54 protein-coding genes (2 of these 54 only partly in view) are annotated in these 55,317 nt (G+C 68.2%); 22 read left to right on the top strand and 32 right to left on the bottom strand.

The features are described 5' to 3' along the window. A protein-coding gene (gene argC, locus HNR11_RS12960) for an N-acetyl-gamma-glutamyl-phosphate reductase (RefSeq protein ID WP_179442711.1) crosses the window boundary here: on the bottom strand, nucleotides 1-418 show its start. Its footprint begins 614 nt before the window's first position; only the first 418 of its 1,032 coding nucleotides appear in the window; it begins with the start codon at nucleotides 416-418; its stop codon lies off the left edge, out of view. Nucleotides 419-521: 103 nt separating this feature from the next. Here argC and HNR11_RS12965 point away from each other — a divergent pair, with 103 nt between their 5' ends. Continuing rightward, the gene (locus HNR11_RS12965) at nucleotides 522-1,529 is read left to right on the top strand and encodes a quinone oxidoreductase family protein (RefSeq protein ID WP_179442712.1); all 1,008 of its coding nucleotides are present in this window, start codon (nucleotides 522-524) and stop codon (nucleotides 1,527-1,529) included. Between the two features lie 38 nt (nucleotides 1,530-1,567). Here HNR11_RS12965 and nagB read toward each other — a convergent pair whose 3' ends face one another. From nagB to HNR11_RS13000, 7 genes are read right to left on the bottom strand one after another with little or no spacing between them, the layout of a single operon-like run. Further along, on the bottom strand, nucleotides 1,568-2,350 hold the full coding sequence (nagB, locus tag HNR11_RS12970; RefSeq protein ID WP_179442713.1) for a glucosamine-6-phosphate deaminase: 783 nt from the start codon (nucleotides 2,348-2,350) through the stop codon (nucleotides 1,568-1,570). Nucleotides 2,351-2,409: 59 nt separating this feature from the next. Continuing rightward, nucleotides 2,410-5,292, bottom strand: coding sequence for an FAD-binding and (Fe-S)-binding domain-containing protein (locus tag HNR11_RS12975; protein WP_179442714.1), 2,883 nt, complete (start codon nucleotides 5,290-5,292; stop codon nucleotides 2,410-2,412). Continuing rightward, nucleotides 5,283-6,281: an N-acetylglucosamine kinase gene (locus HNR11_RS12980; protein WP_179442715.1), complete on the bottom strand. Its 999-nt coding sequence runs from the start codon at nucleotides 6,279-6,281 to the stop codon at nucleotides 5,283-5,285. The genes HNR11_RS12975 and HNR11_RS12980 overlap by 10 nt, the downstream gene beginning before the upstream one ends. Continuing rightward, entirely contained in the window at nucleotides 6,278-7,210 is a 933-nt protein-coding gene (gene murQ, locus HNR11_RS12985) for an N-acetylmuramic acid 6-phosphate etherase (RefSeq protein ID WP_179442716.1), read from the bottom strand. Before murQ ends, HNR11_RS12980 begins: the two co-directional genes overlap by 4 nt. After that, entirely contained in the window at nucleotides 7,207-8,703 is a 1,497-nt protein-coding gene (locus HNR11_RS12990; protein WP_179442717.1) for a sodium:solute symporter family transporter, read from the bottom strand. The genes murQ and HNR11_RS12990 overlap by 4 nt, the downstream gene beginning before the upstream one ends. Nucleotides 8,704-8,750: 47 nt before the next feature. Beyond that, nucleotides 8,751-9,935: an anhydro-N-acetylmuramic acid kinase gene (locus HNR11_RS12995; RefSeq protein WP_179442718.1), complete on the bottom strand. Its 1,185-nt coding sequence runs from the start codon at nucleotides 9,933-9,935 to the stop codon at nucleotides 8,751-8,753. After that, entirely contained in the window at nucleotides 9,932-10,654 is a 723-nt protein-coding gene (locus tag HNR11_RS13000; RefSeq protein ID WP_179442719.1) for a UTRA domain-containing protein, read from the bottom strand. The genes HNR11_RS12995 and HNR11_RS13000 overlap by 4 nt, the downstream gene beginning before the upstream one ends. A 113-nt stretch (nucleotides 10,655-10,767) precedes the next feature. Here HNR11_RS13000 and HNR11_RS13005 point away from each other — a divergent pair, with 113 nt between their 5' ends. Next, nucleotides 10,768-11,964, top strand: a complete 1,197-nt coding sequence (locus HNR11_RS13005; RefSeq protein ID WP_179442720.1) for an N-acetylglucosamine-6-phosphate deacetylase — start codon at nucleotides 10,768-10,770, stop codon at nucleotides 11,962-11,964. Nucleotides 11,965-12,051: 87 nt separating this feature from the next. On the opposite strand, the gene pheT is transcribed toward HNR11_RS13005, so the two are convergent. The 7 genes from pheT to HNR11_RS13040 form a co-directional block, all read right to left on the bottom strand. Then, nucleotides 12,052-14,604: a phenylalanine--tRNA ligase subunit beta gene (pheT, locus tag HNR11_RS13010; RefSeq protein WP_179442721.1), complete on the bottom strand. Its 2,553-nt coding sequence runs from the start codon at nucleotides 14,602-14,604 to the stop codon at nucleotides 12,052-12,054. A 3-nt stretch (nucleotides 14,605-14,607) separates the two neighbouring features. Continuing rightward, a complete protein-coding gene (gene pheS / locus HNR11_RS13015) occupies nucleotides 14,608-15,657 on the bottom strand; it encodes a phenylalanine--tRNA ligase subunit alpha (protein ID WP_179442722.1) in 1,050 nt (349 codons plus the stop codon). A 50-nt stretch (nucleotides 15,658-15,707) separates the two neighbouring features. Beyond that, nucleotides 15,708-16,847: an ICP22 family protein gene (locus tag HNR11_RS13020; protein WP_179442723.1), complete on the bottom strand. Its 1,140-nt coding sequence runs from the start codon at nucleotides 16,845-16,847 to the stop codon at nucleotides 15,708-15,710. 220 nt (nucleotides 16,848-17,067) lie between these two features. After that, nucleotides 17,068-18,822, bottom strand: a complete 1,755-nt coding sequence (locus HNR11_RS13025) for a glycoside hydrolase family 13 protein (protein ID WP_179442724.1) — start codon at nucleotides 18,820-18,822, stop codon at nucleotides 17,068-17,070. 29 nt (nucleotides 18,823-18,851) lie between these two features. After that, entirely contained in the window at nucleotides 18,852-19,772 is a 921-nt protein-coding gene (locus HNR11_RS13030; RefSeq protein WP_179442725.1) for a carbohydrate ABC transporter permease, read from the bottom strand. Next, a complete protein-coding gene (locus HNR11_RS13035; RefSeq protein ID WP_179442726.1) occupies nucleotides 19,772-20,710 on the bottom strand; it encodes a carbohydrate ABC transporter permease in 939 nt (312 codons plus the stop codon). The genes HNR11_RS13030 and HNR11_RS13035 overlap by 1 nt, the downstream gene beginning before the upstream one ends. Nucleotide 20,711: 1 nt before the next feature. Beyond that, complete coding sequence (locus HNR11_RS13040; protein WP_179442727.1) at nucleotides 20,712-21,989, bottom strand: extracellular solute-binding protein; 1,278 nt, start codon at nucleotides 21,987-21,989, stop codon at nucleotides 20,712-20,714. Nucleotides 21,990-22,071: 82 nt separating this feature from the next. Between HNR11_RS13040 and HNR11_RS13045 the strand changes: the two genes are divergently transcribed. From HNR11_RS13045 to HNR11_RS13065, 5 genes are read left to right on the top strand one after another with little or no spacing between them, the layout of a single operon-like run. After that, nucleotides 22,072-23,346, top strand: a complete 1,275-nt coding sequence (locus tag HNR11_RS13045; protein ID WP_343050680.1) for an ROK family protein — start codon at nucleotides 22,072-22,074, stop codon at nucleotides 23,344-23,346. Between the two features lie 47 nt (nucleotides 23,347-23,393). Continuing rightward, complete coding sequence (locus HNR11_RS13050) at nucleotides 23,394-24,167, top strand: CDP-alcohol phosphatidyltransferase family protein (RefSeq protein WP_179442728.1); 774 nt, start codon at nucleotides 23,394-23,396, stop codon at nucleotides 24,165-24,167. Continuing rightward, complete coding sequence (locus HNR11_RS13055; RefSeq protein WP_179442729.1) at nucleotides 24,167-25,219, top strand: glycosyltransferase family 4 protein; 1,053 nt, start codon at nucleotides 24,167-24,169, stop codon at nucleotides 25,217-25,219. The genes HNR11_RS13050 and HNR11_RS13055 overlap by 1 nt, the downstream gene beginning before the upstream one ends. Beyond that, the gene (locus HNR11_RS13060; RefSeq protein ID WP_179442730.1) at nucleotides 25,174-26,082 is read left to right on the top strand and encodes a class I SAM-dependent methyltransferase; all 909 of its coding nucleotides are present in this window, start codon (nucleotides 25,174-25,176) and stop codon (nucleotides 26,080-26,082) included. The genes HNR11_RS13055 and HNR11_RS13060 overlap by 46 nt, the downstream gene beginning before the upstream one ends. Before the next feature lie 4 nt (nucleotides 26,083-26,086). Continuing rightward, nucleotides 26,087-27,037 (top strand): lysylphosphatidylglycerol synthase transmembrane domain-containing protein, encoded by a 951-nt coding sequence (locus HNR11_RS13065; RefSeq protein WP_179442731.1) that lies wholly within the window; start codon nucleotides 26,087-26,089, stop codon nucleotides 27,035-27,037. A 217-nt stretch (nucleotides 27,038-27,254) separates the two neighbouring features. On the opposite strand, the gene HNR11_RS13070 is transcribed toward HNR11_RS13065, so the two are convergent. Both HNR11_RS13070 and HNR11_RS13075 read right to left on the bottom strand, forming a co-directional pair. Next, nucleotides 27,255-27,758, bottom strand: coding sequence for a (deoxy)nucleoside triphosphate pyrophosphohydrolase (locus tag HNR11_RS13070; RefSeq protein WP_179442732.1), 504 nt, complete (start codon nucleotides 27,756-27,758; stop codon nucleotides 27,255-27,257). Nucleotides 27,759-27,769: 11 nt separating this feature from the next. Further along, nucleotides 27,770-28,291, bottom strand: a complete 522-nt coding sequence (locus HNR11_RS13075) for an SRPBCC family protein (RefSeq protein WP_246310404.1) — start codon at nucleotides 28,289-28,291, stop codon at nucleotides 27,770-27,772. Between the two features lie 170 nt (nucleotides 28,292-28,461). On the opposite strand from HNR11_RS13075, the gene HNR11_RS13080 reads away from it, so the two are divergent. After that, on the top strand, nucleotides 28,462-29,094 hold the full coding sequence (locus tag HNR11_RS13080) for a YitT family protein (RefSeq protein ID WP_179442733.1): 633 nt from the start codon (nucleotides 28,462-28,464) through the stop codon (nucleotides 29,092-29,094). Between the two features lie 24 nt (nucleotides 29,095-29,118). Here the strand turns inward: HNR11_RS13080 and HNR11_RS13085 are convergent, their stop codons facing one another. From HNR11_RS13085 to HNR11_RS13095, 3 genes are all read right to left on the bottom strand, one after another. Next, nucleotides 29,119-30,048 carry an aldo/keto reductase gene (locus HNR11_RS13085; RefSeq protein WP_179442734.1) on the bottom strand — a complete coding sequence of 310 codons (930 nt, stop codon included), beginning with the start codon at nucleotides 30,046-30,048 and terminating at the stop codon, nucleotides 29,119-29,121. Between the two features lie 177 nt (nucleotides 30,049-30,225). Beyond that, nucleotides 30,226-32,433: a catalase gene (locus tag HNR11_RS13090; RefSeq protein ID WP_179442735.1), complete on the bottom strand. Its 2,208-nt coding sequence runs from the start codon at nucleotides 32,431-32,433 to the stop codon at nucleotides 30,226-30,228. A 153-nt stretch (nucleotides 32,434-32,586) separates the two neighbouring features. Further along, a complete protein-coding gene (locus tag HNR11_RS13095; protein WP_343050681.1) occupies nucleotides 32,587-33,498 on the bottom strand; it encodes an NADP-dependent oxidoreductase in 912 nt (303 codons plus the stop codon). 128 nt (nucleotides 33,499-33,626) lie between these two features. Between HNR11_RS13095 and HNR11_RS13100 the strand changes: the two genes are divergently transcribed. Next, nucleotides 33,627-34,436, top strand: coding sequence for an aldo/keto reductase (locus HNR11_RS13100; protein WP_179442736.1), 810 nt, complete (start codon nucleotides 33,627-33,629; stop codon nucleotides 34,434-34,436). Nucleotides 34,437-34,467: 31 nt separating this feature from the next. Here the strand turns inward: HNR11_RS13100 and HNR11_RS13105 are convergent, their stop codons facing one another. From HNR11_RS13105 to HNR11_RS13115, 3 genes are all read right to left on the bottom strand, one after another. Then, a complete protein-coding gene (locus HNR11_RS13105) occupies nucleotides 34,468-34,917 on the bottom strand; it encodes an N-acetylmuramoyl-L-alanine amidase (RefSeq protein ID WP_058887189.1) in 450 nt (149 codons plus the stop codon). A gap of 3 nt (nucleotides 34,918-34,920) precedes the next feature. Further along, a complete protein-coding gene (locus tag HNR11_RS13110) occupies nucleotides 34,921-35,859 on the bottom strand; it encodes an aldo/keto reductase (RefSeq protein WP_179443027.1) in 939 nt (312 codons plus the stop codon). A gap of 337 nt (nucleotides 35,860-36,196) precedes the next feature. After that, nucleotides 36,197-36,976, bottom strand: coding sequence for a sulfite exporter TauE/SafE family protein (locus tag HNR11_RS13115; RefSeq protein WP_179442737.1), 780 nt, complete (start codon nucleotides 36,974-36,976; stop codon nucleotides 36,197-36,199). A 24-nt stretch (nucleotides 36,977-37,000) separates the two neighbouring features. Here HNR11_RS13115 and HNR11_RS13120 point away from each other — a divergent pair, with 24 nt between their 5' ends. Together HNR11_RS13120 and HNR11_RS13125 are read left to right on the top strand one after the other, a co-directional pair. After that, nucleotides 37,001-37,738, top strand: a complete 738-nt coding sequence (locus HNR11_RS13120) for a maleylpyruvate isomerase family mycothiol-dependent enzyme (protein ID WP_179442738.1) — start codon at nucleotides 37,001-37,003, stop codon at nucleotides 37,736-37,738. Between the two features lie 89 nt (nucleotides 37,739-37,827). After that, on the top strand, nucleotides 37,828-38,481 hold the full coding sequence (locus tag HNR11_RS13125) for a hypothetical protein (RefSeq protein ID WP_179442739.1): 654 nt from the start codon (nucleotides 37,828-37,830) through the stop codon (nucleotides 38,479-38,481). Between the two features lie 7 nt (nucleotides 38,482-38,488). On the opposite strand, the gene HNR11_RS13130 is transcribed toward HNR11_RS13125, so the two are convergent. Genes HNR11_RS13130 through HNR11_RS13150 form a run of 5 tightly spaced genes read right to left on the bottom strand, consistent with a single transcriptional unit; the run spans nucleotide 38,489 to nucleotide 43,766 of the window. Then, nucleotides 38,489-40,150, bottom strand: a complete 1,662-nt coding sequence (locus HNR11_RS13130; protein WP_179442740.1) for a cryptochrome/photolyase family protein — start codon at nucleotides 40,148-40,150, stop codon at nucleotides 38,489-38,491. Between the two features lie 4 nt (nucleotides 40,151-40,154). Further along, a complete protein-coding gene (locus HNR11_RS13135) occupies nucleotides 40,155-41,411 on the bottom strand; it encodes a flavin monoamine oxidase family protein (protein WP_179442741.1) in 1,257 nt (418 codons plus the stop codon). Beyond that, on the bottom strand, nucleotides 41,393-42,031 hold the full coding sequence (locus HNR11_RS13140; protein ID WP_179442742.1) for a DUF2238 domain-containing protein: 639 nt from the start codon (nucleotides 42,029-42,031) through the stop codon (nucleotides 41,393-41,395). The genes HNR11_RS13135 and HNR11_RS13140 overlap by 19 nt, the downstream gene beginning before the upstream one ends. Next, nucleotides 42,031-42,951, bottom strand: coding sequence for an endonuclease/exonuclease/phosphatase family protein (locus HNR11_RS13145; protein WP_246310405.1), 921 nt, complete (start codon nucleotides 42,949-42,951; stop codon nucleotides 42,031-42,033). The genes HNR11_RS13140 and HNR11_RS13145 overlap by 1 nt, the downstream gene beginning before the upstream one ends. Next, nucleotides 42,948-43,766 (bottom strand): glycosyltransferase family 2 protein, encoded by an 819-nt coding sequence (locus tag HNR11_RS13150; protein ID WP_179442743.1) that lies wholly within the window; start codon nucleotides 43,764-43,766, stop codon nucleotides 42,948-42,950. The genes HNR11_RS13145 and HNR11_RS13150 overlap by 4 nt, the downstream gene beginning before the upstream one ends. Before the next feature lie 211 nt (nucleotides 43,767-43,977). Between HNR11_RS13150 and HNR11_RS13155 the strand changes: the two genes are divergently transcribed. From HNR11_RS13155 to HNR11_RS13170, 4 genes are all read left to right on the top strand, one after another. Then, nucleotides 43,978-44,763, top strand: coding sequence for a YqjF family protein (locus tag HNR11_RS13155; RefSeq protein WP_179442744.1), 786 nt, complete (start codon nucleotides 43,978-43,980; stop codon nucleotides 44,761-44,763). A gap of 109 nt (nucleotides 44,764-44,872) precedes the next feature. After that, nucleotides 44,873-46,063, top strand: a complete 1,191-nt coding sequence (locus HNR11_RS13160; RefSeq protein WP_179442745.1) for a nucleotide disphospho-sugar-binding domain-containing protein — start codon at nucleotides 44,873-44,875, stop codon at nucleotides 46,061-46,063. Between the two features lie 47 nt (nucleotides 46,064-46,110). After that, the gene (gene arfB / locus HNR11_RS13165) at nucleotides 46,111-46,551 is read left to right on the top strand and encodes an alternative ribosome rescue aminoacyl-tRNA hydrolase ArfB (RefSeq protein ID WP_179442746.1); all 441 of its coding nucleotides are present in this window, start codon (nucleotides 46,111-46,113) and stop codon (nucleotides 46,549-46,551) included. Between the two features lie 84 nt (nucleotides 46,552-46,635). Then, a complete protein-coding gene (locus HNR11_RS13170; RefSeq protein WP_179442747.1) occupies nucleotides 46,636-47,148 on the top strand; it encodes an SRPBCC family protein in 513 nt (170 codons plus the stop codon). 15 nt (nucleotides 47,149-47,163) lie between these two features. Here HNR11_RS13170 and HNR11_RS13175 read toward each other — a convergent pair whose 3' ends face one another. After that, a complete protein-coding gene (locus HNR11_RS13175) occupies nucleotides 47,164-48,465 on the bottom strand; it encodes a hemolysin family protein (RefSeq protein WP_179442748.1) in 1,302 nt (433 codons plus the stop codon). A gap of 105 nt (nucleotides 48,466-48,570) precedes the next feature. After that, nucleotides 48,571-49,401: a MerR family transcriptional regulator gene (locus HNR11_RS13180; protein WP_179442749.1), complete on the bottom strand. Its 831-nt coding sequence runs from the start codon at nucleotides 49,399-49,401 to the stop codon at nucleotides 48,571-48,573. A 141-nt stretch (nucleotides 49,402-49,542) separates the two neighbouring features. Between HNR11_RS13180 and HNR11_RS13185 the strand changes: the two genes are divergently transcribed. Beyond that, entirely contained in the window at nucleotides 49,543-49,806 is a 264-nt protein-coding gene (locus HNR11_RS13185; RefSeq protein ID WP_179442750.1) for a hypothetical protein, read from the top strand. 19 nt (nucleotides 49,807-49,825) lie between these two features. Here HNR11_RS13185 and HNR11_RS14315 read toward each other — a convergent pair whose 3' ends face one another. Together HNR11_RS14315 and HNR11_RS13195 are read right to left on the bottom strand one after the other, a co-directional pair. After that, nucleotides 49,826-50,482, bottom strand: coding sequence for a GNAT family N-acetyltransferase (locus HNR11_RS14315; RefSeq protein ID WP_179442751.1), 657 nt, complete (start codon nucleotides 50,480-50,482; stop codon nucleotides 49,826-49,828). 138 nt (nucleotides 50,483-50,620) lie between these two features. Next, nucleotides 50,621-51,139, bottom strand: coding sequence for an ester cyclase (locus HNR11_RS13195; protein WP_179442752.1), 519 nt, complete (start codon nucleotides 51,137-51,139; stop codon nucleotides 50,621-50,623). A gap of 139 nt (nucleotides 51,140-51,278) precedes the next feature. Between HNR11_RS13195 and HNR11_RS13200 the strand changes: the two genes are divergently transcribed. From HNR11_RS13200 to HNR11_RS13225, 6 genes are all read left to right on the top strand, one after another. Then, nucleotides 51,279-51,851 carry a TetR/AcrR family transcriptional regulator gene (locus tag HNR11_RS13200; RefSeq protein WP_343050682.1) on the top strand — a complete coding sequence of 191 codons (573 nt, stop codon included), beginning with the start codon at nucleotides 51,279-51,281 and terminating at the stop codon, nucleotides 51,849-51,851. A gap of 77 nt (nucleotides 51,852-51,928) precedes the next feature. Beyond that, entirely contained in the window at nucleotides 51,929-52,621 is a 693-nt protein-coding gene (locus HNR11_RS13205; RefSeq protein WP_179442754.1) for a histidine phosphatase family protein, read from the top strand. 24 nt (nucleotides 52,622-52,645) lie between these two features. Beyond that, nucleotides 52,646-53,194 carry a DUF3090 domain-containing protein gene (locus HNR11_RS13210; RefSeq protein WP_179442755.1) on the top strand — a complete coding sequence of 183 codons (549 nt, stop codon included), beginning with the start codon at nucleotides 52,646-52,648 and terminating at the stop codon, nucleotides 53,192-53,194. Continuing rightward, nucleotides 53,194-53,961 (top strand): SCO1664 family protein, encoded by a 768-nt coding sequence (locus HNR11_RS13215; protein WP_179442756.1) that lies wholly within the window; start codon nucleotides 53,194-53,196, stop codon nucleotides 53,959-53,961. The genes HNR11_RS13210 and HNR11_RS13215 overlap by 1 nt, the downstream gene beginning before the upstream one ends. Nucleotides 53,962-54,200: 239 nt before the next feature. Continuing rightward, entirely contained in the window at nucleotides 54,201-54,995 is a 795-nt protein-coding gene (locus HNR11_RS13220) for an AMIN-like domain-containing (lipo)protein (RefSeq protein ID WP_179442757.1), read from the top strand. A gap of 131 nt (nucleotides 54,996-55,126) precedes the next feature. Beyond that, on the top strand, nucleotides 55,127-55,317 hold the beginning of the coding sequence (locus HNR11_RS13225) for an AMIN-like domain-containing (lipo)protein (protein ID WP_179442758.1). The gene runs 484 nt beyond the window's last position; the window shows 191 of its 675 coding nt (coding positions 1-191); its start codon is at nucleotides 55,127-55,129; its stop codon lies off the right edge, out of view.

Raw genomic sequence — 55,317 nt, forward strand, 5'->3', positions numbered from 1 at the left:
GCCGGGCGCCGGTGAGTGTGGCGCGGGCTCCGGGCAGCTCGGGCAGCCCGTAGGGCCAGGTCCCATGGTGGGCGGAGCCGTAGAACTTCTCCCAGTCGGCGGCGGATTCCAGCCGGTGGTCGGCGGCGGCGTCGATCACGATGGTGTCCTCGCCGAGCTGGGCGGCGATCTCCGCCGAAGCTCCGTGCGGCAGGGCCAGAAAGACGACGTCGTGTCCGGCCAGGTTCTCCGCGGTGGTCTCCACCAATACCCGGTCTGCCAGGGAGAGCAGGTGCGGCTGCACGCTGCCCAGGCGCTCCCCTGCGCTGGAATGGGCGGTGACGGCGCCGATGTGAACCTCGGGGTGGCCGGCCAGCAGTCGCAGGACTTCTCCCCCGGCGTAGCCTGAGGCTCCGGAGACAGCGATCGAATAGGTCATACCCAGCAGTCTAGGCCGATATATGCGTCATCACCAATAATTATGCATTACTGGGGTCCGGGAACTTCGCCGCCGCGGGCCTGCGTTGGGTACGCTTGCGGCCATGAATGAACAGAGCGTTTTCCCGGAGGACCTGCCCGACAGAGCCCGTGTGGTGCATGCCGAGCAGGCAGGTGGGACCGAGGTGCTCATCGAGGCTCAGGTGCCGCTGCCCGAGCCGGGGCCGAACCAGGTGCTCGTGGAGACCGCCGCGACCGGGGTCAACTTCATCGAGACCTACCAGCGCAGCGGCGTCTACCCCGTGGAGCACCCCTTCGTTCCCGGCACCGAAGCCACTGGGCGCATCCTGGCCGTGGGAGAATCCGTGGAGTCCCTCTCGGTGGGCCAGCGCATCACCACCCTGGAGGCTTCCACCGGCACCTACGCCAGCCACTTCCTGGTCGACGCCGGCAAAGCCGTCCGCGTCCCGGATGAGGTCACCGATGAGCAGGCCGCCGCACTGCCGCTGCAGGGCATCACCGCCCACTACCTGGTCAACTCCACCTACCGGGTCTCCCCCGGCGAGACCGTGCTGACCCACGCCGGCGCCGGCGGGGTGGGTCAGATCCTGACTCAGCTGCTCAAGGCCAAGGGGGTGCGGGTGATCACCACCTGCTCCACCGAGGAGAAGGCCCAGATCGCGCAGGCTGCCGGAGCCGACTATGTGCTGGGCTATGAGGACTTCGCCGAGCGGGTCCGTGAGATCACCAAGGGTGAGGGTGTGGCGGCGGTCTTCGACGGCGTCGGCAAGGACACCTATGTCGGTTCTCTGGACTCCCTGGCGGTCCGTGGGGTGTTCGTGCTCTACGGCGGCGCCTCCGGGCAGGTGCCCCCGCTGGACCCGCAGGAGCTCAACCGCCGAGGCGGGCTCTATGTCACCCGACCGGCCACGCACTGGTACCTGCGCAACGCCGAGGAGCGCAGCTGGCGCTACGCCGAGCTCTTCAGCGCCCTGACCAGCGGTGACCTCAAGCTCAGCATCGGAGCCAGCTACCCGCTCGCCGAGGCGGGACGAGCCCACGATGACCTGGAGAACCGCCGGACCACCGGCAAGCTGCTGCTGCGCCCCTGAGGGCCGCAAAGCACGGCTACCCGGACCGCGGGCTGAGGTCAGAGACCCTGCCAGGCAGGTTTCGCCGCGAAGGTCTGGCGGTAATAGTCGGCGAGCTGCAGTCGCGAAGCGGCCGCTTCATCAACCAACACCGTGGCGTGCGGATGCAGCTGCATCACGGTGGCTGGCCACAAGGCAGATATCGGACCCTCCACAAGTTGATGGACGGCCTCCGCCTTGTGTCTGCCGCTGGCAAGGAGAACCAAGTGTCGCGCTTCAGATATCGTGCCAAGTCCCTGGGTCACGCAGTGCACCGGCACCTTGTCGACGTCGCCGCCGAAGAACCGCGCGTTATCTGCGCGAGTCTGCGGAGCAAGTGACTTGATCCGAGTGCGCGAGCTCAAGGATGAGCCCGGTTCGTTGAAGCCTATGTGGCCATCAGTTCCGATTCCCAGCAGCTGGAGATCCACTCCCCCGGCCCGTGCGAGGGCTCGCTCATAGTCTGCGCAGGCCGCTGGGATGTCCGCCGCGAGCCCGTCAGGCCCGTGGACCCGCTCAGCGTCCCAGTGCACACGGTCCGCAAGCTCCTCCGCGATCACGTTGTGATACCTCTGTGGGTGGTCAGCGGGGAGCCCCACGTATTCATCCAGCATGAAGCCTCGCGCCCGCGCGAAGGACAATCCGTGCTGCTCATGGCGATGAATCAGCTCCCCGTAGACCGCCAGCGGACTCGAGCCGGTGGCAAGCCCGAGGGTTGAGTCGTCGTCACGGCGCAGCAACGCCTCTATCGCATCGGCGGCGAGTCTCGCCTGTTGATCGACTGGGGCAATGATGACCTCCATCACCAATCACGTCCTTCTCTCGTTTCGGATCTGCAGCTGGATAGTCGTCTGGCTCAGCGTCACGCTGGAGTGCCTGGTTCCGTTCCCCTCGCGGCGACGTCGGCCGCCACCTCCAGCACATGACGGTAGGTGCGTCCGGTCGCACGGGTCATGGCGATCTCGCACGCCCGGTTGGACGACGCATGATCTGCGGCGTTGATCTGCTGAACTTCGCGTGCCTCTGCAGCGGTTGCGGAGGCGGTCAGCTCGGGATGCAGCATGCCCCGATCTCCGGCGAAGCCGCAGCAGGCCCAGTCATCGGGCACGTGAACCTGGTGCGCCACTGCCCGCGCGACACGGAGCAGGTCCGCTTCCCCACCAGCCTTCATCGTGGAGCAGGTGGGGTGCAGGGTCAGCGACTCGATACGCTGCCCCGGTTCGATCTCCAGACGGGGCAGCACGTGTTCGGCCACGAAGCTCACGGCGTCGATGACTCGTCCGGCTCGCGGGTCCCCCGCCGCGCTTGCCGCAGCCATGATCGAGGCGACACCTTCTGTGCAGGAGCTTGCGTCCACGACGACGGGGAGCAGATCCTCGACTCGATCATTCACAAGTCGCCTGGTGCGATCCACCGAGTCGAGAACCTGCTCTGCCATGGCCTCATGGCCCTCGGCGAGACCTTTGGAGGACCATGGGGTGCCGCAACAGAGTGCATCGACCTGCTTGGGCATCACCAGATTCAGTCCGACGATTCCGCACAGCTCTGCGACCGAGGACTGCGCGCCTCGAGACCCATCGGGGGCGGAAAACATCGCACCCTGACAGCTCGGCAGAAAGAGGGCGGCAACCGGCTTCACCGGGTCCCCCTCAAGGTTCACACCACTGCGGCGCCGTCCGCCGGAGGGCAGGTCCGGTGTCCAGAGAGGCACCGTCTCGGCCCCCAGCATCGATCGCACCGCGGCGTTCGGCCACGCGATCGCAGCGCTTGGCAGTGCAGAGGCGGCGTCCAGCCCACGACCGGCGGCCTGCGTGACGGCTGACCATCGATTGGCGGCCAGCTTGCCCAGGCGCTGCTGAGCAGGGCCCCTGCTCTCTTCCCGCAGCCGCTTGACCAGCGCGCCGGTGTCTATGCCCACGGGGCATGCGGTGGCGCACATGCCATCGGCGGCGCAGGTCTGGAGACTGTCGTACTGCTGCTGCGAATCCAGCTCCGCGACGAGGGTTCGATCTCCGCGGGACAGTGCCCGCTCGCGTTCTCGACGCACCACGATCCGCTGCCGCGGGGTGAGCGTGAGATCCCTGCTGGGACAGACCGGTTCGCAGTAGCCACACTCGACGCAGCTATCCACTTCAGCATCGACGCGATCCACCGGTTTGAGGTGATTCACATGTGCCTTGTCGTCCGCCGTGAGCACCACGCCTGGGTTGAGGGTCCCCGATGGATCGCAGGCTGCCTTGATCCGGTGGAGGACCTGGACCAGGTCCGGCGAGTACTGCCGATCGATGAACGGGGCCATCGCACGTCCCGTGCCGTGCTCCGCTTTGAGGTTGCCGCCTTGACGAAGAACCAGCTCCACGAGGTCCTCGGTGAAGGCCGCCAAGCGCTCCAGCGCCGCGGGGTCCTCGGTGTCCTCGGTCAGCATGAAGTGGATGTTGCCGTCCTTCGCATGACCGAAGATCACCGGATCCACATATCCGTGGTCCGCCAGCAGAACGGAGAGCTCCTCGCAGGTGTGGGCGAGGCGCTGAACCGGCACCACCACGTCCTCTAGCAGAGCCATGGTCCCGCTGGGGCGTGCACCCGCAACCGCCGCGTAGAGTCCCTTGCGGACTGCCCACAGCTGCGCTCGGCGGCTCATGTCACGGGTCAGCTCCACCGGATGCGTCGTCGGGGTCCGGTCCAGGGTTGATGCCACCTGCGCGAGGTGTTGATCAAGTTCGAGCGCTGAATCGGCGCGATACTCGATGAGAATCGCGGCGTGTGCGGCTACCGTGAGATCCGCGATGACGGAGGGGACATCGGGGCTTCGACTTGCCACCTTCAAGGATGTGGCATCCATCAGCTCCAGGGCCTTGGCCCCGGTGCTGACCAGTTCGGGCAGGGCACGAGCAGCGACGTCGAGCGAGTCGAAGACCAAGAGTCCCGTCGCGCAGTGGGAGTGGACCGGCACGGTGCGGAACACCGCTTCGGCCACGAATCCCAGGGTCCCCTCGGAACCGACCATCAGCTGCAGGAGTATCTGGACCGGATCGTCATGGAGACAGAGTGCGTCGAGGGAGTATCCCATGGTGTTCTTCATCGAGAATCGTTCAGCGATCTCGGTCATGGCGGACGGGTCTGCCCGAACCTGGTCCCTGAGCGCCTCTAGTTCGGTGACCAGTCCAGGTTCTTCCGCACGAAGACACTGCAGGGCGTCGTCTCTGGAGGTGTCCACGACTGTCCCGGAGGTCAGAACGAGCGTCATCGACTCCAGGGTCTTTGCGCTGTTGTATTCGATCCCTGCGGCCATGCCCGAAGAGTTGTTCGCGATCACCCCTCCAACGGTGCACGCCGCTTCGCTTGCTGGATCTGGTCCCAGGGCGCGACCATGGCGAGCCAGGCGGATGTTGACCGCGCGAAGCGTGGCACCTGGTTGAACCCGGACACGGCGTCCCTCGTCGAAGACCTCGATCGCGCGAAAGCCGCGTCTGGTATCGACCTGGATGCCGGTCCCGCAGGACTGTCCGGACAGACTCGTCCCTCCGGACCTGAAGGTGACCGACGTGCCGTGCTCGGCCGCTAGCTGAAGCACGGCACTCACCGAAGCGATGTCCTCGGCAATGACGATCACCTCCGGAACTAGCAGGAAGTGCGAGGCATCGTGGGCTCGTGCGTGCAGGTCAATCGCACGGTCGAGCACCTTCTCGGCACCCAGCTCGCGGCGCAGATCGGCGATGAGGCGTGCGGGCGCTTTCAACTCCATATGAACCCCTCCTGTGGGCCCAATGCGTCCCTTGCGCGAAGCCGGGCCAGAGACAATGAACCTTCCAACGGGTCTCCCAGCGCCTCGCCGATTGAGACATCCCCGCGCTGGCGGGCGACTTCTTCGGCAAACGCATCGCTGAGCAGCGGTCCGGCACCCACGAGCCCACCCGTGAGTACCAGATTTGCTGGGCGGTCCTCCCCCAGCGCCGCGAGACCACTCTTCGCGGCCTCGCGGCCTGCATCGCGGACCAGAACACAGGCGGTCTCGTCGCCGCGCCCGGCGACACCGACCACCGCGGCGGCGAATTCTGCAAGGACCCCCGCCCGATCTTGCCGCGTGTAGAGCTGAGCAGGCCAGGATTCGGGCGCGCCGAACCGTTCACGACCAGCTACCAGCAGGGCGTGACCACCGTGATCGACCCCGTCGTAGGCTCGCATGGCCGCTTCCAGGCCACGCCGCCCCAACCACGCCCCACCGCCACGATCGCCCAGAAGGTGTCCCCACCCATCGACTCGACGCCAGGCGTGGTCGCCGCCCGCGGCCTCCGCCATGCCGGGATGGCTGATCGCGATGGCACCGGTGCCCAGCGCCACCACTGCTCCTCCCGCTTCACCGAGCGCGCCGAGGTGGGCCGTGACTGCATCGATGGCGATGGCAGTCGGGGTCCCGAGCTCGGCGCTCAACTGGACGGCCAACTCGTGAGGGTCTCGCACCAGCGACGCCAGCCCTGAGGCCCCGATACCGACTCCGGCAAGGCGCGAGGTCTCCTCCGGCCAGGACGTCATGGCATGAGAGAGCATCTCGCGTATCACCTGAGGGGCGGAGGACCCACCGGCATGCACCTCGACTCGAGGCCCGTCCAACACTCTGCGTGGACCTCCTGCTGTGGGCAGCACCGCGAGGCGGCTCCCCGAGCCTCCGAGGTCCAGGCCTACCAGTGAGCCCGCCAGACCCCGCACCCTGGGATCTCCCACCGCGCGGATCATGGACGACGCGCCGTGGATCTCGGGTCTCGGAGCGCTTCGCGCACGGAACCTGCATGCTCCTCCAGCAGTTCGATGGCCTCCTGGACGGAAACCTCCCCCAGTGCGGCGAGGATACCCACCTTCAGGTCCCCTCCGGTTCTTTCAAGCAATGCACTGGCCTCGTATGCATCGAGATCGGCGGCGTCACACAGGATGCGGGTCGTCCGCTCACGGAGTTTTGCGTTGGTCGCAACCACCGAGACCATCAGGTTCTGCCAGGTGCGACCCAGCTCGATCATCAACGCGGTGGAGAATCCATTGAGCACGAGCTTCTGTGCGGTGCCTGCTTTCATCCGCGTAGAACCGGTGACGACCTCCGGGCCGGTGTTCAGAAGAAGGTGCTGGTCCGCGTGGGCTGCCACTCGCGCCTCGGGGTTGCTGGAGATCAGCACGGTGTACGCGCCAGCTCCCCTGGCCGACTCCAACGCCCCCGCCACGTATGGAGTATTGCCGCTCGAGGCGATGCCGATCGCGAGGTCGTCGGAACTCAGCGCGCTCGCATCGGCGCGTCCAGATTCGACGGAGTCCTCCGCATTCTCGACGGCTTCCACGAGAGCCTGCGGTCCACCCGCGATGTGACCGACGACGCGGCCTGGTTCGAGGTTGTAGGTCGGCATCAGTTCGCTGGCGTCAAGGACACCGAGTCGACCCGACGTGCCTGCCCCGAAGTAATGCACCGTCCCTCCACGGCGAAGCCGGCGTGCAGCCTCGTGCACCACGGGGGCGAGCTCGGGAAGCACCGCAGCGACCGCGTCCACTGCCACACGATCCTCAGTGTTGAGCAGCTGCAGGACCTCCAGAGTGTTGAGGTCATCGAGGTTCATGCTGCGCGGATTGCGCCGCTCCGTCGGAGGTAGGGCGCTGGATGCGGACTCGACACTGGGGCTCATCGTTGCATCTCCGTGAGCTGCACGGGCGCCGCGGGAGTGGAGTGACGCAGGGAGAGCAGACCGCCGACCGCGAACGTCACCAGGACACCCATCAGCGGGTACCACTGCCACGCCACCCAGACTTCTCCCACCACGTACTTCTCCATCACGAAGAAGAATGCGTTGACGGCGACTGCGAACACGAAAGCGATATTCGCATCCGCCGCGCGGGCCCGCTTGTTGATGATGCCGAACATGAAGGCTCCCAACAGTCCGCCGTAGGTGATTCCGGCGACCCCCAGGGCGAGGACGACGATGTTGCCTTCATCGGAGCGGAACACCATCGCCGGAGCGATGAAGGCGAGTCCCCAGCCGATGGTCGCCCAGCGGCCGGCGCGGAGCCCCTGCTCGTCGGTGAGGGGGGTCTTCTTCAGCCGCGCGTAGACGTCTGTGACCGTGGATGAGGACAGTGCCGAGAGCGAGGAGGACAGTGTTGACATGGCGGCCGCCAGGATTCCTGCGAGCAGCAATCCGGTCACACCTGGTGGCAGACCTTCCACGATGAACATCGGGAAGATCTCGTCGTCGCGGGTCAGACCCAGTGAGTCCGGAGTCGCCTGATCGTAATAGCCCCACAGCGCCAGCCCCACCAGCAGGAAGACGGCGAACTGGAACAGCACGATGACGCCGGAGACGATGATGGCCTTCTGCGCCTCCGCCTTGGTGCGGCAGGCCAGCAGCCGCTGCACTACAAGCTGGTCGGAACCGTGGGAGGCCATGGCGAAGACCGCGCCTCCGAGCAGCGATGCGATGAATGACCCGCTGGTGGAGATCGGGTTGCCCTCGAAGATGAACATGCTCAGTTTGCCGGCTTCGGCGGCCTCCGTGAACCAGCCTCCGCCGGTGGCAGATGTGATCACGATGATGGAGAGGATGCCGCCACCGACGTAGAGAAACATCTGGGCCACATCGACCCAGACGACTGCCTTGATGCCGCCGATGAATGTGTAGAGGATGGTGACCACTGCGAGCACCACGATGATCGTGAAGTAGTTCGCGTTGATGCCGATTCCGTCAAGGATGATTTTCAAGGGAATCGCGGCGGCCAGCACACGTATGCCGTCGGCCAGCAGCCGCGTGATCAGAAACGTCACACCTGCCGTGGTCTGTGTGCTCTGCCCGAAACGCTTACCGAGGTACGCGTAGGCGGTGACCATTTCACCGTCGTAATAGCGTGGCAGCATGAAGAAGGCCACCACCACGCGTCCCAGGATGTAGCCGAGTCCCAGCTGGAGGTACGAGATGTCCCCCAGGTAGCTCATCACGGGGATGCCGATCACGGTGAGAGCACTAGTCTCGGTCGCGACGACAGACAGGCACACCGCCCACCAGGGCAGGTTGCGGCCGCCGAGGAAATAGTCCTTGAGCCCGGTCTGCCGACCGCTCAGTCTGATACCCAGCCAGGCGGTGGCGGCGAGATACGCCACTATGACCAGAAGGTCTATGGTCTGCACGTAGTTCCTCTTTCCATCCTCAGGGTGCTTTTTTGAGTGATATCGGGTCAGCTCGCCACACGGAGCCGTACTGGTCCGGTACGGAGCGGTTCTGGCAGTCGGAGCGGCTTCGCTCCTGGTGTGAACCGACCGGCGAGTGTGCCGTGAGTTGCTCCGGTGACACTCGGCAGGGTCGCGGGCAGGCCGTGCCAGCTGAGCCAGCCCAGCAGGGCCACGAGGCACCCCTCCTTCGCCTCCGAGGGCAGGCCGAGCGCCTCGTCAGTTGTCGTGACCGGAACCCCTGCGCCCAGCTCGTCGCGCAGCTCCGACATCAGGGTGGGGTTTCTCGTTCCACCACCGGAGGCGGCAACCTCACCCACTCCCATAGGCATGCAGGCCTGGGCGACCGTGCGGGCGGTGAGACGGGTCAGCGTGGCGATGATGTCGTAGGGGTCCAGTCCGGGATGACGCGTCAGGTGACGGTCCAGGTACGGGCCGTGGAACAGCTCCTTGCCGGTGGATTTGGGAGCGGGGCGGGCGTAGTAGGGATCTGCCAACAGGTCTGCCAAGAGCGCCTCGTCGACATGTCCTTGGGCAGCCATCGCACCCTCCCGATCGAAGGACCTGGGGTCTCCGGTGATTCTGCGCGCCATCACGTCGATCAGAGCGTTCGCCGGGCCGGTGTCGAAGGCGATCGTCTCACCGCGCGGTGAGACGATCGTGACGTTGGCGATGCCGCCGAGGTTCAGCATCGCGCGCGGCTGTTCCCCGCCGACCAGCATCAGATGGTCCAGCATCCCTGCAAGCGGTGCGCCCTGCCCTCCGGCGGCCACGTCTCGCGACCGGATGTCCGAGAGCACAGGCACTCCCAGCCTTTCAGCGATCCACGCCGGCTGCCCCAGCTGGAGCGTGGACTCGACTGCGCCGTCGCGCACGTCGTGCCGGATGGTCTGCCCGTGCGAGACGATCAGGTCACAGTCGAGCCCCGTCTTCTGGCATATGGCGGCAACTGCCTCCGCACTGAGCTGACCCAGTCTTCTGTCCACGCTGCTCACCAACGCCAGGGGCACGGGCTCGGGCTCCAATAGGCGCAGGATATCCAGAGCCAGATCCGAGTCGAAGGCGACCTCGTGGAAGCTACGCAGCTCCATCTCCAGGTGAGGCTCATCGACCGATCCCTCGAGACGAAATTCCACCAGCGCGACGTCAAGGGCATCGGCGGATGTCCCAGTCATCAGTCCTGCCACGATCATGAGGTCTCCTCAGCAGTGATTGTCGGCACCGTCAGTTCGGTCCGGATCTTGTAGCGGTCCCCGCGATAAAGGGAACGGACGAACTCGATGGGCTGTCCCTCGGGACCCCACGATGTGCGCTCGAACATCAGTGCCGGGGAGTGCAGAGGAACATGCAGATCTCTTGCCTCATCGCTGTCGAGCACGGTGGGTTCGATGGTCTGCACGCTGCGCCGCACGCTGATGCCGAGTCGCTCGCGAAGCAGGTCGTAGAAGGAATGATCCTCGAGATCCGCTGCGACCAGGTCAGGCATCAGGTCTCGTGGAACGTTGAGCTCCTCCACCGCGATGGGCTCGTCATCAGCGAGCCTGAGGCGCGTAACCCGGGTGATCTCAGCCAGAGGATCCATGTTGAGTCGTCGACCGAACCGCGCACCGGCAGCCAGCACGTCGAAGGCCAGGATCCGAGCACCTGGACGCATTCCGCGGGCACGCATGTCCTCAGAGAAGGAACTGGCGAGCAGGGGCTGGTCTAACTTCGGTCCAAGCGCGAACACTCCGGCTCCGTGGCGTCGGCGCACGGCTCCTCGTGCCACAAGCTCATCGATCGCACGCCGAAGAGTCATCCGAGAGACCCCGAGCTCCTGGGACAGATCTCGCTCGGGAGGAAATGGGTCCCCCGCGGACATCTGGTCAAGGCGATCCAGGAGCTGATCGCGCACATTGTGGTACTTGGTCACGAGACCATTGAGACACAGCTCACCCCAAGAATCAAGACCACTGGACTAACTTTGCGTCGGCTGCGATGATGTGAGGTGTCGCATCTGCAAGAATCACCGCCCCGGGAGGCCTGATGGATCACGTTCTCTTCGCTGAATCTGCTCTGACTCCCGACGGAGTGCTCGGCCCCTATTGGCTTCGTATTGCGGCCGGGAGAATTGCGGAGGCTGGGCACGGCAGACCGCCGCAGCTTCCTGACGAATACGTCAAGGACGCGGTGATCGCCCCTGGCTTCGTCGATGTGCACGCCCACGGTGGCGGTGGCGCTGCCTTTACAGATGGTGCCGTTTCCGGGCGGAGTGCGTTGCTTGCTCATCGTCTTATGGGAACGACCACCATGTTGGCTTCTCTGGTAAGTGCTCCCGTGTCCGTGATCCTCGAGCAGGCCGCAGAGCTGAGTTCCCTGGTGGACTCCGGCGAGCTCGCAGGGGTCCATCTAGAGGGTCCGTGGTTGAGTCCGGATCACCGCGGGGCCCATGAGGCCGAGGTGCTCAGTGCTCCGACCTTCGACGCAGTTTCTGCTCTGCTCGAACACCCTGCGAGAAATCTGATCAGATACGTGACACTCGCACCCGAGCGTAACGGAGCGCTGGAAGCGATCCAACGGATGCGCTCCGCCGGGTCGACCCTGGGCATCGGTCACACTGGGGCCAGCTGCGCTCAGACCCGGGAAGCGATCGCCGCCGGGGCCAGCGCGGCCACGCACCTGTTCAATGCCATGAAGGGCCTGCACCACCGGGACCCAGGCGCGGCTCTGGCACTGCTGGAGGACCCCACGGCCTTCCTGGAACTGATCAGCGACGGGGTACATCTCGACGCCGAGATGATCCGCTTCGTCTGGGACTCCGCAACACGCAACGGCGGACCCCAGCGTCCGGTGCTGGTCTCAGACGCCATGCCCGGGGCTGCCGCTCCGGACGGTCGCTACAGACTTGGAGCGGTAGATGTCGAGGTTCTGGGAGGCGTGGCCAGACGCGTGACCTCAGACGGCAGCCTCGGTGCGATAGCGGGTTCAACGCTGACCCTCTCCGCTGCCGTGCGGGAGAGCATACTTCGCGCCGGCATTGATCCGGCGCAGGCTCTCATGGCCGCGACCGCGAACCCTGCGTCCATGATCGGGCTTGAGGACGTCGGCAGGCTGCTCCCCGGTGGCCGTGCCGACCTGGTGCTGCTGGACCCGGAATGGCAGGTCCGCCGGGTGATGTACCGCGGCCGCTGGCTGGATCAGCGGTCCTCGGGTGCCTCACAGACCGATGGTCCGGCAGACTGAGCGTCTGCCGGACCACCTGGGTCCTCAGCAGTGAACCGTGGGGGCTGGGTCAGCCCCGCGTGGTCACCGCTGAACGTGATGCTGCGCTTACCGCTGCACAGCCCCGTGGCGCTGCTGGGCCAGGGCGACGGCGCCGGCGCGGGCCTCGGAGGCCTCCTCGGCGGTGAGCGTGCGGTCCGCGGCTCGGAAGCGCAGCGCGAAGGCCAGCGACTTGTGTCCGGCCTCGATGTGCTCACCGGAGTACACGTCGAAGAGCTCGATGCTCTCCAACAGCTCCCCGGCACCTTCGATCAGGCTGGCCTGCAGCTCCCCGGTCGGAAGCTGCTCGGCGACGATCAGAGAGACATCCTGGGTGGTCGGCGGGAAGGTCGAGATCGGCTCGGCGCTGATCTGCTCCGGGGACCCGTCGATGAGCGCGGAGAGATCCAGCTCCATCACCGAGGTGCGGGCGGGCAGGTCGAGTTCTTCGATGACCTTGGGGTGCAGCTCGCCGGCGTGACCGACCCTCACTCCGTTGAACCGCAGCTCGGCGGTGCGCCCGGGGTGGAAGGCCTGGTGCCGGCCCTGGACCACCTCGAGGCGCACGCGCAGCAGGTCAGCGACCTTCTGCGCGGCGTCCACCGCATCGGCCCAGTCACGACGGCGCCCGGGGACACCGGGCAGCTCGGCCGCCTCGGCGCCGCTGAGCGCGGCCGCGATATGCAGCGGCTGATCGGGGATGCCGGCGTCGAGCCCTGCCAGCACCTCTTCCCCGGGGTAGGCCCCGAGGTCCGGGATGCTCGCCGAACCCAGCTGGGACTTCGGGTGGAAGACCGTGCCGGCCTCGAAGAGTGCCACATCGGTGAAGCCGCGGGAGACGTTGCGGCGCAGCGCCTCCAGCAGCCCCGGGAGCACGGTGGTGCGCAGCGCCGGGTACTGGCTCGCGATCGGGTTGGCCAGACGCAGCATCGGCATCGGCTTCCCATCATCCTCGGCCTGCCCGAACCGGGTGTTGGCGGCCTGGGAGTAGAACGGGTAGCTGAGCACCTCGGTGAAGCCCGCCGCGGCCATGCCGGCGTAGACGCCGCGGCGGCGCTGCTGGGAGGGGGTGAGTCCGCGGCCGGCCGGCGGCACCGGAAGCCTGGAAGGGATCTGGTCATAGCCGACGAGCCGGGCGATCTCCTCCACCAGGGCGGCGGGGATGGTGAGGTCCGGGCGCCAGCTCGGCGGGGTCACCAGCAGGTGCTCCCCGTCCTGACCCAGCTCGGCGCCGATGGCTTCCAGTGTGTAGCGGATCTGCTCCGGGGTGTAGGCCACCCCGGTGAGCTGCTCCGGAAGCGTGGACTCCAGCCGGATCGGCTGCGGGAGCACCGGTGCTCCGGCGTCGGTGATCTCGCGAGAGTCGGTGCCCCCGGCCAGCTGGACTAACAGGTCCACCACGCGCTGCGCGGCGAGCGGGGGCAGCAGCGGGTCGACGCCGCGCTCGAAGCGCTTGGAGGCCTCCGAGGGCAGCTTGTGCCGACGCTTGCTGCGGCTGATGCTGATCGGATCGAAGTGCGCGGCCTCCACGACGATGCTCGAGGTGCTGGCGTCCACCTCGGTGCGCGCCCCGCCCATGACCCCGGCGATCCCGATCGGACCGGACTGATCCGCGATCACCAGGTCCTCCGGGTTCAGCGTGCGGACCTTCTCATCCAAGGTGGTGAGCTTTTCACCCGCCGCGGCACGGCGGACCTCGATGCCGCCGTCGAGCTTGGCCGCGTCGTAGCAGTGGTTGGGCTGACCCAGTTCGAGCATCACGTAGTTGGAGACGTCGACGGCGATGTTGATCGAGCGCATCCCGGCCAGGCGCAGCCGGGAGGCCATCCAGGGCGGGGTGGGCGCGGCCGGGTTGATCCCGGTGACCGTGTGCGTGACGAACCGGGTGCAGCCCTGCACCCCGTAGATGGGGGCGTCATCGTTGAGGCTGACCGCGTGACCGGGCCGGGCGGCGTCGTCGTCCTTGGTGGTGCTGATCTGGGCTGCCGGGTCGGTGCACGGGGTGGAGGTGGCGTGGGAGTACTCCCGGGCGATCCCGCGGATGGAGAAGGCGTAGCCGCGGTCGGGGGTCACGTTGATCTCCGCGGCGGAGTCATAGAGGCCCAGCAGCTCCATGGCGTCGGTGCCCGGCTCCGGGTCAAGTCCCAGCCGCGAGAGCACCAGGATCCCGTCGTGGTCCTCGCCGATGCCGAGCTCGCGCACCGAGGCGATCATGCCCGCGGAGACGTGGCCGTAGGTCTTGCGCGCGGCGATCCGGAAGTCTCCGGGGAGCACCGCACCGGGGAGGGTGACCACGACCTTGTCGCCGACCTCGAAGTTGTGCGCGCCGCAGACCACGCCCTGGACTCCCGAGGGGTCGATGCCCTCGTGGGTCAGGGTCTGCGCGGCGCCCTCGGGCACCACCCGGACCTGGCACCAGTTGATGGTCTTGCCGTTGGACTGGGGCTCGGGGATCTTCTCCAGCACCTCGCCGACGACGATCGGGCCGCTGAGCGAATCGGTGGGACGGTGCACGTCCTCCTCTTCGAGACCGACCTTGACCAGTTCGGCCATCAGGTCCTCAGCGCTGCCCGATTCGGGGAACTGGGTGTATTCACGAATCCAAGAAAGCGGAATGCGCATGTCTCAGACCTCCATTCCGAAGTGCTGGCTGAAGCGGATGTCGCCTTCGATCATGTCTCGCATATCGGGGACCCCGTTGCGGAACATCAGGGTGCGCTCGATCCCCATGCCGAAGGCGAAGCCGGTGTAGACCTCTGGGTCCACCCCGGCGGCGCGCAGCACGGCGGGGTTCATCATGCCGCAGCCGCCCCATTCCACCCAGCGCGGGCCGCCCTTGGCCTGGGCGTGCCAGACGTCGAGCTCGGCGGAGGGTTCGGTGAACGGGAAGTAGCTCGGGCGCAGCCGGATGGCGGCGTCGGGGCCGAACATCTGCCGGGCGAAGTGCTCCAGCGTGCCCTTCAGGTCAGCCATGGTCAGGCCCTTGTCCACCGCGAGGCCCTCGAACTGGTGGAACACCGGGGTGTGGGTGGCGTCGAGCTCATCGGTGCGGAAGGTCTTGCCGGGGCAGAGCACGTAGACCGGCAGCTCGCGGCTCAGCAGCGAGCGGATCTGCACCGGGGAGGTGTGCGTGCGCAGCACCAGGTGCGCCTCCGGGGGCTCCACGAAGAAGGTGTCCTGCATCTCCCGGGAGGGGTGGTCCGGGGCGATGTTCAGCGCGTCGAAGTTGAACCACTCGGACTCCACCTCCGGGCCCTCGGCGATCTCCCACCCCATGGCGATGAAGACGTCGGAGACCCGCTCCTGCAGCACCGAGAGCGGGTGCCGGGCCCCGAGCGGACGACGCCGGGGCGCCGCGGTGACATCCACCGTCTCCTCCACCAGGATCCGCTCCGCGTGCTCGGCCTCGAGCACCGCGGTGCGCGCGGCCAGGGCCTTCTGCATCTTCCCGCGAGCGCCGCCGAGCAGCTTGCCTGCGGCAGCCTTCTCGGTCTTCTCCAACGACCCGATCGCACGGTTGGCCAGCACCAGCGGCGCCTTGTCTCCGGTGTGCGCCAGGCGGGCGGTCTTGAGCTCCTCGAGATCGCCGGCGGCGGCGAAGGCGTCGACGGCCTGCTGGACAGCATTCTCGATGGCGGCTTCATCCAGCGGATGCGGTGTTTCGGGCGTGGACATTCTGCTCCCGGGTCAGGTGGGTGGAAACAATCCCGGTCAGTTTATGCGGGTCACTGGTAGGAGACGAACCACGGTGTGGGGTCCAGGGCGAAGGTCTGCGCCGAGGTGAAGGTCGGGGAGTCCTCGTCGTAGAAGTTCTTCCAGCCCAGCCAGATGTCCTCGCTGAGGTCCCGCTGCAGGCTCTCGTAGGTCTCAGTCTTCATCGAAGGTGTTCCGTGGCCGTCGGCGTGGAGCAGGATGGCCAGCTCCTCATGGGAGGTGTCGATGTCCTCGCGGTCGGTGATCATGGCGTGCTTGAACTGGTGCAGCACCAGCAGCTTCTGCGGCAGCTCATGCTCTTCGGTGAGTCCGGCCAGCCAGTCGGAGACCTGGTTGATCTCCTCGGCGGTCACCGAACCGATCTGTTCCATGTGCCGCTGACCCTCGCTGAGCCGCCACTCCGGATCCAGCGCCAGCCCGACGTGGGGCTGGGCCAGGAGTTCCTCGTAGTCCTGCGCCTGGTCCAGGAAGCTGGCGTGGCCGGGCTGGAGATCGAGCACCACGTAGATCTCTTCCTCGGCCGCCAGATCCACCCAGGGCTCGATGACCTCAGGGTCCAGTGCGTTGGTGTAGTTCCCGTCCACCCCGGGCTCGGAGATGGCGATGGAGGTGATGATCTCAAAGGCCGGCTGGACCGGTTCCTCGGAGTGCTCCTGGTACTGCTCGGCGTAGAACTTCACCCGCTCCGCAGCGTCCTCAGGGGAGCCCTCCCCCATGACCCCCAGCGCCGGAATGCCGGGAGCGCCATAGGCGGCGACGAAGCGCCGATCAGGGAAGAGCGTGTCGCCTCCGCCCGGCAGCTCAGCCGGCTCGGCTTCGGGCTCGTCGGCTGAATCTTCGGGGTCCTCTGAATCTCTCGGATCCTCTGAACCTTCGGGGTCCTCGCCCTGGGCAGCTGAATCCGCGTCGTCGGCCTCGTTCGAGTCACTCGCGGCGGCGTCGTCGTTCGCGTCCCCGTTCGCGTCCCCGGCTTCGTTGCCGTCACTCTCAGCGCCGGAGTCACCCTGGTCCTCGGCGCCCGCGCCGGGCTGCTCGGCGGCATCCTCGGAGGCGGCGCTGGAGCCGCAGGCCGGCAGGGTCACGGCGAGCAGCATCGCGCTGAGCAGGAGCCCCGGGCGCAGGGTCTGGGAGGTCGGGGCGGAGAGGTCCATGAGCTTCACGCTACCGGTGCGCTGCTTGCGCCCAGGAATCGACCTGGGAATCGGGACCCCATCACCGATAGCCGCGCGGCCCCTGACGTTCGTCGCATCGCTATGCCATGTCCCATGGCTTTGGGCCGAAATACCGATGGGACATGGCATAGACATGCGACAGATGCCTTGGGGAGGCTCCCAAGGGCCGGGCCGGCCCGGCCCGGCCCTCAGGGACCGGTCAGTGCTCGCGCAGCCAGACCGTGGTCTCCCCCGGCAGCACCTCAGAGCGCAGCGGCTGCGAGCTGACCAGCACCTCCCCTGCCGGCAGCGGGACGGCCTGCTCCCCGAAGTTGGTCACGCAGATCCACCCTCCGGGACGGCGGAAGGCCAACACCTCGGTGGAGGAACCCTCGGCTCCGGGCAGCTCGATCCACTCCAGGGTGTCCTCGCCCTGGAGCTCGCGGCGCAGCGCCAGCGCACGCCGGTACATGTTCAGGGTCGAATCCTCGGCCGTGTCCTGGGCCTGCACGCTGTGGCCGGAGAACCAGTCCGGCTGCGGCAGATGGGCGTCCTGTGGGCCGAACCCGAAGCTCGCACCCTCGCTGGACCAGGGCAGCGGGACCCGGCAGCCGTCGCGACCGACGCTGGACCCCGGGCTGCGGAAGAACGTCGGATCCTGACGGTCGGCGTCGGGGATCTCCGCGACCTCATGCAGGCCCAGCTCCTCCCCCTGGTAGAGATAGGCGCTGCCGGGCAGGGCGAGCTCGAACAGCGAGGCGGCGCGGGCTCGGCGCAGACCGGTCTCGGCCTGCAGCTCCGGGGAAGCGCCCCCGTTGAGCAGCCAATTGGTGCCGGCCTTCTCCTCACCGTCGGCCTTGGCCGGGAGCCCATAGCGGGTGGCGTGGCGCACCACATCGTGGTTCGAGAGCACCCAGGTGCTGGAGGATCCGGACTTCGCGGCCAGCTCCAGGTTGAACGCCACCGTCTCGCGGAACGCCTCGGCCTCGAAGCTCGCCTCGAGCAGGTCGAAGTTGAACGCCTGGCCCAGGCCCTCAGCGGAGGCGTACTTCGGACGCCGCGCTGAATCCACCCACGCCTCGGCCACCCCGATCTTCGGCGGGTTGTACTCGTTGAAGACCTCGCGCCATTCCCGGTAGATCTCGTGGACCTCATCGCGGTCCCAGATCGGGTGGGCCCCGTCCTTGGGTGTGGCGTCGAGCTCGGCCTGACTCGGCAGGTTCGCCGGCAGATCCTTGGAGAGACCGTGCGCGACGTCGACCCGGAACCCGTCCACGCCGCGGTCGGACCAGAACCGCAGGGTGCGCAGGAAGTCCTCATGGACCTCGCGGTTGTGCCAGTTCAGATCGGGCTGCTCCTTGGCGAAGCTGTGCAGGAACCACTGCCCCGGTGTGCCGTCGGGTTCGGTGATCCGGGTCCAGGCGGGTCCGCCGAAGATCGAGGTCCAGTCCGACGGCGGCTGCTCGCCCGCCTCCCCCAGCCCGTCACGGAAGATGTAGCGATCCCGGGCTGGGGAGCCCTTGGGGGCCTTCAGCGCCTCGCGGAACCATTCATGCCGGTCGGAGGTGTGATTGGGCACGATGTCCACGATCAGCCGGATCCCGGCGCTGTGCAGGCCTGAGATCATGGTGTCGAAGTCTTCCAGCGTCCCGATCTTGGGGTCGACATCGCGGTAGTCGTCCACGTCGTAGCCGCCGTCGGCCAGGGCGGAGGGGTAGAAGGGGCTGAGCCAGACGGCGTCGACCCCGAGGTCCTGCAGATACCCCACCCGCGAGGTGATGCCGCGCAGGTCGCCGATGCCGTTGCCGTCGGCGTCGGCGAAGGAGCGCGGGTAGATCTGGTAGACCGCGGCCTGGCGCCACCACTGGGGGTCGGTGCCCTCTGCGGTAGTCGTTCTCGGTGCTGCTGCGGTGGAGGTGAATGACAAGGGACTCTCGTCCTTTCGCTGTTGCGGGTGGGTCTCGGGTTCGTGCATCTCGGACCCTGCTTCCAGGTCCGAGGGGATCATTTGACGGCGCCCTGGGTGAGTCCGGAGAGCACCCATCGCTGGGAGATCACGTAGGCGAGGATGGCCGGGGCCATCGCCATCAGGTAGGAGGCGAAGGAGACGTGGTAGTTGTTGCTGAACTGGGTCTGGAAGATCTCCTGGATCACCGGCAGGGTCTGCAACGACGGGTCCGCGATGATCAGCGAGGGCATCATGAAGTCGTTCCAGGATTTCAGGAACGCGAAGATCCCGACGGTGGCGCTCATCGGGGCCATCAGCGGGAAGACGATCCGCCAGAAGGCTCCCGCGGTGGAGGCGCCGTCCATCCGCGCCGACTCCTCCAGCTCGGCGGGCAGCGAGCGCAGGAACGCGGTGAAGAGCAGCGTGCTGAAGGAGATCTGGAACATGATGTGCAGCAGCGCCACTCCCAGCGGGTTCGCGAGTTCCACCATGCCGGTGAGCTTGACCTGGGAGAGCGCGAGCACCGGGAAGGGCAGGAACATCGCCGCCAGCAGGTAGTAGAAGGCCCAGCGGTAGGCCTTCTTCTCCCAGTTCCGGGAGATCGCGTAGGAGGCCATCGCGCTGAGCAGGATGGTGCCGATCACCGTGGCCAGGGTGATCAGGATCGAGATCGTGAAGGCCCGCGGGAAGTCGGTCAGCGCCCAGGCGGTGGAGAAGCCCTCCACGCTGAACGGGGCCGGCAGTGCGAAGGCCTCGCCTTCCACGGCCTGCTCCCCGGTCTTGAACGCCATCGAGATGGTCACGTAGAAGGGCAGGATCACGGTGAGTGCGCCGAGGATCAGCAGCACCGTGGTGCCCCAGCGGTGCCGGTCGGAGCGGCGCGAGGTCGGCAGCGCGGCGCCCCGAGAGTCCTCCGAGGAGCGGCGCGGGGTGGTGCTGGCGGCGCCGCCGGGGATGGTGGTGGTGGGCAGGGTCATCAGATCCTCGCGTTTCCTCGGGTCAGGCGCAGCTGGATGAGTGCGATGGTCAGCGTGATCAGGAAGAAGATCGTGGAGTTCGCCATCTGGTAGGCATAGTCGCCGTTGTCGAAGCCGGAGAAGATCGTCATTGCCACCGAGCGGGTGGAGGTGCCGGGTCCGCCGTCGGTCAGGCCCACGATGATCTCGTAGGTGCCCAGGAAGTCCTTGAACCCGATGATCACGTTGATCAGCACGAATCCTGAGATCAGCGGCAGGGTGATGCTGCGCAGCTGCTTCCAGGCGGAGGCGCCGTCGATGGCGGAGGCCTCGTAGACGTCCCGCGGCACCGTCATGAGTCCGGCGATGTAGATCAGCATGGCCTGCGGGACCGCCTGCCAGGCGGTCACCAGCACGATCGAGATCCAGGCCAGATCCGGGTCCGCGAGGATCGACTCCTCCAGCACCCCGAGCTGCAGCGCCTGGGCGGCGGCGGGGACCGTGTTGGCGAAGATGAACTGGAAGACGAAGGCGATGATGATCCCGGAGACCACCATCGGCATCACGAAGATCGTGCGCAGCGCGGTCTTCGCCCGGATCTTCGAGGTGAGCCCGATGGCCAGGGTCAACGCGACCACGTTGACCAGGATCACCGTGCACAGCGCCACTCCGATGGTGAACCCGTAGGAGGAGAGGATGGCCGGATCGCTGAACATCACCAGGTAGTTGTTCAGTCCCACGAAGTTGAACTCTCCGAAGCCCACCGAGTCGGTGAAGCTGTAGAAGATCCCCATCACGGCCGGCATGGTGATGCTCAGCGTGAACAGCACCAGGGTGGGCAGCAGGAACCAGAGATAGACGCGATCCGCGCGGGGCTTGTGTCGAGGGGCGGGTCGAGACCGGGTGGTGACCCCGGTGGGGGCGTCCGCGGTCCGCGGTGTGGTGGTGGCAGTGGTCATGTCAGGCCTCGGTCTCTGAGCGTCGAGCCAGTCGGGCCCAGTCCTCGTCCAGCGTCCGCAGCGTGGCTTCCAGACTCTGGCCGGTGACTATTCCCTGGGCGTAGTTCTCGAACGGGATGGTGCGCGGGATGGCCTGGGACGCTCCCTGGTAGAAGGCGGCGCGGTCCACGAAGCTCTGCAGGTCCTTCAGCCGCTGGTCGGTCACTGCGGGGGCGTCCTCGCGGACCCCGAAGGCGAGGTTGTCCTGGTTGTAGGCGTCGGCGATCTCGGGGGTGATCAGGTAGCGCAGCAGCTCCCGGGCAGGTTCCTGGGCGTTGGAGGCCTCCGGCACCCAGAGCGCGAGGTCCAGGTTGACCCGGACTTTCAGGTCCTCGGGGTCCTCGGTCATCGGCAGCGGGAAGATCCCGATCTGCGCATCGGGGTTGATGGTGGCGATCTCCCCCAGCGCCCAGGGGCCCTGGAGGTACATGGCGGCCTCGCCGCGGGCGAAGGCGACGTTGCCGTCTCCGTAGCCCCGGCTGGCGGCGCCGGGCTGGGAGAACGCCGCGATCTCGAGCATCTGCTCCAGGGGTTCGCGCAGGGTGCGCGAGAAGGAGACCTGCGCATCGGGGCCGGCGTCGGCGCCCTGGGCGCGCAGCGCCTCGAAGAACTCGGCGACGTCGAGCCTGCCGCCCACGCTGTAGTCCACCAGGCCCTGTGACACGGTCCAGGGATCCGCGTAGGTCGAGTAGATGGGGGTCACCCCGGCGTCTTGAAGCGCGCCGCAGACCTCGAGGAACTCCGAGTAGGTGGTGGGGACCTGCAGGTCGTGCTCGGCGAAGATCTCCTGGTTGTAGAGCACCGCGGCCGCCATCATGGAGTACGGGATTACACTGGTGCGCCCAGGATAGGTCGGGTACTGGTCGATCAGGTCCTGGATGCTCGGGTCGATCCGCGCCTCCTCGGCGAGGTCTGCGAGGTCGGAGAAGGCGCCGCGCTCCTGGAAGCGGACGATCTCGTAGTTGTAGTTCAGGCAGCCCAGATCCGGCGGGTTGCCGCGTGCGAAGCCGGCGGAGAGCCCGGAGGAGGTGTCGTGGACCGCGCGCACCCCTGAGGTCCGCTGGTTGAAGTCCCGCACCAGGTCGCCGAAGTAGGGGATGGCCTCGGGCTTGGACTGGTGGAAGGAGACCTCCTGCGCGCCGCGGCCGGTGGCGCAGCCGCTGAGTCCTGCCGCGAGCGCCACTCCGGCCAGTCCGCCGAGGAACGCCCGTCGTGAGGGTGTAGGTGAAACGTGGCCCACCGGATCCCCCTTCTGTGATCTGGAACACTAAAAGTTGATGTCCCGCTTAAATATAGAGTCTTAATATAAGCAATGCAATAATGTGGGCAAGATTCTCCAGCCGCTGATCGGAGGCCGACCCGCCGTGACCCCGTCGTCTCCGCCTGCCTCCACCGGCTCCTCCCAGCTGATCCGGCAGCTCAATGCGCAGCGGGTGCTGCAGTGCATGTGGGGCCGGGAACCCAGCACCGCCACAGAACTGATGCATGCCACCGGACTCACCCGCGCCACGATCCTCACGCTGTGCCGCGATCTCACCGAACAGGGCTGGCTGGAGGTCTCCGAGAACTCTCGGCAGGCCGGTCAGTACACCAAGGGCCGACCGGCGCTGCGCTATGCCTTTCGGGAGGACGCCTGCCATGTCATCGGTGTGGACGCCGGTCTGCATCAGGTCACGGCGGCGGTGGCGAACCTGCGCGGCGTCGAGGTCGGCCGTGCCACCCGGCCCTCGAATCCGCAGGGCTCCGATGCTCCCCTGCAGCCCGCCGCAGAACGACGACGCACGATTCTGGACACGATCGACGCCGCCCTGGCCGAAGCCGGGCTCACCCACGGCGACGTCGCCTCCCTGGTGATCGCCGTGCCCGCTCCGGTGGACGCGGCAGGGCATTCCCCCAAGGGACTGAATCCCTTCTGGAGCCTGATGAACCCGGACCTGATCTCGCTCGGGTCCGAACACGGCTGGGACTGCGCGGTGGACAACGACGCCAACCTCGCAGCCCTGGCGGAGCTGGACCTGCAGCAGACCACCGAGCAGGACTCCTTCGCCGTGATCCTCTCCGGGGAACGCCTGGGAGCCGGGATCGTTCTGGAGGGACGCCTGCTGCACCAGCGGCGCGGCGGCATCGGGGAACTGGGCATGCTGGACCTGGTGGAGGGCGTGGGGTCCTCCAACGGCATGGGCTGGTGGGCCCGGCACCTGGCACGCGAGGCGCTGCGCCAGACCCCGGAACATCCGGGCCCGCTGGCCGCCAGGCCCATCGAGGAGGTGACCTCCGAGCGTGTCTTCGCGGCCGCGGCCCAGGGAGACCCGCTGGCCGAAGAGATCATGGACCAGCTCGCGGATCGACTCGCGCGGATCTGCGTGGTGCTCGCCGGGCTGCTCGACCTGGACCGCATCCTGGTCTCCGGGGCCATCGCCCCGGCGCTGCGCGGTGTCGCGGCGCGGGCGAAGCAGAAGCTGGCGCAGTATCTCTACGCGCCCTGGCTGGAGATCGATGCCTCCACGCTCGGGGCGCAGGCCGTCCGGCGCGGAGCGGTCCGCCTCGCCGTAGACCGGATCAAGGATCAGGCGCTGCACCGCAGCGCGGAGGACTGAGCCGGAACGTTCCGCTCAGGACGGTCAACCCGGCTAGATTGTCTGGCATGGAAACATCAGGTCGCGGCGCCACCTCCCACGGGGACTCACCGCCTGTCAGCGCCGCAGACCGGCGTCGGGTGATCCGCGACGCCACGCTGTTGATCCTGCTCCCCGCCGCGCTCGCCGTGGTCCTGGGACTCACGCTCGCACCCGGCCCCGGGATCGCACTGGCGCTGATCCCCGCCGCGCTGCTGGCCCCGGTCCTGGCGGCGGTCTCGGTGCTGCGCCGTCGCCCCCAGGTGGTGAGCCCCGCTGACCGGGTGACCCTGCTGCGCGTGGGGCTGATCGGGGTGCTCACCGCGGCAGGGGTGCTGATCCTGATCGAGGCGATCCCGGCGCGCAGCTGGACGCTCGCGGCGCTCGTCGGGGTGGCGCTGCTGCTGGACGCGGTGGACGGCTGGGTGGCTCGGCACACCAAGAGCTCCAGCGCCTCCGGCGCCCGGCTGGATATGGAGTCCGACGCCGCCGCGCTGCTCGTGGTCTCCTGCATCGCAGCCGTCACGGTGGGCTGGTGGGTCGTGGCGATCGGTGCCATGCGCTATCTCTTCGTGGCAGCCGCCAGATTCCGACCGGCCCTGCGCGGGGACCTGGCCTACAGCCTGTTCCGGAGGACCGTGGCAGCCATCCAAGCCTCGGTGCTCTGGGTCGCGCTGCTGCCCTTCACACCGGTGCTCTTCGCCACCGCCGTCACCGCGATCGCGCTGGCGCTGCTGGTGATCTCCTTCACCCGGGACGCCATCCGGCTGGAGCGGCAGGGCCCCGAGGAGCCGGTGCGCTGATGGCCCGCCAGGCCTTTCTCGTGCCCGCGGACCTCCCCGGGCCCAGCGGCGGACTGACCTATAACCGGCGCGTGCTGGCCCAGTGGCGCGCCGCCGGGCTCGACGTCGAGGAGGTCCCGGTGCCGGGCCGGTGGCCCGAAGCCTCCCCCGCGGACCGCGAGACGCTCACCCGGCTGGCCTCAGCCCACCGGCGGGTGCTCATCGACGGGATCATCGCCTCCGCCGCTCCGGACGAGCTGGCGCAGGCGGCCGCCTCGGGCACCGAGATCTCGGTGCTGGTCCATCTGCCGCTGCCCGCCGAATCCGGCCTGGGTGTCGAGGATGCGCAGCGGCTCACCGCCAGCGAGCGCGCCACGGTGAGCGCGGGATACACCGTGGTCTGCACCAGCGCCTGGGCGCAGGCGGATCTGCAGGCGCGCTACGGTCTGGACGCCGTGGCGGTGGCGGAGCCCGGCGTGGACCCGGCTCCCCTGGCCAGCGGCAGCACCCCGGCGCGGCTGCTCTTCCTCGGTGCCGTGACGCCGCGGAAGAACCCGTTGGGCCTGCTCCAGGCCCTGCGGGGGCTCACCGCGTTGCCCTGGACCCTGGTCATCGCCGGTCCGCAGGCGCAGGATCCTGACTATGCGGCAGAAGTCCGGGCCGCAGCCCAGGCACTGCCTGCCGGGCGCGCCGTCGTCCTCGGCCCGGCGCAGGGTCGAGACCTGCAGCAGCTGTGGGGGCAGACGGACCTGCTGGTGCTTCCCTCCGTGGCTGAGACCTACGGCATGGTGGTCACCGAGGCGCTGTCCCGCGGCATCCCCGCCATGGTCGGCTCCGGCACCGGTGCCCAGGCCGCCCTCTCCGGGGACCCGGAAGCTCCGCGCGCCGGGCTCCCGATCCCCGGCGCCGCAGTGGATCCCGAAGACTCCCACGCCTGGTCAGAGGTGCTCCGGGACTGGCTCAGCGATGTGTCGCTGCGGCAGACGTGGAGCATCGCGGCGCAGGCTCACCGGGCTAGACTGCGGTCATGGACGCACGCAGCGCAGGATCTCAGAACGGCGATCGAATGGTGACCCGGCCCGTGCCCGCGGACTGGCTGGGGCAGCGCCGCCGGGCGGACCACCAGGCGCGTGAGAAGGCGGCCCCGCTGCTGGAGACGCTGCTGGACCGATTGCATGCCCTGCTCCCCGCCGCGGCCGACTCAACCACAGCCTCCGCCTCTGTGCATGTCATCGATGTGGGGGCCGGCACCGGTTCCAACCAGGCCTGGCTCGCGCCACGCCTGTCCGTCCCGCAGCACTGGACGCTGCTGGACCATGACGCGGATCTGCTCGAGGTCGCCGCCGAGGACCCCGCGGCCGCCGGCCCGATCCAGACCACCCGGGTGCTGGGCACCATCGAGGACCTTCCTGGAATGACCCAAGGCGACGCAGTCGAGCTGGTCACCTGCTCGGCGCTGCTGGATCTGCTCAGCCCCCGGGAGGCCGAGCTGCTGGCCGACTCGATCGCCGGCTCGATCGCCGGCTCCGGAGTGAACCATGTCGCGGCGCTGCTCAGCCTCACCGTCACCGGAGCGGTGGAGATCAGCCCCGGCCACACCGATGATGCCGTCATCGCCCAGGCCTTCGACGCCCATCAGCGGCGCGACGGCCTGCTCGGTCCCGACGCGGCCGGCACCGTGGCGCAGCTGCTGCGCGAGCGCGGCGCAGAGGTCACCCTGATCGGCACCGACTGGACGCTGGATGCCGGCGACGCCGCTTTGATCCGGCGCTATCTCAGCGACCGCGCCGATGTGGCCGTGGAGCATGACCCCTCGCTCGCCGGTCCCGCCCAGGAGTGGCTCGCTGCCCGCGAGGAGCAGCTGGATCGCGGCGAGCTGGAAGTCACCGTGGGCCACCTTGACCTGCTGAGCCTGCCAGGCACCTCCACCCGGTGACCCGATGAGCCTCGACCAGCGTTCCACAACCTCCCGCCGGGGACACACACTGCTCTTCGCGTTCCTGCAGGTCGCGATCACGGTGGGCATCTTCAGCTTCCTCGCCTCGCAGTGGGGCATGACCCCGTTCATGGACGCGTTCCGGCTGCTCCCGCTGTGGATCTTCCCGGCCGCGGCGCTGCTGGGCGGGGTCGGCGTGCTGACCCAGGCGCTGCGCTGGCGCGTGATCGCCCGGCACCACCAGATCAGCATCGGGGTCGGACCTGCGGTGGCGCGCTGCTGGCAGGCGGCGTTCCTCAACGGGGTGCTGCCCGGGGGTCTGGCCGGTGATGCGCTGCGGGCCGCCGATGACAGCAGCGACGCAGCGGTCGACGCCGGTGGCAGCGCGCTGCGCCGAGCCTTCGCGGCCATGGCTGCCGAGCGCCTGATGGGCACCGCGGTGGCCTTCACCGCCGCGGGTCTGACCCTGCTGGTGCTGGCGCCGCTGCCCGGAATCGCTGCCCTGGGGGTCGCGACCGTCGCGGTCCTGGTGGCCTGGCGCTGGCTGAAGCCGCTCTCCGGTGCTGACATCCTCCAGGTGGTGCTGCTCTCCGCCGCCGGCTGGGCGGCCTTCGCCTCGCTCTTCGGCCTCACGATCCTCGCGGTGACGCCCACCGTCTCGCTGGCCTGGGCCCCGGGTCTGGCCGCCGTGGCGATCGCCGGCATGTCGGTCCCGCTGGGCTTCGGAGGCTGGGGACCCCGCGAGGCCGCCGCCGCGTGGGCGTTCTCCCTGGCTGGATTCGCCCCGCATCTCGGTGTCACCGCGTCCATCAGCTATGGGCTGCTGGCACTGGCCTCCACCCTGCCCGGGGCGGTGATCCTGGCGCTGCGGCTGCTTCCCCGGCTGGAACGGGCGCGGCGGGTCAACCAGGCGCGGCATGGGCAACATCGCGACCCCATCGAACCTGCGTTCTGACAGGTTACTCACAGAAACCCCTGGTAGAACACAGATTCGACAGTCCAACCTGGACGCTTGCAGGCCCATAGAATAGGTGTTCTAATAGCATTTGCGCGATGGGAAGCGCGATGCGCGCAGAAGCCCTCCTCACTGCTTCTGCGCGCATCTCCCCCACAGGCGATCCCGTCCCGGACGGTGGATACCATTGCTCAGGAGCCCGCCTCGCGGCCGCGCTTCAGGACTTCGCGTCCTTCAGGAGCTGCTCCACGATCGGGCGATCCGCCGGAATCCAGGGGTAGTCCAGCAGCTGCGGCGTGAGCGGCACCCAGTCCACGCGGTCGTGGTCCTGGAGCGGGAACGGCTCGCCGTCGAGGATCTCCCCGCGGAAGAGTCGCATCGCCGTGGTCTCCTTCAACCACCAGCCCGCCTCGGACGCGTAACTCTCGCTCCCCTGCCCGGTGACCTCGGCATACAGGGCGACGTCGACGCCGAGCTCCTCGCGCAGCTCGCGGTGCAGCCCCTGGTGCAGGGTCTCCCCAGCCTCGAGCTTCCCACCGGGGAACTCCCACATCCCGGCGACCGATGCCGGGGAGGTTCTGCGGGCGATGAACAGCTCGACCTCGTGGCCCGGACGCCTGCGCAGCAGCGCCGCCGCGACCACGGTCTTGGTGGCCTGGCGGGCGGCTCCGGGGGCCTGGCTGAGGGTCTGGTCGAACTCCGTGGCGGTCTGGCTCTCCATGGCGCCCAAGCTTAGGCGGAGGTCTCCACCACGGTCTTCAGGCGCGCGACGGATCGCGCCAACATCGCGGAGCTGGTGGACTTCGCACGGGCCAGTCGCTGCTCGTCGCGGAGCTGGGACCAGTCATAGGTGTGGGTGACCTCGGTGCCGCCCTCGGCGGTGGCCGCCAGGGACCAGCGCCACAGGTGACCGGCCGGTGCCTCACCGATGGTGGAGGGCTTCCAGGCGATCAGCTCGCCCTCCTGGAACTCCACCACGTGGTTCTCTCGGACGTGGCCGTTGGTGAGCTTCATCCGGAACACATCACCGACCCCGTGCACCCGCTGGCCGGGCTCGGCCTCGGCGAGGTTCTCATTGCCGTCGAACTCGACCTGCAGGGCGGGATCGGCGAGGAACTCGAAGACCACCTGGGGCAGCGCTCGGATGACCTCGCGTGCGCACACCACGCGTCCGCAGAACTCCGGATCATAGGAGAGATCCTCCGCGCCGTTCTCACCGTACTGGGCCGCATGTGCAGGTGTTACAGGGTCCATGGGACTGTCCTCGATTCGCCGTCGACATCGTAGGTGCTCAGCCTACGCCCCCGACGGCGCGCGCCCTCCAGAGATGACCTGAGCAGGATGGCCCAGCGCCGCCGTGACAGTGCTCACTTCCCGCGCCTCCGGGCACGGAAGAGTCACCGAGCGACTATAGGCTGACGCTCATGTCCGGATCCCAGAACGTTCCTCCCTGGCCAGAGGACACCACCATCCCGCATTCCCCGGCCGAGGATGTCTTCGGCGTGCTGATCGGAACCTTCCTCGCCTCGCTGGGGCTCTATGTGCTCCAGCAGTCCGAGGCGGTGACCGGTGGCACCGCAGGGCTGGCGCTGCTGCTGACCTATGCCACGCCGCTGAACTTCTCCTGGCTGTTCCTGCTGGTCAACGTGCCGTTCTTCGTCCTGGCGATCTGGAAGAAGGGCTGGAGCTTCACGCTCAAGACCATCGCCGCGGTGGCGATCGTCTCGAGCTATGCGCTGCTGCATTCACCGGTCCTCGACCTGGGCGAGCTCAACCCGCTCTACGGGGTCCCGGCTGGCAACATCTTGATCGGCATGGGGCTGCTGGCGATCTTCCGCCATGGGGCGAGCCTGGGCGGGTTCAACATCGTGGCACTGGTGGCGCAGGAACGGCTGGGACTGCGCGCCGGGTACGTACAGATGAGCCTGGATGTGGTGGTGATCCTCTTGGCGCTCACCGTCGTGGAGCCGGTGAACGTGCTCTACTCGGCGCTGGGCGCGGTGCTGCTGAACCTGGTGCTGGCGCTGAACCACCGCCCCGGACGCTATCGCGCCTGAGTCGACGCTGCGCCTGCCCTGATCTCAGGGCAGCCGGTGTCCAGCCGCGCGCAGGAGTTCGTACCATTCCCGGCGCGAGAGCCTGACCTGGGACCCTGCGGCCGCCTCGTCCACCCGGCTGCCCTGGGTGGTGCCCAGCACCACCTGGATCTCGGCGGGATGCCGGGTCAGCCAGGCGGTGGCGATCCCGACCGGGGTCACCCCATGCTCCCGGGCCAGCCGGGTCAGCACCGCGTTGAGCTCGGGGTAGTCCGGGTTGTCCAGGAACACCCCGGTCGGCGACTGATACGGGGACCAGGCCTGCAGCGTGATCCCGTGCCCGCGGCAGTATTCCACGATGTCGCCTCCCCCAGGAGTCACCGGGCCGGCCTGTCCCAGGGTGTTGGCCTGGGCGCCTTCGGTGAGGATCGGGGCGTGCACCAGGGAGAGCTGCATCTGATTGACCACCAGCGGCTGGGTCACCGCGGTGCGCAGCAGCTCGATCTGCCCCACCGTGTGATTGGAGACCCCGAAGTGGCGGACCTTCCCGGCGGCCTGGAGCTCGTCGAAGGCCCGGGCGACCTCGGCTGGCTCGACCAGCGGATCCGGCCGGTGCAGCAGCAGAAGGTCCAGGTAGTCGGTCTGCAGCGACCGCAGCGACTCCTCCACCTCGGTGATGATGTGCTCATAGGAGAAGTCGTAGAAGGGACCGTCCGTGACGATGCCGACCTTGGACTGGATCAGCACCTCCTCGCGTTCGGAGCTGGAGAGCTTGACCGCCTCGGCGAAGCGCCGTTCGCACTGGTGCGGGGTGGCACCGTAGATGTCGGCGTGGTCGAGGAAGTCCACCCCGGCGGCGCGGGCGAAGTCGTAGAGCTCGCGGATCTGCTGGTCGGTCTTGTCCTTGATCCGCATCATCCCCAGCACCAGCTGGGAGGCGGAGAGCCCGGCGGCGGGCAGCTCGATTCTCCTCATCCCAGCAGACTACTGCGCCGCGGGTCAGGACCCGAACGCCTCCGCACGCGGCTCGGCCCCTGACCGAGACGCCGGTGCTCACACACCGGTCACGTCCCAGGCAGGGGCCGAGAAGCTGATCTGGTACGGCTCCTGCTGACCCCGGGGTTACCCGGGGTCAGCAGCGCCTGCGTGCGATCAGGCGAAGCGCTCCCAGGCGCGATGGGCGCCCATCAGGGTGAACAGGTCCTCGGTGAGCTGCTCCGGGGCACCCACCAGGACCCCAGGGGCCGTTGGAGATACGCCGCTGGCACTGAGCAGCGGGGTTCCCTCGGGGAACACCACTGCCTTGCCGTGCCGGTAGGCCTCCGCGGCCATCAGCGTCAGTCGCGGATCGACCTTCGGGTCCCCGGTGGGATCGCCCAGCTTGTGATCGCCGTCGGGAGAGTCCCCGGCGGCTCCTTCAGCAGAGGCGGTGAGGAACACGATCGCGTCGAACTCGATGGACCGTGCGGTCAGGTAGGTCCGCTGGGCCGGAGTGCCGTCGGAGAGCGGCGCCCCGGTGGGGGCGACCACCAGCGGCACCATGTCCTGGGCGTCGATGGCCTTGCGAAGCTTCTGGATCGCGTCGATGTCACTGGACTCATCGACGACGACGCCGACCAGCCGGCCCTCGATCGGCCAGGTGCCGCCGATCTGGGAGAGCGTGGGGCTGAGCAGCTCGGGCTCCACCGGGGCCTGCAGAGGCTCGGGCACCGGGAGGCCGAGCCCCTCGGCGACCCCTGCTGCGAGGTCGGCGTCGATGTGGGTCAGCTGCTGCAGCTGGCGCTCCTTGATCGCCGGCTCGTAGCACTTGGCCAGCTCGAAGGTGTACGCCTGGATCACATGCAGCTGCTCGGTGCGGCTGAGGCTGCGGTAGAACATGGTGACCTGGGTGTAGTGGTCATCGAAGCTCTGCGGGCTGGCCCGCACCTTCACGCTCTCGGAGACCGGCTCCGGGAAGTCGATCAGCGCACTGGGGGCCTCGGAGTCCGCCGAGATGTCCTTGACCGGGTAGGGGTTTCCCCCGTCGAAGGAGTTCGGGTGGTACGGCGCGACGCCGGCGTGGTCCGCGGTCTGGTGGTAGCCGTCGCGCAGCATGTCATTGACCGCGGCGCGCGGCCGGTTGATCGGGATCTGCGCGAAGTTGGGTCCGCCCAGGCGGGTGATCTGGGTGTCCAGGTAGGAGAACAGCCGGCCCTGGAGCAGCGGGTCGTTGGTGACCTCGATGCCCGGGACCAGGTGTCCGGGATGGAAGGCCACCTGCTCGGTCTCCGCGAAGTAGTTCTGCGGGTTCGCGTTCAAGGTCATCTTGCCCAGCAGCTGCACCTCGGCGAGCTCCTCGGGGATGATCTTGGTGGGATCCAGCAGATCGATGCCGTGGAACATCTGATCCTCGGTGTCCGGGAACACCTGGACGCCGAGCTCCCACTCCGGGTAGGCGCCGGCCTCGATGGCGTCGGCGAGGTCCCGGCGGTGGAAGTCGGGGTCCACGCCGTTGGTCATCAGCGCCTCTTCCCAGGTGATCGAGTGCACGCCGAGCTTAGGCTTCCAGTGGAACTTCACCAGGGAGGATCCACCCTCGGCGTTGATCAGCCGGAAGGTGTGAACCCCGAAGCCCTCCATCATGCGCAGCGAGCGCGGGATCCCGCGGTCGGACATGTTCCAGATGGTGTGGTGCTGGGCCTCGGTGTGCAGCGAGACGAAGTCCCAGAAGGTGTCGTGGGCGCTCTGGGCCTGCGGGATCTCCCGGTCCGGGTGGGGCTTTCCGGCGTGGATGACGTCGGGGAACTTGATCGCGTCCTGGATGAAGAACACCGGGATGTTGTTCCCGACGAGGTCGTAGTTGCCCTCTTCGGTGTAGAACTTCGTGGAGAAGCCTCGGGTGTCGCGGACCGTGTCCGCCGAGCCCCGGCTGCCCAGGACCGTGGAGAACCGGGTGAACACTTCGGTGGTGGTCTTCTCAGCCAGGAACTTGGCCTGGGTGAGGTGACCCGCGGTGCCGTAGGACTCGAAGACCCCGTGCGCGGCGGCGCCGCGGGCGTGGACCACCCGCTCCGGGATGCGCTCGTGATCGAAGTGCATGATCTTCTCGCGCAGGTGGTGGTCCTGCAGCAGCACCGGCCCTCGGCTGCCGGCCTTCAGCGAGTGATCGGTGTCGCGGACGCGGGCGCCCTGGGCGGTGGTGAGGTATTCGCCCTGCTGCACCCGCCCGGTGTCGCTTCCGGGCACCTCGGCGCCGGTCGGGCTCACCGGGGCTGCGGCGCGCTGGTCCTGTTTCGGTGGGAGTGGCGGACGCGGTGTGACCGGCTGACCCTCGGTGGGGGGCTCGGCCTGCGGTGCGCCGGGGATGTGGATGTCATTCATCGCAACTCTTCTCTGTGGTGTTCGACCAGAGTCGGTGTCACAGAAGAACCTTGTGGTCCTCTCCCCCTGAGATGAGACCGCACGTGATCAGGTTAGTCCCGCTGGCAGGTGATCGACAGCCCGCACGGAACGCGGGCTGTCGATCACCTGCTCTCAGCGGGTGGTATCGATGAGGATCTTGCCGTTGGAGCCTGACTGGTTGGCCTGCATCGCGGCGGCGGACTCCTCGAGCGGGAAGATCTGGTCCACGGAGACCCGCAGGGTGTCCGCTGCGACCTTCTCCAGCAGCGTCTGCAGCCGCTCCCCGTCCGGGCGGACCCAGATCCAATGCCCGCCGTGCTGCTCCACCGAGGGATCGGCCACGGAGATGTGCCGGCCGCCCTCGGTGAGCACTGCCAGCGTGTCCTGGAGCACCTCGCCCACGAAGTCGGCGACCGCGGTGACACCGCCGGGGGCGGCTTCGCGGACCCGGTCGGTGAGTCCCTCTCCGTAGGTCAGCGGGGTCACGCCGAGTTCGCGCAGCTTCGCGTGGTTGCGCTCGGAGGCGGTGCCCAGCACCGTGGCACCGCGTTCCACCGCCAGCTGTGCGGCCAGATGGCCCACCCCTCCGGAGGCGGCGTGGATCAGCAGCGTGTCGTCTGCGGTGAGCTCCAGGGTCTCCAGGGAGCGCAGCGCTGTCAGTCCGGCCAGGGGAAGCCCCGCCGCGGATTCGAAATCCACACCATCGGGGATCCGGGCCACAGAGGCCGCGGGCACCGAGACGTACTCGGCGTAGGTCCCGCCGTGGACGAAGTCCTTCCGGGCGTAGGAGGCCACACGGTCACCGACAGAGAACTCCGGGACATCTGGGCCGGTGGTCTCGATGACCCCGGAGACGTCCCAGCCGGGGATCACAGGGAAGACGACGTCCATGAGCCCGTCAAGCCCGCCGGACATCAGCTTCCAGTCCACGGGGTTCACCGAGGCGCGTTCGATCTTGATCAGGACCGCTCCGGGCGCCACCTTGGGCAGCGGGAGGTCGGTCAGTTCGAGGGTCTGAGGGTCGCCGTATTCGGAATAGCTCATTGCACGCATGGTCATGGCAACCCTGCGATGAGCACCTTCTATTCCTTCCCGGTGATGATCCCCGGCGTCGCAGGGATCCCACGGCGGAAGTATCAGGTGCGCACGGACACTGCGCGTAGGATCGCCCCATGATCGAGCTCAAGACAGGACATCAGATGCCGGAGATCGGTTTCGGCACCGGCGGCACCAGCACCGAGGCGGTGGTGACGGCGCTGCACGCCGGGTATCGCCTCTTGGACACCGCGCAGATGTACGGCAACGAGGCGGAGGTCGGCGAGGCGGTCAGACGCTCCGGGGTGGACCGCGCCGAGGTCTTTCTCACCACGAAGCTGAACAACGGCAACCATGATCCGCAGGCGGTCCGGGAGACCTTCGCACAGTCCCTGCAGACACTGGGCTTCGACTACGTGGACCTGTTCCTGATGCACTGGCCGATGCCCATGCTCGAGGTCGACTACGTGGACACCTACAGGGCGATGATGGAGCTCACCCGGGACGGGCGGGCGCGCGCCGTCGGCGTCTCGAACTTTCAGCCCGCCCAGCTTCAGCGTCTGATCGAGGCCACCGGGGTGGCCCCTGCGGTGAACCAGATCGAGATGCACCCGTATTTCCCCAATGATCAGGCGCGCCTGTTCGCTCAGGAGCGCGGGATCGTGGTGCAGGCCTGGAGCCCGCTGGCGCGCACGGATCAGTTCGAGGATCCGGTGCTCACCGAGCTGGCCCGGCGCGTCGGGGTCACCCCGGCCCAGGTCATGCTGCGCTGGCACCTGCAGCGCGGGGTGGTCGCGATCCCGAAGACCAACTCGGCGCAGCGGGTCGCGACGAACCGAGACATCTACGGCTTCGAACTCAGCGAGCAGGACATGGCGGCCATAGCCACTCTGGATAAGGGCGAGGAGGGCCGCCGCGGCGGCCACCCGGACACCTTCACCGGGTGAACTCCTCGTCGGAGCTCCGCCCGGTGTGGGATCACATGCGGGCTGCGGTGCGGTCCCGGATGTACTCCCAGTCCACGGTGCCCGGACAGGCGGTGGGGACCACGGATTCATGCGGGACGATGGCGGTGAGCGGGTTCAGGTTGAACTGCCGGCACAGGGTCACGCAACGTTCGATCGACATGTTCAGCGTCTGCGTGGTGGGCGCCCGATTCGGGTCGGCGGAGTGCTCGATGCCGATGCTGCGCTGATTGAACGCGAAGTTTCCGGAGTGCCAGGCCGTGTTGTGAACGCTCACGTACTGGTGGATCCGGCCCTCGCCGATCCCGTAGTGCGCGCTGACCTGGGAGGCGGGGTTCAGGAAGGTGGCGTCACAGGCGGCCAGGGTCCCGACGATGTAGTGGATGACGATGCGGTCCACCGCGGTGCCACCCCGGCCGGTGCTGAAGTTCGGTGAGGTCTTCCAGATGACGTTCTGAGACACGGGTCAGTGCTCCATTTCCTGTGAGACGGCGGTGAGCGCCTGCGCATCCTGCGGAGAGAGTTCAAGCTGAGCTCCGGCAAGCAGGGCTGGGAGCTGCTCGGTGGTGCGGGCGCTGGCGATCGGAGCCAGCACCTGCGGGCGGGTCCGCAGCCAGGCCAGCGCCACAGCAGGCATGCCGACCTCGAGGCGCTGCGCGATCTCCTCCACGGTTTCCAAGACCTTGAGCCCGGACTTGGAGAGATGCTTCCCGGCCATTCCGGCGCGAGCTGCACCCTCGAGGTCTTCTCTGCGACGGTACTTTCCGGACAGGAAGCCAGAGGCCAGAGCGAAGTAGGGCATCACGGCCAGTCCTTCCTCCTGCGCGATCGCGCTCTTGCCGGTCTCATAGTCACCCCGGTGGACCAGGTTGTAATGCGGCTGCAGCGCCACGGGCAGGCTCGCCCCGGTGGCACGAGCGATCTCGAACCACTGACGGATCCGTTCCGTTGTGTAGTTCGAGAGTCCGATCGCGCGGACCTTGCCTGCCGCCACGAGGGTCTCGAAGGCTTCGACGGTCTCCTCCAGCGGCGTCTGCTCGTCGTCGAAGTGCGCGTAGTAGAGGTCGATGTGCTCGGTCCCCAACCGTCGCAGCGAGGCCTCGGCGGCTGCGACGACGTTTGCTCCGGCGAGCCCCTTGAAGTCGGGGTGCTGGCTCACCTTGGTGGCCAGGACGACCTCGTCCCGGTTGCCGCGGGCGGCCAGCCACTGCCCGATGATCGTCTCGGACTCGCCTCCGCTGTTGCCCTGCACCCAGGCCGAATAGCTGTCGGCGGTGTCCACGAAGTTCCCGCCACCTGCGAGGTAGGCATCAAGGACCTCGAAGGAAGTCTCGCGGTCACTGGTCCAGCCGAAGGTGTTGCCGCCCAGGCACAGGCCGGAGACCTCGATCTCGCTGGCTCCCAGGGTGTTCCTGGGGCCGTGCTGCTCTGACGCGGAGATCAGAATCCCCTCCCCAGCGGGCAGCCGAGGCTGTTGGCGGGGTTCTGCTGCTTCCGCGACCGGTCATAGTCGGTGGGCTGGCGACGCATCCGCGGGCTCGGCCGGGTGCGGTACCGGCGGCGGGGCGCCGCTGAGGCCGGCAGGGCGGACACGAGGGTGACGCCTGCGGCGGTCGCGCCCGTGGCGGCCGCCGTGATCATTTTGCGACGGGAAAGATGCATTCTCGCAACCTACCGGGCACCCAGATCGTCGACAAACGCAACCTTCCAGGGCCTGTTCAGCCCGACAGAATCGTCCCAGGTCAGACCAGCAGGTTCACGGCGCCGACGGCCGTGAGCCCCAGAACCAGACGCTCGAACACGGTCTGTGAGATCCGTCCGGCGATCCACCGGCCGAGGAACGCCGCCGCCACCACCAGCGGCACCAGTAACATCACGATGCTCAGGATCTGGGTGTTCAGCAGCCCCAGACCGATCTGGAACGGCACCTTCAGCAGGTTCACCGCGAAGAAGAAGTAGGCGGCGGTGCCCAGGAACGTCTTGACGTCCAGGCGCATGGCCAGCAGATACATGCTCATCACCGGTCCCCCGGCGTTGGCCACCATCGTGGTGAACCCGCCCAGCCAGCCGTAGCCGAACCCGGCCGCGCGGGCCGCACGGCGCGGGCTCGTCGAGGGCTGCCGCGTCGGGGTCTGCCGGCTTGACCGCTGGTCTGTCGCACCGCGGCGCCGCAGCAGCGTGAAGACCAGCAGTCCCAGCAGGATCACGCCGATCACGCGGCGCACCGCGGAGTCGGAGGCGATCCCGAGGAACACCGTGCCCACCGCCACGCCGAGCAGCACCGGCCAGATCAGTCGGCGCAGAATCGCCCAGTCCACGGTCTTGCGGTACATCGAGATCGCGAAGAGATCGCCGACGAGCAGCAGCACCAGCAGCGCCGCGGTGGACTCGCGGGCCGGCAGGGCCATGGCGAAGAGGACGACGGCGAGCGTACCCGCCCCGGGAAGCGCCGTCTTGGAGAGTCCCACGACCAGGGCGCCCGCCCCCAGCAGCACCCAGCTCAGCGCCTGAATCTCCACCATCGGCCCAGCCTATAGACTCCGCGAATGGTCGACGACGAGCCCACCGCCTCACGGGGACTGCCATTGGCGCAGCTTGCCGAGCTGCAGCGCGCCTTCGAGTCTGCGCTGGCAGGTGCCGACCCGGAGTCCCCGGTGCCGAGCTGCGGCAGATGGTCCGTGCGGGAACTGGCGGAGCACCTGGGATCCGTGCACGTCTGGGCGGCTGGCAAGGTGCTCGGCGAGAGGATGGAACGTCCCGGTGCTGCGGCTGCCCGGGACGGCGCCTCGGAGGACTGCTCGCTGGCCACCCGCTACCGGGCAGAGGCTGAGCTGCTGCGCACCACGCTGTCCTCGGTGCCCCCCGATCAGCCATGTCAGACGTTCACCGGCCTGGGTCCGGCGTCGTTCTGGCAGCGACGACAGATCCACGAGACGCTGATCCACCTCTGGGACCTGTCTCAGGCGCTGGGATCTGCGAGTCCCGAGGTCCAGCCCGCAGTCTGGGAGGACTGTGTCGCAAAGGTGGTGGAGGTGCTGCATCCTCGGCAGCTCCGACTGGGCCGCGCCGAAGACCCCCAGGATTCCCTGCTGCTGGTCTCGGAGGGCTCAGGCAGGCAGTGGCGGGTCCCCGCCGGGTCCTCCGCTGAACCGGCTGCGGTGCTCAGGGCCTGCGGCGCCGAGCTCGCCCTGCTGCTCTGGGGCCGTCTGGAGGAAACCGGGCTCACCGTCAGCGGTGATGCGCGGGCAGCCGCAGGAGTTCTCGCCGGCCCGCTGACACCGTAGCGGCGAGGCGCGGACTGAGACTTGAATGACCAATCACCAACGACCGACGACTGATACCTGATGACCGATGAAAGTGATGTGTGAAGCCCATGGCCGCACCCTCGGTGAGTGACAGCGCGATCACCGCCAGCCTGCTCTTCGCGATCGGGCTCGGGCGGAAACGCGACCCGCAGTCCGCTCCGCTTGCCCACGAGCTCCAGGACAGCGTCACCCAGATGTTGCGGGACCAGGGTGCGGCGGAAAAGATACCGCAAGCCCTTGAGGCCGTGCAGGCAGGCCGCGACGCCGTCGCCGCGGATCCCTCTCTGAGCCTCTCGGCGCAGAAGTACGCGCAGCTGCGCGCCCAGTTCCTGGAGACCCAGGGGGCGGCGCCTGCCCGGGGCCGGAACGTCTGGCCCGTGGGTGCCAGCACGATCCTCAAACGCGCCTCCGGCTCCTGGAGTGCCGCGCTGCAGAAGGTGGGACTGGCGGCCTCGAGCCGTACCAGGCCCTCCGGCTTCGGCAGCGCGCGGTTCACTCAGGAGCAGTTTCGGGCAGCGCTGCGGGACTTCACCGCCAATGGCGGGCGGGCCGGTTTCACCACCAGCTACCAGAGCTACGTGGACTGGCGGACGCGGGAACAGCAGCGTGGACGCAGCGATCTGCCCTCAGGGCCGAGCATCCGCAACAGCTACGGCAGTTGGAACGCCGCTCTGCAGCAGGACGGGGTCGAACCCGGCACAGAAGGTCTCAGCACCAGCTGAGCTGGACTCACCGGTGCTCGTGAAGCAGCCGGCTCTCCGGCCCGGGCTCCAGCAGCCGCTGCGCGCGATCATGATGGCCCCGGCGCTTCTGCTGGTCCATCTTCTCCAGGAGTGAGACCACCATCCGGGCCCGCGGGTTGGCTTCGAAGACTTCGCGGTGATCCCGGATGAACGTCCAGTACAGCGCGTCCCACTGCTCGGCCCAGTCGCCCTTGGGCAGATCCGACATCTTGCGCAGGTAGTTGCTGCCCGAGACATAGGGCTTGGTGGTGATGGCCTCGCCCGCCGCGAACTGGCTCATCGCGTAGACGTTGGGCACCATCACCCAGTCGTAGGCGTCGATGAAGAGCTCCATGAACCACTCATAGACCGCGTCCGGGTGGATCCGCAGCAGCGACATCGCGTTGCCGAGCACCATCAGACGCTCGATGTGGTGGGCGTATCCCGTGGCCAGCACGCGGGAGATCACCAGGTCCACCGGGGTCAGCCCGGTGCTGGCATCCCACCAGCCCGCTCCCAGCGCGTTCCGGTGCTCCAGCCGGTTCGCGGTGCGCAGCTGACGCCCCCGGGTCCGGTAGGTGGCGCGCATGTACTCCCGCCACCCGATGACCTGCCGGATGAACCCCTCCACCGAGGCCAGCGGAGTGTCCTTATCGGCGGCCTCCAGCACGGCGTCCACCACCTCGCGGGGGTTCAGCAGTCCGATGTTCAGCGCAGGGGTCAGCAGACCGTGGGCGATGAAGGGGTGTTCCGCGGAGATCGCATCTTCATAGGGGCCGAAGTCGTTGAGTCGCTCCCGGACGAATTCACGAAGGTGCTCGCGGGCCTCCTCGGCACTGGTGGGCCAGGCGAACAGCCCCGGGTCGCCCGGCGCCTCGGGGAATTCCTCGCGGACCCAGGCGATGGCCCGCTCCACGTCGGCTGCGCCAGCCTCACGACCTTCATCCGCGCCGGCCTCGCCAGTGCCCGCTTCGGCGCCGTCCCCGCCATCGGCCGTGCTGCTGTCACCGGCTGCGTCCCCGCCGCCGAGCACGTCGAGGTCGAACATCGCTTCCTGCCCCAGGACCGGGTGGCTCGCGAAGCGCCGCACCGTGGCAGGCGTGTAGCCGCGCGGGAGCTTCTTGCGGTTCTCCGCGTCGAAGGACCATTTCCCACCGACCGGCTCCCCGTCGGCGTCGAGCAACAGACCGAACCGGCGGCGCTGCCAGACATAGAACTCATGCATCCGGGCGTCATGGGAGGCGAACCAGTCATCGACATGGGTGCGGCTGGTCAGGAAGTTCGGGGTCTCCAATACGTCCTGGGCACGCAGCCAGTAGCCGCCTTCCTCCAGGGCGGCGCGCAGGTCCTGTTCCAACCAGTCGTCGACGACGTCGAAGAGCGTGACCTCGGCCGGGGCGAGGTCACGGATCAGCTCGCTCAGCGCGGCGGCCGAGCTGCGGTCGGCCTGGCTGCGCAGCACCGAGACCTGGTGGCCGCGGGAGCGCAGACGGCGCGCGAAGCGATCCATCGAGGCCCGGTGCAGCACCAGCTTCTGGGCGTGGAACTGGTACTGCCGGAAGAGCAGGTCGTGTTCGATCAGCACGAACCCGGTCTGCGGGTCAGCGTCGAGGTGTTCTTCGAAGAGTTGGTGCGGCAGCACCAGCCGCAGTGCAGGAGACGTGGCCATGGGCTCAGCCGGTGAGCAGTCGGGTCACCGAGCGCGCCGCCTGGTCCCCGGAGACCAGCGCGCCCTGGAGGGAGCCGTGATCGCGGTGGTCCCCGGCGATCAGCACCCGCTCCCCCACCTGTTGCGGGCTGGCCTCGCGCAGCGGCGGCGGCTGGACCGGGAGCGTATGTTCCACGATGTGGTGGGTGAGCAGCTCCCAGTCCGCGGTGGACACCTGGTAGAGCCGCTCCAGGTCTCGGCGCACCACGGCCTCCTCGGCCAACCCGTCGGGCCGGTCCAGCAAGGTGGTGGCCTGCACCAGGTGCTGCCCCTCGGGCGCATAGGAGGGCGCGGCCTGGGAGACCACTGCGGTGTTCCAGATCGGTCCGGCCGGGCCTCCCCCGCGCCGCGTCGCGTCGAGCATCAGGAACTTTCCGTGCTGTGGCAGCTCCGGGGCGCGGAACCACCAGGTGGTCAGCCCGTGGGTGGGCAGCGCGGGGGCCTCGGTGAGCTCGTGCAGCTGCTGCGGCGCCACGGCGACGACGGCGGCCCGTGCCCGCAACGGCCCAGCATCCGTGCCGACCTGCACCCCGTCGGCGGTGTGCATGATCTCCCGGGCGGGAGTGTGCAGCCGCACCGGGTCGTGCAGCCACTGCGCCATCTGCTCCGGAAGCGCCTGCATGCCTTCCCGGGGCAGCCCCGGGGTGCCCAGCGCGAAGTAGCGGACCAGCAGGCGCACATAATTCGCCGAGCTCTGCCCGCTGCTGTCCGCCAGGACCCCGGCGAGGAAGGTCTCCAGCACATCTCGGCGCAGCCTGCCGGTGAATCCCGCCGCGTCGAAGGAGGCGCTGAGCGTCTGGTCCTGCTGTGGTCGTGGACCGGTGGGGGGCTGCCGCAGGCTCGGGGCGATCCAGCGCGCCAGACCGAGCAGATCCTGCAGCGGGGTGTGCCGGCTGCCCAATGTGGCCAGCGCGTGCTGCGGGTGCCGCAACGGGTGCGCCAGCGTGGTGGTGGATCTGGCGGTGCGGATCACCGCGCCGACTGCGAACTTCTGCAGGCCCAGTGCGTCGAGGTCGATCCAGTCCCGCACAGCCGGATAAGCCGGGTTCAACACCTGGAAGCCGCGGTCACACCGGAATCCGTCGATGAGGTCGGTGCGCACCCGCCCGCCCACGGCGTCGGCGGCCTCGAGCACGGTGACCCGGTGTCCGTTGCGCTGCAGCCGGCGCGCGCACTGCAGTCCGGCGAGCCCTGCGCCGATGACTATGACGTCGGTGTCCATGAATCTCCATCCCGTCGCGTGTGGCTCAGTCTAGGCGGGGCCTGGGACACGCGTCGGTTCGAACGCAGGTGACGCACGATGATGACGCCAGCTGCCAGCGATCCGAGCCCGCCGGCGGCCATGTCTGAGATCGTGTCGGTGTAGGTCACGAAGATGTCGGGGGTGACGAAGATGAAGCCCAGCCACTCCACCATCTCCCAGACCGCGCTCAGTGCGAGCCCCAGCGTGGCAGTGAGCAGCACCCCGATCCATGCGGCACGTCGGTGCGAGCGGGGATCCGCCACGGTCTGGGAGCGCAGCAGCATGACGTAGAGTCCCGCGGCGAGGACTGCGGTGCAGAAGAAATGCACCAGCAGGTCCCAGTTCGGGATCAGGGTGTAGAGGTCGAAGACGTTGCTCCATGCGGCGATCAGCAGCGTCGCTGAGACCGTGATGTCCGCCGCGGCGGGGAAGCCCAGGAAGCGCGGCGCCACCAGTCCCGGCAGCGCGAACGCGAGGATGCCGGCATCGGTGGGGGCGAGGAACATCGCCGCCAGGATCACGCTGAACAGGCCGATCACGCGCAGCACGTCGGCGGCGACCTCGGCGATGCTCTGCGGGGCTCGCAGGAAGTTCTCCATCACCGGGCACCACCGGCCTCGTCGAGGTGCAGCACGGCCTGGACCGGGAGATGATCCGAGGCCCAGCCGCGTGGGCCGCGCCGGGTGTTGATCACCGCGCGGCCCACGTGCACCTGAGGTGTGACCATGATCCAGTCGATCCGGGCTCGGTCGCGGCGCGGCTCCTGGTAGTTCGCGAAGGTCCCCCACTCCGGGCTCTCGCGACGCTCAGCGACCGCCCAGGCATCGACCAGCGCCTGCCCGCGCAGCAGCTCCCGGATCGGGGCGCTGCGGGGACCGGCATTCATATCCCCCAGGACCACCCCCGGCAGCTCACTGCCGGTGATGAGTTCCCGGATGCTCTCCACCGAGCTCAACCTGGAACTCAGCGAAAGATGGTCCAGATGGGTGTTCACGGCGAGAAAGGTCGTGGCGGTGGCGCGGTCCCGGAACTTCGCGACGACCATGATGCGCGGGATCAGGTTCCCCCAGGACCGGGATCCCGGGTGGTGCGGGGTGTCGGAGAGGGCGCGCTGCTCCCAGTCGAGGAGCTCCAGGCGCTCGGTGTCGTAGTAGATCGGAGAGGCCTCGCCGTGCCCGTGCGGGCCCCGGCCGTGCCCGACGAACCGGTGTCCGCCCCCGAGCGCCTCGGCGACGAAACCTGCTTGATCCGCCAGAGCCTCCTGGACCCCGAGCAGAGCCGGCCGCTCGGTCTTCAGCAGGCTGCGCACCCCTGGGGCGCGGCGCCGCCACCGATCCGCTCGGCGCGGATGCAGCGCGAAGCTTCGCCGGCGGATGTTCCAGGTCATCACATGCAGTCCCGGCGCGGGCACGGGCCCGATCAGCGCGGACTCCGAGCGGAGCCTGGAGTGCTCGGCCCCCACGCCGGATCCCGGCGAGCCGGCGGAGTCCATGGGCGCACCTGCCTGCTCAGCGGTCATCGATGGGCCTCCTGAGGCCCGGCTGGACGCGCTTGGCCGCTCTGAGCGGAGCGGCGTCGGGCGAGGCGTGAGAATCTCCGGGGTGGAAGATCGCGCGGCCAATGCACGGTCACCGAACGGAATCCGCGCCTGATCCGGCGTCGGAAGGCTCGGGCGTCCGCGAACGGACGCATCGAGATGCCCATCGGCTCGCCGCGGATCACGCCCAGCCGATAGTGCTCGCCGAGATGGAAGGAGAGGTCGAGGTCGTCGTGGATCTCGGGGTCATCGCGGTGCACCGAGAGCCGGACCGTGTCCCATGCTTCCCGGCGCATGGCCAGGTTGGAGCCGAACAGCGGCCGGTGACCCAGCGCCGGGATGCAGAAGTTCATGTACGCGAAGAGGTAGGCCCGCACCAGCGGTCGTCGCAGCAGGGCCGGCCCGTCGATGAACTCCGCGTCTCCGGTGAGCGCCCCGGCCTCTGGCTGCTCCTCGAAGGCGGCGATGACATCGTGGATCCACTCAGGTCCCGGCACGCAGTCAGCGTCGAGCCGCAGGATCAGGTCACCGGTGGCGGCGTCGTAGCCGGTGGCGCTGGCGGCGGGGATCCCCGGCTGCAGACAGCTGCACACCCTGGCGCCCGCGGCGCGCGCCACTGCGGCCGAGTCGTCGGTGCAGGCGTTGTCCACCACGATGATCTCCTCTGCGGTCCGGGTCTGCGCGGCCAGGGCGGCGAGGCAGACCGTCAGCGCGGCGCTGTCATCCTTGACCGGGATGACCACCGAGACGGTGATGGGCTTGGCAGGCTCGCTCGGGTTCGCGTTCTCACCGCTCATCGGGAAACCACCTCGCCTCGTTCTGACACCAGCGCCGCCGGTCTTGGGAGGTCAGTTTGTTGGCCTCCTGCACGACTGGATCAATCTACGCCGTCTTCTGCGCAGACGCGCGACACCGGCGCCCGGGGTGATCCGGGCTGGATATGATGCTGATCAACGGCCGCCGCTCTGCGGAGCGCCGAGCTTCCTGCCGCGATGACGAGGTGTCCTGATGGCTGTGCATGCGCTCTCCCCCGAGGCCCCGCCGCTGGGCGGTCCGGCCGTCCTGCGGCAGCGGTGGAGCGAGGTGTCCTTCCTGCATTGGCGGGTCGACCCCAGCGTCGTCGCCCCTTATATGCCCCCGGGCTGCTCCCCGGATGTCTTCGACGGCAGCTCCTGGGTGGGCCTGATCGGATTCCAGATGTCGAAGAGCTCCTTCTTCGGCGGGCCCGCGGTGCCCTGGCTCGGGGACTTCCCGGAGGTCAACGTCCGGCTCTACTCGGTGGACGAGCAGGCTCGCCGCGGGGTGGTCTTCCGCAGTCTGGAGGCCTCGCACCTGATCCCGGTGCTGGTGGCGCGGGCGGTGTTCGGGCTGCGCTATCAGTGGGCGTCGATGCGGCTCCAGCAGCACGACGGCGAGGTCGAGTACACCACCCGACGGCACGGGCAGCGCGCTGCCTCCTCCACGCTGCGCGTGCGTCCGGGCCACGACGACGCAGCCGACGCGGCCTTGAAGAATGACCCGCTGGCGGAGTTCCTGACCGCACGCTGGGGGTTCCACGAACAGCACTGGGGGCGCACCCTCTACTGCCGGAACAGCCACGAGCCCTGGCCCCTGCAGCAGGCCGAGCTGGTGCACCTGCAGGACGGGCTGCTGGGCGCCGCCGGCTTCCCCGGGCTCGCCGAGCGGGCCCCGGACTCGGTGCTCTACGCCTCGGAGGTGACCACGGTGTTCACCACCCCGCAGCGCGGACCGCGCCGGGAGTCGCGGCGGGCCGGGTCCGAACAGGCCGGGTGACTCGGCGGGCGAGGCGACTCGACGGGCAGGATGACTCGACGGGCAGGATGACTCGACCGGCGGCGTTGGATCGGAGAGGGAGCAGGTGAGCAGGATGCGGATACTGCTGGTGACCGCGGGATCTCGCGGGGACGTGGCCCCCTTCGCCGCGCTGGCGCGCCGGGCGGCCGCCGCCGGACACGAGGTGCGCCTGGTGGTGCCGGAGAACTCCGGGGTGGACCTGACCGGCATCGACGTCGCAAGCATGGGTGTGGACTACACGGCGCTGATCACCCAGCAGGGGGTCTCCGTGGCGGCGGCGCTGCGGTCCTACCGTTCGGTCATCCAGCCGCTGATGCGCGCGGTGCTCCTGGAGTCTGCGCGGGCGGCGATGGAGTTCGCACCCGATGTGCTGCTGGCGCATCCAAAGGTTCTCTCTGCGGGGTTGGTGGCCGAGGCGCTAGGGATCCCGCATGTGCTGGTCGAGATCGTGCCGGCCGTGACCCCCACCAGCAGCTTCCCCGCCGCCGGGACGCTCACCCGGGATCTCGGTGCGCTGAACCGGGTGACCTACCGCCTGGCCGGTGGTGGCGAGGCGATGTTCCGCCGGGACCTCCGGGAGGTCTCCCGGCTGGTCGGCAGCTTCAGCCGCCGCACTCCCCCGCCGGCGGCCACCCTGCTGCCGATCAGCCCGGCGCTGCTGCACCGTCCCGCGGACTGGGGCGACTCGGTGCACCTGACCGGCGCCTGGACCAGTGCCGGCTCGGGGCCCGGCGACGCCTCGGAGGCGGTTCCCGCCGAAGTGGCGGCATTCATCGAGGCCGGGGACTTCGTCTACGCCGGGTTCGGGTCGATGGCCTCAGGAGATCCGGTGGCGCGGGCCCGCGAGGTCCTCGCCGGGATTCGCGGCGCCGGGTTCAGGGCGCTGCTGGCGACCGGCCTCGGCGGGCTGCAGGTTCCGCAGGCGCTGCGCGGGAAGGACCTGCTGGTGACCCGGTCGGTGGGGCACAACGCGGTGCTGCCGAAAGCGGCGGCCGCGGTGCATCATGGCGGGATCGGCACGGTGCACGCGGCGACGGCGGCCGGCACCGTCTCGGTGCTGGTGCCGTTCATCGCCGATCAGCCGTTCTGGGGTGCACGGCTGCGCGAGAAGGGGCTGGCTCCAGAACCAATTCCGCAGCGGCGACTCACCGCGGCCGGGCTCAGCGCCGCCTTGAGCAGCGCGGGAGACTATCGCGCTGCGGTGCAGGCGGCGGCCGGATCCATGGCGCAGGAGGACGGCACCGGGACCGCAGTGCGGATCGTGGAAGGACTGGTCTGACCGGACCCCGGCCAGGTGGCACGGCAACCGTGCGGCAGACTAGGGGCGTGGAGAATCTGCGCGTACCCCCGGGCCCTGGGGCACCCCATGGGCTGCTCATCCCGGCAGGTGAGCTGCGCGAACAGTTCTCCCACGCCTCCGGGCCCGGCGGCCAAGGGGTCAACACCACCGACTCCCGGGTGCAGCTGAGTCTGGACCTGGCGACGACGACGTCGCTCACCGAGGTTCAGCGACGCCTGGCTCTGGAGCGGCTGCAGACTCGGTTGGCCGGCACGGTGCTGACCATCAACGCGGCCGAGCACCGTTCCCAGCGCAGGAATCGAACCGCGGCCCGGGAGCGTCTCGCCGAGCTGCTGCGCGAGTCGATCGCCCCGCCGGTCCCGCGGCGCCCCACCCGAGCGACCCGAGGTTCCCACCGTCGGCGCCTCCAGGGCAAGCGAGAGCGGGCGGAGATCAAGCAGAACCGCCGACGGCCCGGCGTGGACTGAGGCCCGCAACCGGTGATTCCGTGTGGTGGGGCGGCGTACAGTCGGCACAGGAGATGAAACTTCGCCCTCATGATGGGATGACCGATGCCCAGCGCGACGCACACCCCAGAACCCACCGGAACCCTCGGCCACAGCTCCCACGGCACCGAGCTTCAGTTCCGGCGTCGCTTCCCGGAACCTCCCGAGACAGTCTGGGCGGCCCTGACCGACACCGCTCAGTTGGAGCGGTGGATCGGCCGCTGGGAGGGAGACCCTGCCAGCGGCCGGGTCAGGTTCTTGATGACCGCAGAGGGTCAGGACGCTCCTGCGGAGGAGTGCAGGATCCTCGACTGCACCCCGCCCAGACGCCTCACCCTGGAGACCAGTGCCGGGCAGAACATATGGCATCTGCGCCTGGCGCTTGATCACGCCGAAGGCACCACGACCCTGCTCTTCGCCCAGCGGACCGGGGATGAGCCGTTGGGCAGCATCGGTCCGGGCTGGGAGTACTACCTGGACCGGCTCGCCGCGGTCCTCGCCGACCGGGACCCGGATCAGGTCTCCTGGGAGGACTACTACCCCACGATGTCGCGCTACTACGAGCAGCTGGAGGACTGAACGGGGACCTGGCGGTCAGTCCTCCTCCGGGTCGGTCACCGGCGGCGTCGGTCTGACCAGGAGTTCAGCGATCCGGCGGCGATCGATCCGGGTCACCTGCAAGGTGGCGCCGTCGACGTCGACGATGTCGCCTTCCCGAGCCAGCCGACCGAGCCGCTCCAGCACGAACCCGGCCACGGTGTCCCAGGTTCCCCTGGGCAGCTCGATCCCGGTGGCCTCGGTGAAGTCCTGCAGGTTCAGCCGGCCGTCGACGACCCCGCCTCCCTCGGTGAGCACCGGTGGGGCCTCATCGGTGTCTCGCTCGTCGAAGATCTCTCCGACGACCTCTTCCACCAGGTCCTCCAGGGTGACGATCCCGTCCGTGCCGCCGTACTCATCCACCACCACCGCGATATGGGAGTTGCTGGCCCTCAGGTTGGTCAGGGTGGGCAGCACTCTGGCGGTGGAGGGCAGGTACGGTATCGGTCGCATGACGTTCTCCAGCGCCGTGCCGGGATCCTTCGCGGCCGCGTCGTAGAGGTCCCGGACGTGGACGAAGCCGGTGATGTCATCGATGGACTGGTCCACCACCGGGTAGCGGGAGAAGGGCAGCTGCTGGATGTGAGCCACTGCCTCCGCCACGGTGCTCCCGCCGGGGAGCGCCATGACCTCGGGCCGAGGGCGCATCACCTCGCTGAGCTGCCGGTTGCGCAGCGAGAGCACGTCGTCCAGGATCCGGCGCTCGTCGGCCGGGAGACCTTCGTGCGTGGTGACGATGTCCCGCAGCTCTTCCTCGGAGAGCTCCTCCGCGGCGCGGTTCGGATCCCCGCCCAGGACCCGCACCACCGTATTGGTCGAGACCGAGAGCAGCCAGATCACCGGTTGCATGAGCCGCGCGAAGCCGTTGAGCACCGGCGCCACCGCGTAGGCGAACTGGGCGTTGCGCTGGATCGCCAGCCGCTTCGGCGCCAGCTCGCCCAGGACGAGTGAGAGGTAGGCGATGATCAGCGTGAGCAGGATGGTGGCCACGGTCAGCGAGGCCTGCGCACCCAGCCCCCAGGAGGAGAGCCCGGGCACCAGCGAGGGCGCGATCGAGGACGCGCCGTAGGCCGCCGAGGCGAACCCGGCCACCGTCACCCCGATCTGCACCGCGGAGAGGAAGCGGTTGGGGTTCCGCGCCAGAGCGGCGACCTTGGCTCCGCGGCGCCCGCGCTGGGCGATCGCGTTGACCTGACTGCTGCGCAGCGTGACCAGCGCCATCTCCGTCGCCGCGAACACCCCGCCGATCAGGACGAACACCAGCACCAGGGCGATGTTCACCAGCAGCTCACCGGTCATCGACGTGTTCCATCAGCAGCTGGGTGACCTCGGCGGCGCATCATGGGTTCACTGTAGACAGTGGCGGGGATGCTGGCGAGCCTGAGGCCGGGGTTCGCCGCGCGGCTACTGACTCAGGCCTGAGCTCGTGGTGGTCTCCCGGACCGGTTGCTGCAGCTCGACGACGAACTCGTCGGTCCGCCCGGATTCATCCGCCCGGAGATAGAGCTCCCGGCACGGCCCGGCCGGCTCGTAGCCGCGGTCGATGATCTCCTCATGCAGGGCTTGCCAGCTGGTGCGGATGCCGTTGATCTCACCGAGGTGCACCGCGGCGAAGGCGTCCTCCGCGGCGGGCAGCTTCACCAGTTCGAAGCCCGACTGCTCGGCTCCGTCATACGCGTAGCCGATGCTGGCCTCGATGCCTTCCTGGTGCGCGGTGTAGGCAGCGATCGGCGTGTCCAGCGCGCTGCGGACTCCCCCGATGATCTCCGCCACGGCGTCGAAGCTGGGACCGACGACGCCGGCGAGTTCTGGCTGTTCGTTCACGCGCACCGTGATCGCGGCGAGCTGGACCGCCGGCAGCGGCTTCTGGACGATTTCTATTGTTGACACGGTCGTCTTCCCTTCGATGAGCTGAAGCCTCCGCTCGACGTCGGCCAGCCTGGCGGCCGCGGACCGTCGTTCCTTCTCCACTTCGGCTCGACGCCGCTGCAGCATACCGGTCAGCTGCTCCGCATCGATGCCGTCTCGCAGCAGCGAGGAGGTCTCCTCGATGCTGAAACCCAGCTGCCGCAGCGCCACGATCCGATGCAGCCGTTGCAGCTGCTCAGGATCGTAGGAGCGGTAGCCGTTGAAGGGGTCGGTGTGTGCGGGCACCAGGAGACCGGTCCGGTCCCAGTGCCGCAGCATGCGGTGGGTCACCTGGCCGATCTGCGCGAAGCCTCCGATGGATAGCACGTCCCCACCTCACCGTCTGACACTGTGTCAGGGTCAAGCCTGCCACGTCCCGCTAGGCTTCTGCAGAGTCGCCAGGGCCCTCGCGGACCCCGAGGTCAGGTGAGAGGAATCAATATGGCTGCTCGGAAGAGAACCCGGCTCATGGTCTGGGGATTCGTTCTGGGACTGGTGGGCGCGGGCGGAGGCCTGGTCATGTTGCTGCAACCGTGGAAGAGCTGCCCAGAGATCGATGACAGTTCCACCGCCTGTCCTGCCACCTCCGCCGAGAGCGTCCTGCTGTTCGTGTTGCTGGTGATTTCCCTCTTGGGGGTGGGGCTGGTCGCAAAAGCCCTGCTGACCTCGCCACCAGGCGGGGAGCCTCGCATTCCACCGGGACCTCGAGGCTTCGGCGCCGACGGTCAGTGACCCTTCACCCCTTGACCCTTCACCCCTTGAGCCGCACCGCGGCCTGGACGCCGAGCTGAGTGAATCCCAATCTCCCAGCGAGCCCGAGAGAGGCTTCGTTGCCCTGACGGCTTCGCCACTGCGCGACCAGCCCTTTCGCGAGCGCCTCCTGTATGGCCAGCGCTGCCGCGGCGTAGGCCACACCCGACCCCCGGTGCCCTCGCCCGGCGAGGACCGCCATCTGAGCGAGCTCGGAGTGCCACTGCTTGAAGCCGGCGACGGCGGCGGGAGCCCCCTCCGGGGTCCATGCGGTCCATAGGCGCTGCGCCTGATCGATGCCGCTCTCCTCCCACTCCGCGGGGCTCACCTGGGCGCGTACCGCGGCGGCATCCCCCGGAGCGGCGATCCTGGCACAGAGTGGACTCAGTCGAGGACTGCGTTCGGAGAAGAGCAGGTCCGCGCTGCCGATCGGGTCAGCGCCTGCGGGGAGCAGGCTCGCCAGCGCGTCCGCATCCAGCAGTGTTTCTGGCGGGGCGGGGCGGATCTGGTCCAGCACTGCTCCCGGTGCCGCGACGACACCAAACCCGTCCACCTGCGCGGCGACAACTGCCGCAAGGTCTGCCCGCTCGAGGAGGAGCCACTCGTTCTTCGCGATGTCCCGGGGAGACCCGCCGAGCGCGCTCACCCAGGCGGACACGGTCTGCTCCGCGCTGCCTCGGAGAGAGTCACGGGCGTAGGGTCAATCCCTTGACTCTAGAGCGTGTCCTGAACCGAGACGGCTCCTGGACGCGCCTGAGCACCCGGTGCCTGAACGCCTGAGTGCCCGGCCCTGGAGCTAGGCGGCCGCCTTCGACCGTGCGCGGCGGGTCGCGAGTAGCATGCGTCCCATATACACCGGCGTGGGTGGGGTCCACCCAAGTTGCTGGCCCATTCCGAGGTCGTCACGGTTGGCCCAGTGCTCGGCGACCCTGCCGTCCCTCATGCGCAACCAATGCGTCTGAGTGACCGCGAAGGACCGGCCCCGTGGCGGGAACGCAGCGGCGACCTTGGCATCCGGCCCGTAGCTGACGAAGGGACCGGTCTGCCGCCCGGACATGGTGCTGTGAATGACCACAAGCTCGCCGTCGTGGACCACCTCGTGCACCTCCCAGGCCAGGTCGCTGAAAGCGGTCCGGAGCCACAAGGCCGTGGCGAAGAGGGCAGCCGGACCCGTTCCACGCGCCTCCGGAGGCTCCGCCAGAGCCTCCCGGTTGACTGCGTCCTCGGTGTAGAGCGGCCGAAAGTCCGCCACGCTGCCTGACGCCATGGCGTGCAGCGAGGCGACGGCAACATCTGCATCGGTCTTCGTGGTCATCTGAATCATCCCCTAGTATTGGTGACCAACAGACTGTATCGAATACAAGGAGACTGTAATCAAAGCTGCACCGAAGGTCAATGCTCGGTCGTATGACAATTCGAATCGCGCGGCGCAGGCGGCGGCCAATCGCAGAAGCGTGCTGGACGCCACCGCACGCCTCCTGGTCGAGCAGGGATACAGTTCCATGACCCTGGCTGAGGTGGCCAGGACGGCGGGCGTCTCCGTGGAGACGGTCTACAAGGCGTTCAAGAACAAGCCCGAACTCGTCCGGCAGGCCCTGGGCGCCGCGGTCTCAGGGGACGACGAGCAGGTGGCCCTGATCGAGCGCCCCGATATGCAGGCGGCCCTGCACGAAGGAGCGGGCGACCGGATCCTCAGTGCCTTCGTGGTGGCTTCCACCGGCATCCTGACGCGCATCGGCCCGCTCCTGGCGAGCGTGCTGGTCGCCGGGCGAGCCGGTGAGCCCGAGCTGCAGAAGATCGCCGATGTGGCTGGCCGAGAACGGCTGGCCGACTTCACCCGGATCATCGAGGCGGTGGCGGCGACGGGAGACCTGGACCCACGCCTCGATGTGGCCCACGCAGCCGACGCGATGTGGAGCATCGGATCCCCGGAGGTCTATTTTCAACTCACCACCGACCGCGACTGGACCGACGAGGAGTATCGCGACTGGCTCACGCGCACCCTGCACAGCACCTTGCTGCGCTGAGGCTGGGACACTCGCATCTCGAGGTGCCTGAGAGCCTGCGCGCACGCCCTCCCCGCCGGGATGGTTAGGCTGAGCGGATGGCGACAGTTCTTCTTGTGCGGCACGGCCGCACCACAGCAAATGCCACCGGTCAGCTGGCCGGCAGGGCCGCCGGGGTCACCCTGGACCAGACCGGGCGTGACCAGGCGACCCTCACAGGAGACCGGCTCGCGGCCGTTCCCTTGGTCTCGGTGGTCTCCAGCCCGCTGGAGCGTTGCCAGCAGACCGCCCAGCAGATCCTCGATCGGCAGACCGGCACGCCACACGCGCCGATCGACCCCGAACTCACCGAGGCCGACTACGGCCAGTGGCAGGGGCGCATGCTCACCGACCTCGCCAAAGAAGACCTGTGGCCGCTGGTACAGTCCCAACCCTCCGCCGTCGTCTTTCCCGGCGGGGAATCCATGGCCGCCATGCAAGCGCGATCGGTGGCGGCGATTCGGCGCCACGATGCCGCCGTGGAGGCCGAGCATGGAGCTGAGGCGGTGTGGGCGGCGGTGAGTCATGGTGACGTCATCAAGTCGATCCTCGCCGACGCGCTCGGGATGCACCTTGACCTGTTCCAGCGCATCAATGTGGGCCCGGCCTCGGTCTCGATCGTGCGCTACGGCGCAGGCCGCACCAGCGTCCACGCGACCAACACCGACGCCGGGGATCTCTCCTGGCTCTCGAAGGGCATCCAATCTGGGGATGCGGCGGTGGGCGGCGGGGCAGGACACCAGACGCCATGAACCGCAAGCGCCTAGAATACTGACATGCCTACACGTGTTCACGAGTTTGACTGGCCGGACCGGGCCGTCATCGGCACCATCGGGGTTCCGGGGGCGCGCACGTTCTACCTGCAGGTGCGCTCCGGCAAAGACCTGGTGAGCATCGCCCTGGAGAAGCAGCAGTCGGCCCTGCTCGCCGAGAAGATCGACGAGATCCTGGACCAGCTGATCACCGTGGAGGGCAATCCCTTCAGCGTTCCCACCAGCATTCCCCCGGAGCTGGACGATGAGGACCAGCTGGAGACGGTCCAGGAGCGCTTCCGCACCGGCGCCATGAGCCTGGGCTGGGACCCGGCCACGGCTCAGGTGATCATTGAGGCCTACTCTCTGCCCGATGACGAGGATGACGAGGCTTCGTCTGAGGAGGACGACTCCCAGGACACCGAGATGCTGCTGGTGCGCATGCCGGTGGGCACCGCCCGGGCATTCGCCAAGCGCACCCGAGAGATCGTGGGCGCCGGGCGACCGGCCTGCCCGCTCTGTGGCTACCCGATCGACGCCGACGGGCATACCTGCACCGCTGCCGAGGGCTGATGTCGGCCACGGACCTGGTGACCGCAGAACTCACGCTCACCGGACGCATCACGACGGCGTCGAACGCGACGTTCCTGGGCAGCATCGGCGACGTCGCCGTGGTCTATAAGCCGATGGCTGGGGAGAGTCCGCTCTGGGATTTCCCCGACGGCACCCTGGCGCACCGCGAGGTGGCCGCCTACCTGGTCTCGGAGGCCCTGGGCTGGGGCGTGGTCCCACACACCTGGCTGCGCGATGGCCCTCTGGGTGCGGGCATGGTTCAGCGCTGGCAGGACCAAGACGAGAATCAGATCGCCGTCGACCTCGTGGCAGGAGACGACGTGCCGGAGACCGGCTGGATGCACGTGCTGGAGGGACGGGACGCAGACGGGCGGATCGTCACGCTCATCCACGAAGACTCGGCGGCCCTGCGGCGCATGGCGGTCTTCGATGTGCTGGTGAACAACGCCGACCGCAAGGGCGACCACGTGCTTGCCATGGCGGACGGTCACCGGCACGGCGTGGACCACGGACTGACCTTCCATCATGAGCCGAAGCTGCGCACGGTGCTCTGGGGATGGTTGGGAGACGCGTTGACTGACGAGGAGCTCGCCGGCGTCGATCGCGTCGCCGATGGACTGCAGAATGACCTGGGCCGAGACCTGGCGGATCTGCTCAGCGCCGAGGAGATCGCGGCCCTCGCTGCGCGCTGCGCCGAGCTGCGCGAGGCCGGACGGTTCCCAGCTCCCGCCGGTGGGATGTCCCCGGTCCCCTGGCCGCTGTTCTGAGCGCTGCACCAGTTCGTGCGGAACAGACCCCCTCAATGGGAGCGTTGCGGGAGCGGCCGGCCGACAGTTCTCGCCCTCTGGTGGGCAACGCGTCGGTGACCGTGAGATGCGCGAATCCTCGGATAACCCCATGTCACAAGCGGCTAACGATCTGCCTCTGAATTTGCCTGAGCATAGACGAGCCTGCCTACGGTGAAGTCGTAACCGCTCTATTCGGTCGACCTCGAAGGCAGATCCTCATGACCCGCCGCGCCACGTTCCTCACCGCTTCTCTTGCCGCCGGAGCTCTCGCCCTGGCCAGCTGCGGTTCCCCGGATGAGGACCCCGGATCGGTCGAGACCCCGGGCGCGGCGTCACCCACCGTCCAGGAAACCAACGCCGAAGATTCCGCCTCACCGGAACCTTCTCCAGAGGCCACCGAGGCCGAGTCGGATGGGGACGAGTCCTCCGCCCCGGGCGCGGATGAGTCTCACGAATCGGAAGCTGAGTCCACCCCGAGCGAGCAGGCCAGCGACCACTCTCCTGGCACCGACGAGTCCCCGGAAAGTGAGCAGCCGGAGCAGGATGACCTCTCGGGATTCTCCCAAGAGACCGCTGCCACTGAGGATTTCCCGTACACTTCGGGCACCTGGGAGGAGGCGCAGCATCTGGTCGAGGTGCGGGTTGGTCGGCACGAGGGCTTTGACCGGGTGGTCTTCGAGCACAGCGGACCTAGCGAACTGGCCTATCAGGTGGAGTACATTGACCAGCCCACCGACCAAGGTATGGGCGCACCCATCGATGTCCCTGGGGAGGCATACCTCTCCATCTCCGTGAGCGGCATCGGATTCAACCCCTCGCAGCACGACAGCGACGCGGTCCTTTCGGGTCCTGTGGAGGGAGTCCAGACTCAGTCTGATCTTGTCCAAGGGATCCACGCGCTGGGCACCTTCGAAAGTCAGAGCGGTTACTTCATCGGACTCGATCAGCAAAGAGATTTCCGCGTGCAGATGGCCGAAGACCCTGTCCGGATCATCGTCGATCTCGCGCACTGACCCCCGCACCCACCAGTACCCCCTAGTCACAGGCGGCTAACGATCTCTTCCAAAGGTTGCCCGTGCTCAGGTAGCGGTGTCTACGGTGACGTAGTACCCGCTATGGTCTGCCAGCTCTGGAGGCACACTTAGTGACCCGTCGCGCCACGTTCCTCACTGCCTCTATCGCCGCGGGAACCCTCGCCCTGGCGGGCTGCGGCTCCCCGGAAGAAGACTCCGAACCGGCAGCAACCCCGGACGCACCCTCGACCACGGTGGACGAAACCAGCGTTGAGGACTCTCCTACGGACACGAACGGCGAGGGTGACGGCAGTTCCTTGGA

Source organism: Nesterenkonia sandarakina (genome assembly GCF_013410215.1).
Classification (GTDB): domain Bacteria; phylum Actinomycetota; class Actinomycetes; order Actinomycetales; family Micrococcaceae; genus Nesterenkonia; species Nesterenkonia sandarakina.

Excerpts from the sequence above, each read along its gene's own strand:
- HNR11_RS12965 (WP_179442712.1), top strand. The coding sequence starts at position 522 with ATGAATGAACAGAGCGTTTTCCCGGAGGACCTGCCCGACAGAGCCCGT.
- nagB (WP_179442713.1), bottom strand. The coding sequence starts at position 2,350 with ATGGAGGTCATCATTGCCCCAGTCGATCAACAGGCGAGACTCGCCGCC.
- HNR11_RS12975 (WP_179442714.1), bottom strand. The coding sequence starts at position 5,292 with ATGGAGTTGAAAGCGCCCGCACGCCTCATCGCCGATCTGCGCCGCGAG.
- HNR11_RS12980 (WP_179442715.1), bottom strand. The coding sequence starts at position 6,281 with ATGATCCGCGCGGTGGGAGATCCCAGGGTGCGGGGTCTGGCGGGCTCA.
- murQ (WP_179442716.1), bottom strand. The coding sequence starts at position 7,210 with ATGAGCCCCAGTGTCGAGTCCGCATCCAGCGCCCTACCTCCGACGGAG.
- HNR11_RS12995 (WP_179442718.1), bottom strand. The coding sequence starts at position 9,935 with ATGATCGTGGCAGGACTGATGACTGGGACATCCGCCGATGCCCTTGAC.
- HNR11_RS13005 (WP_179442720.1), top strand. The coding sequence starts at position 10,768 with ATGGATCACGTTCTCTTCGCTGAATCTGCTCTGACTCCCGACGGAGTG.
- pheT (WP_179442721.1), bottom strand. The coding sequence starts at position 14,604 with ATGCGCATTCCGCTTTCTTGGATTCGTGAATACACCCAGTTCCCCGAA.
- pheS (WP_179442722.1), bottom strand. The coding sequence starts at position 15,657 with ATGTCCACGCCCGAAACACCGCATCCGCTGGATGAAGCCGCCATCGAG.
- HNR11_RS13020 (WP_179442723.1), bottom strand. The coding sequence starts at position 16,847 with ATGGACCTCTCCGCCCCGACCTCCCAGACCCTGCGCCCGGGGCTCCTG.
- HNR11_RS13025 (WP_179442724.1), bottom strand. The coding sequence starts at position 18,822 with ATGCACGAACCCGAGACCCACCCGCAACAGCGAAAGGACGAGAGTCCC.
- HNR11_RS13030 (WP_179442725.1), bottom strand. The coding sequence starts at position 19,772 with ATGACCCTGCCCACCACCACCATCCCCGGCGGCGCCGCCAGCACCACC.
- HNR11_RS13035 (WP_179442726.1), bottom strand. The coding sequence starts at position 20,710 with ATGACCACTGCCACCACCACACCGCGGACCGCGGACGCCCCCACCGGG.
- HNR11_RS13050 (WP_179442728.1), top strand. The coding sequence starts at position 23,394 with ATGGAAACATCAGGTCGCGGCGCCACCTCCCACGGGGACTCACCGCCT.
- HNR11_RS13055 (WP_179442729.1), top strand. The coding sequence starts at position 24,167 with ATGGCCCGCCAGGCCTTTCTCGTGCCCGCGGACCTCCCCGGGCCCAGC.
- HNR11_RS13060 (WP_179442730.1), top strand. The coding sequence starts at position 25,174 with ATGGACGCACGCAGCGCAGGATCTCAGAACGGCGATCGAATGGTGACC.
- HNR11_RS13065 (WP_179442731.1), top strand. The coding sequence starts at position 26,087 with ATGAGCCTCGACCAGCGTTCCACAACCTCCCGCCGGGGACACACACTG.
- HNR11_RS13070 (WP_179442732.1), bottom strand. The coding sequence starts at position 27,758 with ATGGAGAGCCAGACCGCCACGGAGTTCGACCAGACCCTCAGCCAGGCC.
- HNR11_RS13075 (WP_246310404.1), bottom strand. The coding sequence starts at position 28,291 with ATGGACCCTGTAACACCTGCACATGCGGCCCAGTACGGTGAGAACGGC.
- HNR11_RS13080 (WP_179442733.1), top strand. The coding sequence starts at position 28,462 with ATGTCCGGATCCCAGAACGTTCCTCCCTGGCCAGAGGACACCACCATC.
- HNR11_RS13085 (WP_179442734.1), bottom strand. The coding sequence starts at position 30,048 with ATGAGGAGAATCGAGCTGCCCGCCGCCGGGCTCTCCGCCTCCCAGCTG.
- HNR11_RS13090 (WP_179442735.1), bottom strand. The coding sequence starts at position 32,433 with ATGAATGACATCCACATCCCCGGCGCACCGCAGGCCGAGCCCCCCACC.
- HNR11_RS13095 (WP_343050681.1), bottom strand. The coding sequence starts at position 33,498 with ATGAGCTATTCCGAATACGGCGACCCTCAGACCCTCGAACTGACCGAC.
- HNR11_RS13100 (WP_179442736.1), top strand. The coding sequence starts at position 33,627 with ATGATCGAGCTCAAGACAGGACATCAGATGCCGGAGATCGGTTTCGGC.
- HNR11_RS13115 (WP_179442737.1), bottom strand. The coding sequence starts at position 36,976 with ATGGTGGAGATTCAGGCGCTGAGCTGGGTGCTGCTGGGGGCGGGCGCC.
- HNR11_RS13120 (WP_179442738.1), top strand. The coding sequence starts at position 37,001 with ATGGTCGACGACGAGCCCACCGCCTCACGGGGACTGCCATTGGCGCAG.
- HNR11_RS13125 (WP_179442739.1), top strand. The coding sequence starts at position 37,828 with ATGGCCGCACCCTCGGTGAGTGACAGCGCGATCACCGCCAGCCTGCTC.
- HNR11_RS13130 (WP_179442740.1), bottom strand. The coding sequence starts at position 40,150 with ATGGCCACGTCTCCTGCACTGCGGCTGGTGCTGCCGCACCAACTCTTC.
- HNR11_RS13135 (WP_179442741.1), bottom strand. The coding sequence starts at position 41,411 with ATGGACACCGACGTCATAGTCATCGGCGCAGGGCTCGCCGGACTGCAG.
- HNR11_RS13140 (WP_179442742.1), bottom strand. The coding sequence starts at position 42,031 with ATGGAGAACTTCCTGCGAGCCCCGCAGAGCATCGCCGAGGTCGCCGCC.
- HNR11_RS13145 (WP_246310405.1), bottom strand. The coding sequence starts at position 42,951 with ATGACCGCTGAGCAGGCAGGTGCGCCCATGGACTCCGCCGGCTCGCCG.
- HNR11_RS13150 (WP_179442743.1), bottom strand. The coding sequence starts at position 43,766 with ATGAGCGGTGAGAACGCGAACCCGAGCGAGCCTGCCAAGCCCATCACC.
- HNR11_RS13155 (WP_179442744.1), top strand. The coding sequence starts at position 43,978 with ATGGCTGTGCATGCGCTCTCCCCCGAGGCCCCGCCGCTGGGCGGTCCG.
- HNR11_RS13170 (WP_179442747.1), top strand. The coding sequence starts at position 46,636 with ATGCCCAGCGCGACGCACACCCCAGAACCCACCGGAACCCTCGGCCAC.
- HNR11_RS13175 (WP_179442748.1), bottom strand. The coding sequence starts at position 48,465 with ATGACCGGTGAGCTGCTGGTGAACATCGCCCTGGTGCTGGTGTTCGTC.
- HNR11_RS13185 (WP_179442750.1), top strand. The coding sequence starts at position 49,543 with ATGGTCTGGGGATTCGTTCTGGGACTGGTGGGCGCGGGCGGAGGCCTG.
- HNR11_RS13195 (WP_179442752.1), bottom strand. The coding sequence starts at position 51,139 with ATGACCACGAAGACCGATGCAGATGTTGCCGTCGCCTCGCTGCACGCC.
- HNR11_RS13205 (WP_179442754.1), top strand. The coding sequence starts at position 51,929 with ATGGCGACAGTTCTTCTTGTGCGGCACGGCCGCACCACAGCAAATGCC.
- HNR11_RS13210 (WP_179442755.1), top strand. The coding sequence starts at position 52,646 with ATGCCTACACGTGTTCACGAGTTTGACTGGCCGGACCGGGCCGTCATC.
- HNR11_RS13215 (WP_179442756.1), top strand. The coding sequence starts at position 53,194 with ATGTCGGCCACGGACCTGGTGACCGCAGAACTCACGCTCACCGGACGC.
- HNR11_RS13220 (WP_179442757.1), top strand. The coding sequence starts at position 54,201 with ATGACCCGCCGCGCCACGTTCCTCACCGCTTCTCTTGCCGCCGGAGCT.